This window comes from Corynebacterium sp. MSK008, from assembly GCF_030232585.1.
Lineage (GTDB): Bacteria > Actinomycetota > Actinomycetes > Mycobacteriales > Mycobacteriaceae > Corynebacterium.
This window is the reverse complement of record NZ_JASPJX010000001.1, coordinates 1-57,671: the sequence shown is the minus strand read 5'-3', so window position 1 is coordinate 57,671 and position 57,671 is coordinate 1. Positions and strand designations below refer to the sequence as shown.

The 57,671-nt window shown below is 57.3% G+C and carries 52 protein-coding genes and 2 tRNA genes; 15 read left to right on the top strand and 39 right to left on the bottom strand.

Annotation, left to right across the window (positions count from 1 at the left end):
* Positions 1-60 precede the first annotated feature (60 nt).
* Positions 61-513: a hypothetical protein gene (locus QP996_RS00270; RefSeq protein ID WP_284870618.1), complete on the top strand. Its 453-nt coding sequence runs from the start codon at positions 61-63 to the stop codon at positions 511-513.
* Here the strand turns inward: QP996_RS00270 and QP996_RS00265 are convergent.
* From QP996_RS00265 to QP996_RS00230, 8 genes are all read right to left on the bottom strand, one after another.
* Complete coding sequence (locus QP996_RS00265; protein ID WP_284870617.1) at positions 498-1,340, bottom strand: trimeric intracellular cation channel family protein; 843 nt, start codon at positions 1,338-1,340, stop codon at positions 498-500. The genes QP996_RS00270 and QP996_RS00265 overlap by 16 nt on opposite strands.
* 34 nt (positions 1,341-1,374) lie before the next feature.
* Positions 1,375-2,190 (bottom strand): trimeric intracellular cation channel family protein, encoded by an 816-nt coding sequence (locus QP996_RS00260; protein ID WP_284870616.1) that lies wholly within the window; start codon positions 2,188-2,190, stop codon positions 1,375-1,377.
* Positions 2,191-2,371: 181 nt separating this feature from the next.
* Positions 2,372-3,352, bottom strand: coding sequence for a uridine-preferring nucleoside hydrolase UriH (uriH, locus tag QP996_RS00255; protein ID WP_284870615.1), 981 nt, complete (start codon positions 3,350-3,352; stop codon positions 2,372-2,374).
* On the bottom strand, positions 3,345-4,787 hold the full coding sequence (gene uriT, locus QP996_RS00250) for a uridine transporter UriT (protein ID WP_284870614.1): 1,443 nt from the start codon (positions 4,785-4,787) through the stop codon (positions 3,345-3,347). Before uriT ends, uriH begins: the two co-directional genes overlap by 8 nt.
* A 366-nt stretch (positions 4,788-5,153) precedes the next feature.
* Entirely contained in the window at positions 5,154-6,017 is an 864-nt protein-coding gene (locus QP996_RS00245; protein WP_284870613.1) for a RelA/SpoT-related domain-containing protein, read from the bottom strand.
* On the bottom strand, positions 6,017-6,814 hold the full coding sequence (locus QP996_RS00240) for a serine hydrolase domain-containing protein (RefSeq protein WP_284870612.1): 798 nt from the start codon (positions 6,812-6,814) through the stop codon (positions 6,017-6,019). The genes QP996_RS00245 and QP996_RS00240 overlap by 1 nt, the downstream gene beginning before the upstream one ends.
* Before the next feature lie 129 nt (positions 6,815-6,943).
* Positions 6,944-7,588: a hypothetical protein gene (locus QP996_RS00235; protein ID WP_284870611.1), complete on the bottom strand. Its 645-nt coding sequence runs from the start codon at positions 7,586-7,588 to the stop codon at positions 6,944-6,946.
* A gap of 172 nt (positions 7,589-7,760) precedes the next feature.
* Positions 7,761-8,411 (bottom strand): DUF4230 domain-containing protein, encoded by a 651-nt coding sequence (locus tag QP996_RS00230; RefSeq protein ID WP_284870610.1) that lies wholly within the window; start codon positions 8,409-8,411, stop codon positions 7,761-7,763.
* Positions 8,412-8,483: 72 nt separating this feature from the next.
* Here QP996_RS00230 and QP996_RS00225 point away from each other — a divergent pair, with 72 nt between their 5' ends.
* A complete protein-coding gene (locus QP996_RS00225) occupies positions 8,484-10,124 on the top strand; it encodes an AbgT family transporter (RefSeq protein WP_502870080.1) in 1,641 nt (546 codons plus the stop codon).
* A 144-nt stretch (positions 10,125-10,268) separates the two neighbouring features.
* Positions 10,269-11,873: a DUF6119 family protein gene (locus QP996_RS00220; protein ID WP_284870609.1), complete on the top strand. Its 1,605-nt coding sequence runs from the start codon at positions 10,269-10,271 to the stop codon at positions 11,871-11,873.
* A 277-nt stretch (positions 11,874-12,150) separates the two neighbouring features.
* On the opposite strand, the gene QP996_RS00215 is transcribed toward QP996_RS00220, so the two are convergent.
* Positions 12,151-12,786: a hypothetical protein gene (locus QP996_RS00215; protein WP_284870608.1), complete on the bottom strand. Its 636-nt coding sequence runs from the start codon at positions 12,784-12,786 to the stop codon at positions 12,151-12,153.
* Positions 12,787-12,813: 27 nt separating this feature from the next.
* Positions 12,814-13,077 (bottom strand): hypothetical protein, encoded by a 264-nt coding sequence (locus QP996_RS00210; protein WP_284870607.1) that lies wholly within the window; start codon positions 13,075-13,077, stop codon positions 12,814-12,816.
* A gap of 133 nt (positions 13,078-13,210) precedes the next feature.
* On the opposite strand from QP996_RS00210, the gene QP996_RS00205 reads away from it, so the two are divergent.
* Positions 13,211-13,283 (top strand) — tRNA-Asn (locus QP996_RS00205).
* 59 nt (positions 13,284-13,342) lie between these two features.
* On the opposite strand, the gene QP996_RS00200 is transcribed toward QP996_RS00205, so the two are convergent.
* On the bottom strand, positions 13,343-13,873 hold the full coding sequence (locus QP996_RS00200) for a hypothetical protein (RefSeq protein ID WP_284870606.1): 531 nt from the start codon (positions 13,871-13,873) through the stop codon (positions 13,343-13,345).
* A 237-nt stretch (positions 13,874-14,110) separates the two neighbouring features.
* On the opposite strand from QP996_RS00200, the gene QP996_RS00195 reads away from it, so the two are divergent.
* Complete coding sequence (locus tag QP996_RS00195) at positions 14,111-16,339, top strand: AAA family ATPase (protein WP_284870605.1); 2,229 nt, start codon at positions 14,111-14,113, stop codon at positions 16,337-16,339.
* A gap of 197 nt (positions 16,340-16,536) precedes the next feature.
* Here the strand turns inward: QP996_RS00195 and QP996_RS00190 are convergent, their stop codons facing one another.
* From QP996_RS00190 to QP996_RS00180, 3 genes are all read right to left on the bottom strand, one after another.
* Positions 16,537-17,031 (bottom strand): hypothetical protein, encoded by a 495-nt coding sequence (locus tag QP996_RS00190; RefSeq protein WP_284870604.1) that lies wholly within the window; start codon positions 17,029-17,031, stop codon positions 16,537-16,539.
* A 145-nt stretch (positions 17,032-17,176) separates the two neighbouring features.
* Entirely contained in the window at positions 17,177-18,652 is a 1,476-nt protein-coding gene (locus QP996_RS00185; RefSeq protein WP_284870603.1) for a DUF8600 domain-containing protein, read from the bottom strand.
* Positions 18,653-18,715: 63 nt separating this feature from the next.
* Positions 18,716-19,267: a hypothetical protein gene (locus QP996_RS00180; protein ID WP_284870602.1), complete on the bottom strand. Its 552-nt coding sequence runs from the start codon at positions 19,265-19,267 to the stop codon at positions 18,716-18,718.
* A 195-nt stretch (positions 19,268-19,462) separates the two neighbouring features.
* Between QP996_RS00180 and QP996_RS00175 the strand changes: the two genes are divergently transcribed.
* The 3 genes from QP996_RS00175 to QP996_RS00165 are packed head-to-tail and all read left to right on the top strand — an operon-like array spanning position 19,463 to position 21,004.
* Positions 19,463-20,065 (top strand): hypothetical protein, encoded by a 603-nt coding sequence (locus QP996_RS00175; RefSeq protein ID WP_284870601.1) that lies wholly within the window; start codon positions 19,463-19,465, stop codon positions 20,063-20,065.
* A gap of 37 nt (positions 20,066-20,102) precedes the next feature.
* Positions 20,103-20,591 carry a helix-turn-helix domain-containing protein gene (locus QP996_RS00170; RefSeq protein ID WP_284870600.1) on the top strand — a complete coding sequence of 163 codons (489 nt, stop codon included), beginning with the start codon at positions 20,103-20,105 and terminating at the stop codon, positions 20,589-20,591.
* Complete coding sequence (locus QP996_RS00165) at positions 20,570-21,004, top strand: hypothetical protein (protein WP_284870599.1); 435 nt, start codon at positions 20,570-20,572, stop codon at positions 21,002-21,004. Before QP996_RS00170 ends, QP996_RS00165 begins: the two co-directional genes overlap by 22 nt.
* 85 nt (positions 21,005-21,089) lie before the next feature.
* On the opposite strand, the gene QP996_RS00160 is transcribed toward QP996_RS00165, so the two are convergent.
* From QP996_RS00160 to QP996_RS00130, 7 genes are all read right to left on the bottom strand, one after another.
* Positions 21,090-22,013, bottom strand: a complete 924-nt coding sequence (locus tag QP996_RS00160) for an ornithine cyclodeaminase family protein (protein ID WP_284870598.1) — start codon at positions 22,011-22,013, stop codon at positions 21,090-21,092.
* Between the two features lie 29 nt (positions 22,014-22,042).
* Entirely contained in the window at positions 22,043-22,990 is a 948-nt protein-coding gene (locus tag QP996_RS00155; RefSeq protein WP_284870597.1) for an NAD-dependent epimerase/dehydratase family protein, read from the bottom strand.
* Positions 22,991-23,032: 42 nt separating this feature from the next.
* Complete coding sequence (locus QP996_RS00150) at positions 23,033-23,962, bottom strand: UTP--glucose-1-phosphate uridylyltransferase (protein WP_284870596.1); 930 nt, start codon at positions 23,960-23,962, stop codon at positions 23,033-23,035.
* A gap of 258 nt (positions 23,963-24,220) precedes the next feature.
* Positions 24,221-26,389, bottom strand: coding sequence for a hypothetical protein (locus tag QP996_RS00145; protein ID WP_284870595.1), 2,169 nt, complete (start codon positions 26,387-26,389; stop codon positions 24,221-24,223).
* A gap of 122 nt (positions 26,390-26,511) precedes the next feature.
* Positions 26,512-27,576, bottom strand: coding sequence for a glycosyltransferase family 4 protein (locus tag QP996_RS00140; RefSeq protein ID WP_284870594.1), 1,065 nt, complete (start codon positions 27,574-27,576; stop codon positions 26,512-26,514).
* Positions 27,577-27,583: 7 nt separating this feature from the next.
* Complete coding sequence (locus QP996_RS00135) at positions 27,584-28,261, bottom strand: hypothetical protein (RefSeq protein ID WP_284870593.1); 678 nt, start codon at positions 28,259-28,261, stop codon at positions 27,584-27,586.
* Positions 28,262-28,263: 2 nt separating this feature from the next.
* Entirely contained in the window at positions 28,264-30,450 is a 2,187-nt protein-coding gene (locus QP996_RS00130; protein ID WP_284870592.1) for a glycosyltransferase family 2 protein, read from the bottom strand.
* A 583-nt stretch (positions 30,451-31,033) separates the two neighbouring features.
* Between QP996_RS00130 and QP996_RS00125 the strand changes: the two genes are divergently transcribed.
* Positions 31,034-32,383, top strand: coding sequence for a UDP-glucose dehydrogenase family protein (locus tag QP996_RS00125; RefSeq protein ID WP_284870591.1), 1,350 nt, complete (start codon positions 31,034-31,036; stop codon positions 32,381-32,383).
* Between the two features lie 93 nt (positions 32,384-32,476).
* Positions 32,477-33,388 carry a hypothetical protein gene (locus QP996_RS00120; RefSeq protein WP_284870590.1) on the top strand — a complete coding sequence of 304 codons (912 nt, stop codon included), beginning with the start codon at positions 32,477-32,479 and terminating at the stop codon, positions 33,386-33,388.
* A gap of 63 nt (positions 33,389-33,451) precedes the next feature.
* On the opposite strand, the gene QP996_RS00115 is transcribed toward QP996_RS00120, so the two are convergent.
* The 6 genes from QP996_RS00115 to QP996_RS00090 all read right to left on the bottom strand — a co-directional run bounded on the left by QP996_RS00115 (position 33,452) and on the right by QP996_RS00090 (position 42,025).
* On the bottom strand, positions 33,452-34,639 hold the full coding sequence (locus QP996_RS00115; protein WP_284870589.1) for a glycosyltransferase: 1,188 nt from the start codon (positions 34,637-34,639) through the stop codon (positions 33,452-33,454).
* 40 nt (positions 34,640-34,679) lie between these two features.
* Positions 34,680-36,644, bottom strand: coding sequence for a hypothetical protein (locus QP996_RS00110; protein WP_284870588.1), 1,965 nt, complete (start codon positions 36,642-36,644; stop codon positions 34,680-34,682).
* Entirely contained in the window at positions 36,641-39,316 is a 2,676-nt protein-coding gene (locus tag QP996_RS00105; RefSeq protein WP_284870587.1) for a glycosyltransferase family 2 protein, read from the bottom strand. The genes QP996_RS00110 and QP996_RS00105 overlap by 4 nt, the downstream gene beginning before the upstream one ends.
* Positions 39,313-39,660 carry a hypothetical protein gene (locus QP996_RS00100; protein WP_284870586.1) on the bottom strand — a complete coding sequence of 116 codons (348 nt, stop codon included), beginning with the start codon at positions 39,658-39,660 and terminating at the stop codon, positions 39,313-39,315. Before QP996_RS00100 ends, QP996_RS00105 begins: the two co-directional genes overlap by 4 nt.
* Positions 39,661-39,707: 47 nt before the next feature.
* Positions 39,708-41,066 carry a hypothetical protein gene (locus QP996_RS00095; protein ID WP_284870585.1) on the bottom strand — a complete coding sequence of 453 codons (1,359 nt, stop codon included), beginning with the start codon at positions 41,064-41,066 and terminating at the stop codon, positions 39,708-39,710.
* Between the two features lie 218 nt (positions 41,067-41,284).
* Positions 41,285-42,025: a DUF6270 domain-containing protein gene (locus tag QP996_RS00090; protein WP_284870584.1), complete on the bottom strand. Its 741-nt coding sequence runs from the start codon at positions 42,023-42,025 to the stop codon at positions 41,285-41,287.
* A 149-nt stretch (positions 42,026-42,174) separates the two neighbouring features.
* Between QP996_RS00090 and QP996_RS00085 the strand changes: the two genes are divergently transcribed.
* Both QP996_RS00085 and QP996_RS00080 read left to right on the top strand, forming a co-directional pair.
* A complete protein-coding gene (locus QP996_RS00085) occupies positions 42,175-43,038 on the top strand; it encodes an ABC transporter permease (RefSeq protein ID WP_284870583.1) in 864 nt (287 codons plus the stop codon).
* Entirely contained in the window at positions 43,028-43,843 is an 816-nt protein-coding gene (locus tag QP996_RS00080) for an ABC transporter ATP-binding protein (RefSeq protein ID WP_230471924.1), read from the top strand. Before QP996_RS00085 ends, QP996_RS00080 begins: the two co-directional genes overlap by 11 nt.
* On the opposite strand, the gene QP996_RS00075 is transcribed toward QP996_RS00080, so the two are convergent.
* From QP996_RS00075 to wecB, 6 genes are all read right to left on the bottom strand, one after another.
* Complete coding sequence (locus QP996_RS00075) at positions 43,840-45,765, bottom strand: glycosyltransferase family protein (protein WP_284870582.1); 1,926 nt, start codon at positions 45,763-45,765, stop codon at positions 43,840-43,842. The genes QP996_RS00080 and QP996_RS00075 overlap by 4 nt on opposite strands.
* Positions 45,766-45,783: 18 nt before the next feature.
* Positions 45,784-47,172, bottom strand: coding sequence for a glycosyltransferase family 4 protein (locus QP996_RS00070; RefSeq protein ID WP_284870581.1), 1,389 nt, complete (start codon positions 47,170-47,172; stop codon positions 45,784-45,786).
* A 25-nt stretch (positions 47,173-47,197) separates the two neighbouring features.
* The gene (locus QP996_RS00065; protein ID WP_284870580.1) at positions 47,198-48,496 is read right to left on the bottom strand and encodes a glycosyltransferase family 4 protein; all 1,299 of its coding nucleotides are present in this window, start codon (positions 48,494-48,496) and stop codon (positions 47,198-47,200) included.
* A 39-nt stretch (positions 48,497-48,535) separates the two neighbouring features.
* Positions 48,536-48,609: transfer RNA gene (locus QP996_RS00060), tRNA-Ile, on the bottom strand.
* Between the two features lie 62 nt (positions 48,610-48,671).
* Positions 48,672-49,955 (bottom strand): UDP-N-acetyl-D-mannosamine dehydrogenase, encoded by a 1,284-nt coding sequence (wecC, locus tag QP996_RS00055; protein ID WP_502870079.1) that lies wholly within the window; start codon positions 49,953-49,955, stop codon positions 48,672-48,674.
* An 89-nt stretch (positions 49,956-50,044) separates the two neighbouring features.
* Positions 50,045-51,208, bottom strand: coding sequence for a non-hydrolyzing UDP-N-acetylglucosamine 2-epimerase (wecB, locus tag QP996_RS00050; RefSeq protein WP_284870579.1), 1,164 nt, complete (start codon positions 51,206-51,208; stop codon positions 50,045-50,047).
* A 117-nt stretch (positions 51,209-51,325) separates the two neighbouring features.
* Between wecB and QP996_RS00045 the strand changes: the two genes are divergently transcribed.
* A complete protein-coding gene (locus tag QP996_RS00045) occupies positions 51,326-51,598 on the top strand; it encodes a hypothetical protein (protein ID WP_239356447.1) in 273 nt (90 codons plus the stop codon).
* 12 nt (positions 51,599-51,610) lie between these two features.
* Here QP996_RS00045 and QP996_RS00040 read toward each other — a convergent pair whose 3' ends face one another.
* From QP996_RS00040 to QP996_RS00020, 5 genes are all read right to left on the bottom strand, one after another.
* Entirely contained in the window at positions 51,611-52,534 is a 924-nt protein-coding gene (locus QP996_RS00040) for a Ppx/GppA phosphatase family protein (RefSeq protein WP_284870578.1), read from the bottom strand.
* Positions 52,531-53,094, bottom strand: a complete 564-nt coding sequence (locus QP996_RS00035; protein ID WP_284870577.1) for a DUF501 domain-containing protein — start codon at positions 53,092-53,094, stop codon at positions 52,531-52,533. Before QP996_RS00035 ends, QP996_RS00040 begins: the two co-directional genes overlap by 4 nt.
* Before the next feature lie 24 nt (positions 53,095-53,118).
* Positions 53,119-53,763: a septum formation initiator family protein gene (locus QP996_RS00030; protein ID WP_284870576.1), complete on the bottom strand. Its 645-nt coding sequence runs from the start codon at positions 53,761-53,763 to the stop codon at positions 53,119-53,121.
* Between the two features lie 110 nt (positions 53,764-53,873).
* A complete protein-coding gene (eno, locus tag QP996_RS00025; protein WP_284870575.1) occupies positions 53,874-55,148 on the bottom strand; it encodes a phosphopyruvate hydratase in 1,275 nt (424 codons plus the stop codon).
* A gap of 73 nt (positions 55,149-55,221) precedes the next feature.
* Positions 55,222-56,028 (bottom strand): lytic transglycosylase domain-containing protein, encoded by an 807-nt coding sequence (locus QP996_RS00020; protein WP_284870574.1) that lies wholly within the window; start codon positions 56,026-56,028, stop codon positions 55,222-55,224.
* Between the two features lie 136 nt (positions 56,029-56,164).
* Between QP996_RS00020 and QP996_RS00015 the strand changes: the two genes are divergently transcribed.
* Entirely contained in the window at positions 56,165-56,581 is a 417-nt protein-coding gene (locus QP996_RS00015) for a hypothetical protein (protein ID WP_284870573.1), read from the top strand.
* An 8-nt stretch (positions 56,582-56,589) separates the two neighbouring features.
* Here QP996_RS00015 and QP996_RS00010 read toward each other — a convergent pair whose 3' ends face one another.
* Positions 56,590-57,195 carry a MazG nucleotide pyrophosphohydrolase domain-containing protein gene (locus QP996_RS00010; protein ID WP_284870572.1) on the bottom strand — a complete coding sequence of 202 codons (606 nt, stop codon included), beginning with the start codon at positions 57,193-57,195 and terminating at the stop codon, positions 56,590-56,592.
* A gap of 34 nt (positions 57,196-57,229) precedes the next feature.
* Here QP996_RS00010 and QP996_RS00005 point away from each other — a divergent pair, with 34 nt between their 5' ends.
* Positions 57,230-57,565, top strand: coding sequence for an 8-oxoguanine DNA glycosylase OGG fold protein (locus QP996_RS00005; RefSeq protein WP_284870571.1), 336 nt, complete (start codon positions 57,230-57,232; stop codon positions 57,563-57,565).
* Positions 57,566-57,671 lie beyond the last annotated feature (106 nt).

Genomic DNA, 57,671 nt, shown 5'->3' with positions numbered 1-57,671 from the left:
CCGGGCGCGATCCGCCGCCCTGCGCTAGGCTCGCCACCAAATCCAAAACAAGGGGGGATTATGACTACTGCATTTCCGTTTGCTCCAACACCAGCACCAGCGCCAAAGCCTTCGCCTATCGACGCCTCCGGTGACAACCTCATCGGCATCATCGGCGTCGCCAGCGCAGGCCTCGGCACGCTGCTTTCTTTCTCCGCCACCACCGCCGCCTTCGGCGCGCCGCTGGTGCAGGCCGGGTTCATCCTCGGGGTGGTCGGACTGTTCCCGCAGGGCGCGAAGAAGGCGTGGCCGGCCGCGGCGTTGGTGACCGCGATCCTCGGCACCGCGCTAAGCATCGCGCTGGTGGAGCGGCACGTGGCCTCGCAGTTCGGCGAGTCCTCCGACTTCGCCGAACTCGAGCGGCAACTGGAGCAGCAGCTCGAGCAGACCATGGACCCGTACCGCACGGACCCGCTGCCCGGGGCGGGCGCGGCGAACGGTTGGCCCGCGCCGAACGGCTACTTCAACCCGTAGGCGCGGTACAGCGCGGCGATGAACTCCTCGTGGGTGATCTCGCCGTCGACGGCCGCGAGTTCGTCGCGCACGTCCTTGCGCGTCGGCGCGGAAATCAGCGTCGGGTTGGCGGTGCGCTGCCGGTACGCAACGGGCGGAAGCTTGCCGCCGACCCGGTGCTTCATCCGGGTGAAATAGTTATCCACCGGCGCGAGCGCCTCCACGCCCGGCACCGACCAGTCCAGCCAGTACGCGGCCACACCGAGCGCGATGCCGACCAGCGCGGAAACGGCCAGGCCCACCGACTGCCAGCCGAGGTCGTAGAAGAGCTGCACGCTTATCGACGCCACCATCGCCGGGACCACGTACAACTGGCGATCAATGAGAATGTTGGGAATCTGCCCAATCATCATCTCGCGGATGACCATCCCGCCGGTGGCGGTGAGCACACCCATGAGGATGCAGCCGAACCACGTGACGTCCTCACGCAACGCGGTGACGGTGCCGGTGACCGCCCACACGCCCACGATGACCATGTCGCCGTGGAAGCGGAACAACTCCCAAGCGCGGCCTTCGATGGACAGCGCGAACGCCACCAACGAGCCCACCAGCGCCGTGCCGATGTACCACGGGTTTTGCAGCGCACCCGCCGGGGTGGCACCAATCAGGGCGTCGCGGATCATGCCGCCGGCCATTCCGGAGATGATGGAGATGAGCATGAACCCGACGGCGTCGAAACGCATCCGCCTGGCCACAAGCCCGCCCATCAACGCGTTGAGGAACACGCCGATCAAATCCATCAGCGCAAACGAAAAACCCACAGGGGTGAGCACGTTGTCGAAGTACATACGCGCCATCGTAGGGGGCGAGCTCGGTCGTGGGTTAGGTCTTGGCCTCCGTGCGCTCCTGCACCTCGTTTTGCAGCATCACCCGCAGCGCCTGGATCAACTGCTCGTCCGAGGCGCTCTCCAACGCGTTGCGCACCTCTTCGCCGGACTCGACGGGGCGGCGCGAGTCGGTGTCCACGCCGAGCGCCTCGCCAATCTTCTCCTCCAGCGGCCGCTCGATGCGCTTGGTCTGAAACGCCGAGAACTTGTCTCCGCCGAAGTACACCGCAAACGCAAACAGCGGCGCGGCGATGGCGGCGGCCAGCATGCCTTCCCACACCAGGTCGAACTGGTTGAGCACCAGCATGATCACCGACGCGATAATCGCCGGGAACACCGTCATCTTCTGGCTGGTAAACAGCGACGGCACCTGCCGCAGCGCAATATCGCGCGCCAGGGTGCCGCCGGTTGCGGTGATCACGGCCAGCAGCACGCACGGCACCCAGCTCAGCTCGGCGTTCAGCGCCTTGATGGTGCCGCCGACCGCCCACACGCCGATGGTGACCACGTCCGCGTAGAACCGGAAGTTCTCCCAGAGCTTGCCGCGCAGGGGCGCGAAGTACGCGATCAGCCCGCCGATCGTGGCGGTGATCAGGTAGCCGGGGTTGGTCAGGGCGGCGGCGGGGCCGTCGTTAAGTATGGCGTCGCGCATGAGGCCGCCGCTCAGCGACGAAATCAACGCTACAAACGCGAACCCCACAATGTCGAAGTTCATCCGCTTGGCCACGGTCCCGCCGATCGTGGCCGCCAACAACACACCGGTGTACTCGAGGACAAAGTAAAGAGTGCCCACGTCATCAGAAAAGTCCATGGGCGCCAAGGCTAGCGGTCGAGTGGGGGCGGCGTCTGGACGGGCGGCGGTGGGAAACGTGAGGCCCCCTCATGACGGAAACCGGCTACCTAGAACCGGCTACCAGGCGATTTTTCGCAAGGTAGCCGGTTGCAGGTAGCCGGTTCTACGGGGGGATCGGCAAGTGCGGCGGGAAGCGCCCCTACCCCAGGCGCTCGACGGCGTCGACGACGAGGTCCCAGAACCGGTCCACGTCCAGGCGCGTCGCCACCGAGGTGGTGCAGTCGGCATCCGCGGCCGAGGCCTCCGGGGCAGCGCCCGAGGCCAGTGCCGCGCCGAACGCGCGCAGGTCCGCCACGGTGCGCCCGCGCGTCAAGGCACCCGCAAGCTCCACCGACACCGGCACGGACACGGTCTCGACCACGGTCGGGTCGATGACGTACGCCACCGCGCACGGGTCGTGGACCGGCGGGTTGTCAAAGCCCTGGGCGTCCTTGTAGTTGGCGCGGAAGGCGTCTACAAGCGCGGCCAGGAAGTCGCCGCTCGGCGTACCCAAAGCGGCGAAACGGGCCTGCACTGCGGGCGTCGCTAGGGCTTGGTGCGTCAGGTCCAGCCCGACCATGACCACGGGCCAGTCCTCGCCGAACACGATCGCGGCGGCTTCCGGGTCGACGGCGATGTTGAACTCCGCCGACGGCGAGAAGTTGCCGGCTCCGTACGCGCCGCCCATCAGCACGACCTCGCGCACTCGCGAGACAATGCGCGGCTCCAGGCGCGCCGCCAAGGCGATGTTGGTCAGCGGCCCGGTGGGCACCAGGGTCACGGTCCCCGGCTCTTCGCGCATCAGCGTATCGACGATCCACTGCACCGCCCCGATCTCCCCCACCGGAACAGTGGGTTCCGGCAGGTCGAAGCCGTGGATTTCCATGCCGGTGTCGCCGTGGATGTCTTCGGCGGTGACAACGTCGTTAAGCAAAGGGCGCGTCACCCCGCGGTAGACGGGAACATCGCGCAAACCGGCAACCGTAAGCACCTGCTGCGCGTTGCGCGTGACGTGGTCGATGGTGTGGTTGCCGCCGACGGTGGTCAAGCCCAGCAGCTCGATGTCCGGGTTGCCGGCTGCGAGCAGGATGGCGACGGCGTCGTCGTGGCCGGGGTCACAGTCCAGGATGATTTTACGCACGGGCAGCCAGGTCCTCCGCGGCGATCGTGTCCGGCACCGACGACGGCTTCGGGATGAGGAAGGACGCCGCGAACGCGCAGCCCAGCAGGATCGCGCCGGCGATCATGCCGGCGCGGTAGCTGCCGTCGGTGGCGGTGAACACGGCGAAGATGATGGTGAACGACAGGCCGGCGCCCAGGTTGAACGCGCCGCCGTTGAGCCCCGGCAGGTAGCCCTGGTTGTGCTTCGGCGCCAGCACGACGCCGAGCGAGCCGAGCATGATGTTGCCCATGCCGGCGTAGGTGATGCCAGCGAGCAGCGACATCGCCAGCAGCATGCCGTGGGTGGCGTTGCCCACGACGACCAGGCCGAACAGCACGGACAGCGCAGCCCCGGCGATGCCGATCTGCAGGATGATCTTGTACCCCACACGCCCGGCGAGCCAGCCGGAGATCGGGCCCATGGCCAGGCCGGCCAGGGCGTACGGGGTCAGCGTCCACCAAGATACGACGCCGGCGGACATGCCCGGGCCGGCCGCCGGGTCTTGCGCCAGGTTGGGCACCAGGCCGTTCATCACGGCGAACACGCCGGTCATGGTCAGGGTGGTGGTCAAAAGCAGCGCCCAGGTGCGGCGCTGGGAGAGCAGGTCGGTGGACATCAGCGGGTGCGGGCTGGACTTCTCGGTGCGCCAGAACCACACCAGCGACGCGCCGCCGATGACCAGCAGGAGAATCACCATGAACCAGTTCGCCGCGGCCAGCTCGCCGGCCATGTTCAGGGCGGTCAGCACCAGGCCGACGCCGACAACCAGTCCGATAACGCCCTTCCAGTCCATCGGCTGGAGCTGGTCGGACTTGGTTTCCGGCACGCCGTAGCGCACCGCGAACACGGCGATCAGGGCGGAGGCGCCGATGACCCAGAAGAGGGAGCGGAAACCGAAGGCGTCGGTAAGCCAGCCGCCCAAAATCGCGTCAATGCCGGCGATACCGCCATTGACCGAGGTGAGGATGCCCACCAGGAACGCGAACTGCTTCTCCTCGCGCACCGCCTGGCGCAGCATCACCGACGTCAGCGCCACGGTCGGGCCGGACACACCCTGGATCACGCGGCCGATGAACAGCATGGTCACGTTGGTGGCCAGTGCCGCGACAACCGAGCCGATGACCGTGACGATCATCATCCACACCAGCACCTTGCGGCGCCCAATCAGGTCACCCCAGCGCGGCATGAACAGCGCAAACACAGCCGCCGCGGTGAAGAACGCCGTCTGCGTCATGCCGATCTGCGCGGTGGTGGCGTTAAGCTCGATCTCCATCGTGTGCAGTGCCGGCGCGAGCATGGAGGCGTTGAGCTGGAACGCGAAAACGGCGACCAGCAGCGCCGTCATCAGGGGCACGACCTGGTTGGTCGGCAGCTTCTGCCCCGCTGCTGGTAGCGGGGTGTTCGTCGTAGTCATGCGTGCAGTTTAAAACACTGCGCGCCGCGCGCCTACACGAAAAAGGCGGCGGCTACACCCAAAATGCGGGGGCATTTTGCCTATCGACGCCCACCTGGCCGCCACACCCTACCCCCGGCGCGTTTGACCCCTCCGCCCGCAGAAGGGGCGGAGGGGTCGGATGAACCGAGTTTGAGTATTAAGCCATCACAGTGAAATAGCGAGAGTGAGTGTGCCGCAGGCTCTCTTCGTTCGCGCTCGCCACAGCGACAATTTCACGCTCGGGATCCTCGTTTCCGCGATCCAAACGTCTACGTTCACGAGTTGCCTCAACCAAAGAGGGGAACTCCTGACAATTCACATGACCAGTGCGTCGGTTGTAGTCAATCAGGAACGCGGGCATTGGGCACCAGCTCCTTTACTCGTTTTCCTCGCGCGAGCCTCAATCAATCGGGCCTCGGTATCGGAAAGTATGCCATATACCGTGTGCTTAAGTTCTCTGATATCTGCCGCAATTCCGCTTCGTGCTGGTGGCCGACCCCCGCTAAATGGACTAGTGAGAGCGTCTTCCGCTGTTTCCAACCTGGCGACCATTGCAGATAGCTGATGCAACTTCTCTACCTCATCCTGAGCCCTCGGATCGATTTCGGCGCCAAACTCTAGATACCGAATGTCGCGCCCATAAATGTCCGCCGCTACTTCATAGAGGTTTGCCCATTGCGCCTGGAGCGGCGTTCGGATTTGAAGCTCTGCTTTTCCTGCGCTGGAGAAAATATGCAGGTGAAACGCCCTATATCCTGAATGCGGGGTGTCTCTCAAATCGCTTTCGTTTACTTTGTCTACCCCAGCATGGAGGAGGTTCTTCTTAATTATCTCCGCGAGTTCGCTCTGTTCACGGAGGGTCATATCGCAATCAATTCGAGCTCCCGCAACGTCAAGAATGTTTTCGAGTGGGGTTTTCGGCATCCTTCTGAGCTTCTCGACAAGCGTGGTGGTTGTCTTCGGCCTCGCACTTAGGAAATAAGCCCCAGAGTTCGGTCGAACGGGCTCCTGCTGAGAGTTGTACGGTGCAATCAAACTATCCATCGCATCTTGCACTGTCCTAGAAACCTCATCGCACATTCGGGCCTGATGCTCCATGAATGCGTCGAAGACCTCTTCGTTAAACGGTTCACCCTCCCGCAGGTTGCGTCCTACTTTATGGACCGCAGATTTGCTAAAGCCGTCGGGTTTCGTGCCGAAGAATGTCATTACCCAAGCGCCTCCCACAGCGCCGTGTTGGTCTCCTGCCACAGCGGCTTGGCCCAGTCGCCGAACTCGCGGTCCGTGAGCACCACGCACGCCTGCCCGCCCGCGACCCACAGGTAGGTCCCCGCCATGCCGAAGTGGCCGACGGTGTCTTCGGGCATGCCGTCGCCGGTCCAGTGCGGGGATTTCTCCCCCTTGATCTCAAAGCCAAGGCCCCACTGGCACGGCTTCTGCATGCCGTACCCTGGCACAACGCCGCGCAGATCGCCGAACTGGTTGGAAAACGCCTCCTCCACAGTCTCCTTCGCCAGCAGCTTCGGGGCAAGGAGTTCTGCGGCGAAGGCTCGCAGATCGCCTATCGACGACCTCCCGCCATGCCCCGCCGACCCATAAATTTCCGTGTCCGTCATGCCCAGCGGCTCGAAGACCCCCTCGCGGGCGTAGTCCGCAAACGCGATGCCGGTGGTCTCCTCGAGGTGGTCGGCCAGGATCTCGTAGCCGGCCGAGGAATAGATGCGGCGCTCTCCCGGTTTCTTCTGCGGCTCGCGGGAGTCAAACCCCACCCCGGCGGCGTGCGCGAGGAGGTGGCGGATGGTGGCGCCGTCGGGCCCTGCGGCGTCGTCAAGCTCGAATGCCCCCTCCTCCGCCGCAAGGAACACCGCGTACGCGGAGAGCAACTTGGTCACGCTGGCGAGTTCGAAGACTTTGCCCTGGTCGCCGAACTCCGCCTCCCTGTCGCCGACGAGGGCCGCCGCGACGTTATCCACCGGCCAGTTGCTGAAAAACTTCTCGAGCTCCATGCCGCCCACCTTACGTGCGCCGCGCGGGGACCGGTGGCGTGCGCCCCCACCCGCAGACCCCGAGTAAGCGATCCCTATTAAGGCCCGTTTTCGGCCATACTCGGGAGGGCTTACTCGGGGTTTGTGTCTTTAGAACGGCAGCGCCGGGAGTGTTAGCCCCGGGATCAGGCCCGCCGAGGCCGCCAACGCCGCACCGACGCCGAGCACCGCCAGCACCGCGGCCACGATTCCGACGATGGCGCCCGGCGCGAGCTTCGAGCCCAAGCTCGATGGCTGCGTTGGCTCGGTGCGGTTAATGTCTTTGCCGCAGTCCTCGAAACGCTGCGCAGTGTAGGAGGCGGCGGACTTGATGTAGGCGACCTCGCCGGCGCTGAACGGAGTGTCGAAGGTGGACGGCGCACCGGTCTTAGAGCTGCCCAGGTCGTCGGCGATGACGGAGCTGGTGGTGTGCTCCTCGACGGGCCAAAGTTGCAGGTCATCGGTTTGCTTCACCGAGCCCCAACCGTTCTCGCCGAGCCCGGCGCGCAGCTCGTCCTGCTTCTTCGCCCACAACGCGAGCGCGTCGGCGCGGGATTCGGAGTGGTAAAGGATGTCGTCGGCGTTAAGGCCGGCGGCCAGGGCAGGTACCTGGTCCGCGTTGTATTCAACGACGCAGACGCGGGAAAAGCCCGAGTCGACGGGCGCGTCGGGCGCGTCGGCAGCTCCGGCGACGGGCGGAAGTACGGCGGCAACGGCGGCGCAGGCGACAACGCCGACAGTGAGGATCTTACGCATGCAGCAAGACTACCGCGCGCGGCGCTATCGCACCTGGATTCGCCGGTTCGGCCACAGACCCCTAGTAAGCGATCCCTATTAAGGCCCATTTTCGGCCATACTCGGGAGGGCTTACTAGGGGTTTGTGCGAATTGGCGCGCGGGGCCCGAAAAGCGCGCCCGGGAAGGCCCCCCTACCGCGTCACCCGCACCTCGTAGTCCTCCATGTCCGTCCCGGCCACCAGCGCCGCCACGTGCGCGCGCACGAGCTCCTCGGCGTGCTGCCCGGCGCGGTCCAACAGCCCGGACGCGATGGCCTTCTCCCGCGCGTCGGCTTCCCGGTCGGCGATGAAGCCGGTGACGTCCTCGACGCGGAGTTGGTTGATGGGGTTCATGGTTTGGTCGTAAACCTTGACGCTGTCGGCGTCGATGTGCGATTCGAGTACCTCCACCTCAGGCAGTTGCACGTTGACTTCCCCGTCGGCCAGGTGGACGTCGATAAGCGAGGCGTCCTTGATGCCGGCGGTGACGCGCCCGTCGTACGTGACCAGGAAATTCCGCCCGGTAAACGGCACGCGCACCCCGAGCACCTCGAGGCCCTCCTGGTCGAATTTGCCCACGTCGGAGAAGACATATTCCTCCACAGAAAGCTCAGCAATATCGCCTAACGACGCCCCAATGGTCGTCGACGTCACCTCCCCCTCCCGCCAACTGAGCAGCGCCGGGCGGGTCAGCGCCAGCACCAGCCCGACGATGGCCAGCACCGCAACGACCGAGGCGGCGGCGCCAGCGAACCCGAAGCCGCGACGGGCGGGCCGGGGAGAAATTTGGAATTCAGTAGACACATATTTCACCTTACGGGGTGACGAATATGTAATGTGGCTCTCACAATTTGCCGACAACCAGGAAGACCCACCATGACCGGATCAACCAGGACCGACAAGAAACCCGACCATAACCGGGACACGAAGCCTAAAGACCAGGCCCAAGACCAGGACGGCATGTCCGGCTTCCTGGGCTGGATCGAAAAAATCGGCAACAAGCTGCCGGACCCGTTCTGGCTGTTTGTGATCCTGGCCGGCGTGGTGGCGGTGTCGTCCTGGCTGGCCAGCAAGGCGGGCCTGTCCGCAATCGACCCGGCCTCCGGCGAAGAAATCCACGTCGAATCGCTGCTCACCGGTGAGAACATCTCGCGCATGGTCACCGACGCGGTGGAGAACTTCATCGCCTTCCCGCCACTGGGCGTGATCCTGGCGGTGATGCTGGGCGTGGCCGTGGCGGAGCAGACGGGTCTGCTCGCGGCGATGGTCCGCGCGATGGTGGACAAGGTCAGCCCGAAGATGCTCACGTTCATGGTCGCGCTGGCTGGCGTGACCGGTTCGGTGGCCTCGGACGCCATCTACGTGATCATCATCCCGCTGGGCGCGATGGCCTTCCACGCGGTGGGCCGCTCGCCGGTGGTGGGTGCGATGGTGGCGTTCGCGGCGTCGTCGGCAGGCTTTAACTCCTCGCTCATCCTCAACATCACCGACCTGCTGCTCGCCGGCATCTCCACCTCCGCTGCGCAGCTTGTAGACGACGCCTACGAAGTCTCCCCGCTCGCCAACATCTTCTTCGTCATCCCGTCCGCGGTGGTGCTGTCGCTGGTCATCACGGCGGTGACCGAGCTGTTCGTGGACAAGAAAGCCGAGAACCTTGTCGACCACGACCACATCGACGAGGACGAACTCCAACTCGACGAGTCCAACGAGCCCGACGACTCCCACCTCACCGACGATGACGACCTGTCGCTGACCCCACTCGAGCGCAAGGGCCTCGCCTGGGCCGGCATCACCCTCCTCATCGCCCTGGCCGCCTACTTCGCCCTGCTGTTCATCCCGGGCTCGCCGTTCGCGCGACCCGAGGAGGGCTTCATGGAGTCGCCGCTGATCCGCGCGATTGCCGTGCCGATCACCCTGATCTTCTTCGCCACCGGCCTGGTCTACGGCCTGGTCGTGGGCACGATCGACAACGCCGCAGACATCCCGAAGTTCATGGCCAAGGGCCTGGAGTCCCTCCTGCCGATCCTCGTGCTGTTCTTCGCCGTCTCCCAGTTCCTGGCGTGGTTCCAGTGGTCCAACCTCGGCCCCTGGACCGCCATCAAGGGTGCGGAGCTGCTGCAGTCCTGGGACCTGCCAAACGTGGTCCTCTTCGCCGCGTTCGTGCTGATGGTGACGCTGATCAACCTGTTCATCACCTCCGGCTCCGCGCAGTGGGCGCTGATGGCGCCGGTGGTGGTGCCGATGATGATGTACGTCGACGTCTCCCCCGAGGTCACCCAGATGCTCTACCGCATCGGCGACTCGCCGTCGAACATCATCACCCCGATGTCGCCCTACTTCGCGCTGGCGCTGACCTTCCTGCAGAAGTACTACAAGAAGGCCGGCGTGGGCACCCTGATGTCGCTGGCGCTGCCGTACGCGGTGAGCATGCTGGTGGGCTGGTTCATCTTCTTCATGATCTGGTACGCCCTGGGCATCCCCCTCGGCCCGGGCTCGCCGATGGGGTACCAGGTGTAGCTCGTTGTGGGCGAAGGCCCGGTTGCGTGTGCGCAGCCGGGCCTTTTGCTTATCGACGAGCACGTCTCCGCGATGGCAACGATCCTCCGTCTTTGAAAGCCAGTTCAACGAAAACAGCGACAACATCCGCATATAATCCAGTACATGATGCGGTTAACGGTGTACATGTTCCAGCCGGGAACAACCCTGGAAACAGCTATCGACTCGCAGAAAGTAGAGGAGAAGAACTTCAGGCAAATAGACAAAATTCGCTTGGAAAATTCCATCTGCTACATACAGTCACCAAAACAAAAGAAACCAAAATGGGTCGACTTCATCTCCTCTATCGCTGACGAAAATCTCCCCCCAATCTTGACCCGTTCCGCGTCGGCCGTTCTTGCAATCCAAGCTGCTGATCGGGTTTTTGCAATCCCGTTCGGATATGGACGCGGCATACTTAATCTCGACAAGATCGAGCCGAACTTCGGCTTGAAGGTTGCGCTCAACGCCGTCGACCCTACAAAACTCAGAAGTTTAGATAAGAAAAACTATGAGGACATGGTCATCTCCAGCACCATTAGCCTGAGCAGTCAATCCGATCTTTCCAACTTCAGCCTGGACACATACAGCGACATTCTGCGTCAAGCTACCGGCACTCCATTAGATACTGAATTTGCCAATCGAGTTACCGGAGCAGACTCACTAACTATCAATAAAGACATCGAGGCTCACGAGCTTCCCGATTTCTGCGCCACCCTCAAGAATCTATTCGATCGCGATAGCTATAAAGCGAGGTTTGGGTGGATTGACAATCTAAAAATCGTCAAAGACCATCAGCTCATCGAATCCCTCGACCAGATGCTTCTCGAAGATCTCAAGACCCAACAGGCCAGTAGGAGTCATTTGGCGTTGCCCGAAAACGTTGACTGGCAGGATATCGACTCATTTAGGATCCAAGGCACAAATTCTAAAGAATTCCCGGAGCTAGATTTAAACGATGCTCTCAGCGCAATGGCGAGTGACATCGATAACTTAACCATTAACAAGCTCAAACAAAGACGTGTAGGAGTTGTTTTTGCCCGCTCCCATGAAATCGACTACAGATGGTCTTTCTACCGATGTTTGGTCAGTGAGCAAGATCGGGATGACCATTTGTACGCGCTTATCGAAGGGTCCTGGTTTCAGATACACAAGTCGTTAGTAGAAGAGGTAAACGGTTTCATAGATTCCATGCCAAGATCCTCGGTTAAAATGCCGAAACACTCCGATGGTGAAACTGAACAGGAATACAACGCCAGGCTCGCCTCATCTTCCGCCGACCTTCTCCTTATGGACCGCAGTATAGCGTCGGTCCCAGGCGCATCAGGAACAGTAGAGCTTTGTGACGTGCTCTCTAAGAAGGGCGAACTAATACACGTCAAGAGAAAGAGTCATTCGTCCTCGCTTAGCCACCTTTTTGCCCAGGGGTTCGTTTCGATGTCAACGTTGTTTGGCGATAAAGGCTTTAGAAAGAATCTTCAAAACAAGATTAAAGTGGCGGTTGAGAACGGAGACCCCACCCCATGGTTGAATCTTATTGCCGAAGATGACGCTGCTTTGAGAGCGAATGCGTTCAAAGTGACATATGCAATTGTCCCGACAAATTCATTCCATGACAACCGCTGGCTACCTTTCTTTAGCAAACTGAACCTGATGAGCCAAGCCCGAACACTCCAAATTATGGGTGTTGATGTCGCCCTGAACCGCATACCATCCGAGCGTTACGATTGACAGACACTCCGAAAGATCGAATTTCATTTGACCCGAAATAGAAGGAGACCATCCTTTAGGTCAACGCCTGGTGCACTCGGGAAATCCCAAAACCGCCGTTCTTTAGGTATTTGTGCTGGTTTTAGTGCCAATGGCGAGCTTGGTTCAAACAGGCTGCGAAATGCAGCCCCCCCCCCTTCCCTAGCATGCATTTGCAAAGCGTACCTATCCGTAAGATAAGTTTGCTTTTTTGCAATGGCCAGTTGTGTGCGAAGGCGTACGACCCCCCCCCGAAAAACTACTTCCCAATCTCCGCCGGCGTGCAAATCGGCGCCTGGCGGATGAATTCCTCCGGCGCGCCCTGCTCGCGCAGCGTGATGCCGTTGTAGCACCCACGCTGCATCCCGGTCTGCTTCGTGCCAGCGGTCGGGATCACGGCCCACTTGCCGTTGGAGTTCTTGAAGTACAGAATCCAGTCCGTTTGGTTCGCACCCGCGATGGCCCACTTACCGTCGCAGAAGATCACGGACGTCCCGGTGAAGTGCGGCCACTCCGGCACCACCGCGTCAAACGCCTGCGGCGCGCAAGATCCACCAGCAGCCGCACCATTGTCCTTCTTCGTCAGCCCCGGGATCGCGAGCGCCGGCACCAGCGAGGAAAGTCCCGCGGCCGCCGCCGGGTCCAGCCCCTCGGGCAGCTCCAGCCAGCCCTGCTGCACCGCGAAGTACCCGCCGGCGCCCACTGCGGCCAGCACGCCGAGCGTGATGCCGATAATTGCGCCCGTGCTTAACGACGAACCTTCGGCCTCCCCCGAATCCGCAGAGGAACCCGTTTCGGTAGTGTTCGCGCCCTCTTCAGCGAAGGTGACAGGCGCAAGGACGGCAGAGGTGGTGACGGCGGCGGCGACGCCGAGTGCAAGCATCGGTTTCTTCATGCCCGCCACTTTATCGCGTTATACCCGTCACTTCGAGGGGAACAACGCAATTCCCCACACCCCGAGCGCGACAGCAGCGACAACCAAAACCCACCACAGCACCCCGCGCGGCCGCGAGAACCACTTGTCCGCAACCAGCCAAACGACGCTCGGAACGACCAGCGCCAGCCCCAAAAACGTCAGCGCCCGCCAATCGCCCAGACGGTTCGCCGACAACAGGCACACCACGCCAAAGCCCGCGAGCCCCCACGCGACGGCGTTTGCACGGAATCCACCTATCGGAATCAACATGCCCGAAACCCTACCCCAAAACCCGGCCACATAAGTACGGCCGAAAACACCACCCAACCTGCCGATTTGGGCAACACAACCAACCCGCGCTATTGTTACATCTCGTTGCACAGCGAGAGCAACGGCAACATATTCCTCCATAGCTCAGTTGGCAGAGCATTCGACTGTTAATCGAAGGGTCACTGGTTCGAGCCCAGTTGGAGGAGCAAAACGAAGGAGCCCGCAAGGGCTCCCTTTCGCATTTCCGCCTACACCCCCAAAAGCCTCACAGGCCGGAAGCGTGAAGATCCTTCGAACCACCAAGTAGGGAACCTCCCTCCAACGCCAGATACCCGTCTACCTGTTTCACCAGGCTCATCGGCGGCAACTCAAGGCCTAGGTCAATTCCCATTACTTCAGACAACCATTCGCTAACGGTGTAGAGGCTCCAGATCTTCTGCCGCGCTTGGCGACCCCCAACAAAATCTGTCTCCGCTGGGAAGCCCAAATCAGGGTGCGTGCCCCATTTGTTCACCGCCTGACGGTTCACACCCGTTAGTCTCGCTATATCGCTCGTATTCACCAAGTGGGGGACGACTTCCACAAACTCAAGTTCGTCGTAAGCTCCCAGTTGATGCATGAGATCGGTTGTCTCATGGAAGGCCTTCTCAGGATAGCATTCCAGGTGCAGTTCCGCGATCGTCCAACCATTTAGCCGGACGAAAGAAACCGCCGGGAAGGCGCTCTCGATCCGCTCGATGCGTTCTTCGTCGTCAAATTCAATCCCTGCCACTCGCAGGCTTAACGCAATAGCCATTCTCAACCCCTCCCAAACGCCCGCAGTAGTCAATTGACAACTAGTTAAAGCAACTTAGAAAAATCGCCGACACCGCAGCGTCGAATTAAACCGTCCTTGCCCATTGATACACCCGACCGCGGAACAGACTGGGATACCGAAAAGCCCACCGAAATCTCGAAACGTGATTGAACTTACTGGTTAAACTGATCTCACTCCCCGGCGATACGCCACTGAAAGATCTGAAAGAAAGATTTAATGCTCCAAGTTAAGTCAAATGCACCATTCAGGAACGTACACTCAGACGCTCTCAAGTCCATAGACCTCTTAAAACACTCAGTCTTCTTCGGCGTCAATGGTGCAGGAAAATCTACAGTTTGCGAAGTCTTGCAAGAACATACTGTGTACCAGAATCCAACTGGGATCCCGCCCGTAGTTTACGCATTTACCGAAAAATGGCGGGAAACAAACGTTGGAGATTTCGTAAAGGGGGGCTCAGCTCGAGAGGTTACGACCGTAAACCTAGCCGAGAACGCTGGCGCCATCGAAGACTCCATCCGCAGCAAAGAGCAGCTCCTCAAACAGACGCTTAAAGATGTCGAAGCTGAAGTTAAAAATGTAACGAACATCAAAAATGAATTATCGAAAATCAAGGATGCCGTATTCAACGGTGAACGAAAAACCTTGGAATCAAAATGTGACGAGTTGACAAGCAGAAGATTTAATCGAAGCAAAATAGAGAAAGCATTAGGCCGCGGGAACCTCACCCTCCTAAGCGACAAAGAACTCGAAGAATTTTTAACGATAGCTGCCGCCTCACCCCCAGAGATGCCACCGCTGCTGCCGCCTGAACCACGGCGTTGGTCTTATTCCGATGAAGTATGGAGCGAAGTAAAAAATGGTCTTCCAGCTTTAGAAAAGGCTGTAGAGACAATTACCGCCTGGGCTCGCAAAGGCCTTGAGCGCCACAAGGCAGGCGATAGCTGCGAGTTTTGTGCTGGTGAAGTTACCCAAGCGCGACTCGACGAGGTAAAGAATGCCATTGATTTTGCAGATCAGGGTATCTCCGAACAAACTTCGACTGCGTTAGCCGAATGCAGAGAGTGCCTAACCTCGCTAGAAGAATACAAGACTCTTATCTCGCACCTGTCTCTCTCTTCAGATACTTATGATAATGACCTGGCCAATAGAAAGACTCAGTTCCTATTAGCAATTGAGCAACTTCTTAAAAATTTGCGAACTGCTGAAACACAACTCGCCATGCGAATTGACGCACCGTGGGACGAATTCGACTTCAAGAAACCCAACACCAGTTTTTCTGATTTCGACAAAAAGTTGGAAGCACTTGAAACCGAGCTAGAACTATTACGCGGCAAGGTGAGCGACCATTCGGCAAACAAACATAACGCTATTACTAAATTGCAGGAGCATTGCTGCGCTAAGGATGGTGCTACCTGGGAAGCTACCAAGACAAGACTGTCCGCGGCCGAGAAATCGCTTGATTTAGAACGCTCGAAAGTCACCAAACTCGAGCGAGAATTGAACGAGCTCAAATCGTCCATTTCCACCACCGCTAGAACCGCAGAGTTCCTCGACAATAATCTGTCTCTAATTCTCGGAGACAGAGTATTGCGAGTTAAGCAAGGCAGCAATCCCGGGGAAGGTTACGTAATTACCCGTGATGGGGACCCCGCGACGGATATGTCGGAGGGCGAGAAGAAACTAGTTTCACTCCTGTATTTCTGCGCCGAGTTTGAGACCGAGGAACGTAAATCATCGATGAGAAACTCAATTATCCTTCTGGACGATCTCGGGTCGGAATTGGACGATACTCGACTTCTCGCGACCGACCGATTCGTATCGGATCATTTCTCCAAGCTAAATCCTGCGGCCTTGGTGTACTTCACGCACAGCCATTCCTACTTGAGAATTCTTCAAAATCGTTTGGCATCTAAGGCTACCAAGCGCACTGGCGCTACGGCTCAATTCTTCGAAGTTTACAAGCACAGTTATGACAACAACGATCGGACCACGCGCGTAAGGAAATGGGATTCGGAAGCTGTGAATCTTATAAACGATTACTGGCTTTCGTTTTACCTAGTGACTAAGGAATTCAGCGCTCTAATCGATGGAATTCCCCCGTCTCTTGCATCCGGCAACTACTGCAGGAAAACCCTCGAGGGCTTTACGGAGTTTAAGTCTCCCGTGGATTCAAAATTCGGCACCGCAATCAATAGTCTCCTAGCAAAGCACTCAGCCGAAGTTTCGCCTTCACTCTCAAAGGTTGTGAACGAACTTTCACACTCTGGCGTCGCCAGAACTGGAGGTGCCCTGAGCCGAAATGAGTTAGAACAAGCGGTAGTCCAGACTTTGAGTTTTATGAGGGCGATCGACTCCGATCACTTTACGCAGCTTCTACAGCGTGTTCGAGGGAAAGAAGCAGCTAAAGAGATCACACAATCGTTGGATCGGATCAATAGGATATAGCGTCACACTCCAGCTCGGAGCCCAGGGCGAATTGGCAGAGGCTCCAAGTTGCAGTTCCTCCCTCGTACGCCAGCTGAGTGTTTCCGGCGGGGGATATCACGCCCAATTTTGCCCCTCCGCCGACTCACCCTCGTGCCGAGGTAAAACGCTGCCCCATGGTTCGCCATTCCACCTCTAGGGGTAGGTGGACATGTCAGTTATAGGGGTCGGTGGCGAAGCCATACCCCCGCAACAACCCTCGCCACCGCCAGGTCCTCCCATGGCATCCCGACGGTCTTAAACACCACCCGCCGCGCCGGATCCAGCGCCACCTCCCCGCGCACAACCTCAGCCATCGTCGCCACATCCTCCCACGCAAGCGCCCCTTTCTCCACCGCGATCGCCACATCGCCGGCCTCCCGCCGCGCAGCCCCCACATCCTCCACAATCACCTGCGCGCCCCGCAGCACATCCTCATGCAACTCCCGCGTGTCCACGGTGTGCGCCCCCACGGCAAGCACGGTCACATCAGGTCGCAATTGCCTATCGACGACCACAGGTTCCCCCGCAGAAGTCGCCACCACAACCAACCCGGCACGCCCCAACACCTCATCGGCCGCAGCGCTCCCCGACTCCACCCACGGCCACGGCAAATCCGCCGGCTCGCTTCTCGACACAAACGTCACCGACACCTCCCGCACTCCCTCCAGCACGTCCACCACCGTGCGCGTCTCAGGTAACTGAGCTTGATAAGAGCCCCCAACGCCCAATGAACAAAACCGATCTGTAATTAGAAATGGAACCGCTAGGTGAGATGCGCAGGCGTGCTCATCTGAATCAGACTCCGGACTCACGCCTTCATCCGAGACCCCCGAAACGGATGCTGAACCACGAAAAGGGGAGTTTCACCCAATGCTGTTCAAGGCGTTTCGGAGTCCATGGAATCGCTGTCAAGACTTGTGGAATCACTGCTTCTAGATCCTTTTTGAATCGGTTACACGCATCAGGTTGCATGGGGGTCACGTCGCGAAAAACACCGATTCTCCGAGAAACGGGTTGCTCGAACTCATCTACCAAGCCATTCCCAAGCGGCCCATAACCCACGAGCATAATTTTTGCGTTCGGTAGACCGGAAGAATAGTCCTGCAGCGCCTCTAAATTTGAACGACGCTGTCCCCGTTTGTGCTGTTTACACTCGATTGCAGCGATCGTTGTGTTGGGGTGGCTTACTGGGTCCCGAGTGATCGAAAAGTCCGGTTGAATCGCTCTCTTTCTGCTTTTGCCGATAGGTGCCGGGTGAGGGCTTCGTAGCTCTGCCCAAATGTCGATGTCCCCCTCCACCGACTTGTACGTCGCGAGTTGGGCTCCGGAGAAGTTGAATGAAAGCTGGCCATCTACAACCCAAAAGCGGAGGTTTTCGAATCCGACCGCGTCGACTATCAGCGTAAACACCCAAGCGGCATAAACGTCATGCCGCTGCCCCCACAGAGGAAGCGACAAAAGCTTTCTCAGCGACTCAAAAATTGATGTCTCCACTTGAACTGTGACGCAGTCAAGTAGGTTGGCTTTAATCTTAGGGATCGCGTTTCTCAGACGTTCTGTGGCCTCTTCATCTCCCGACTTCACAGCTTCTGAAGCAGCTTTTATTACCCGCCCGATTGCTTCGTCCCAGCGGTCGCTTGCCAGCATCCGCTGGTAGTCATCGCCCACCTGCCTTTCGGCTAACTTAAACTCCGAACGCGATTTCGAGACAACTTGGGCGTGTTTGAGAAAATTTTCCCTCAACCTCCATACCTCAGCTAACACATGGTCGATTTCGATATCACCCGATTCAGGAAAAAGTTCGTTCGTTGCCGGCCACGAATCACTTCGAGACTCAGGTCTTGGAAACTCGTTTGTCGGATTGATTAGCTCAATAAGATGCCAAGGTGCACTGCTATTGCGGAAGCGCCACCCGCTCGTAACGGCTGTATAAGTTCGCTCCCATTCTTCGAAGGCTTCAGTATCGAACTCAAAACCGTCTAAATCTGAATCTAAGGCGATTTCAAACTTGAGATTCCCCTTATCCGCGTATTGCGCATCGATTTTCTCATACAGGCTGTATAACTGATTGAGCATCCGCGCGAATGGTTCAATCGAGTTCAACATCGCCGATGCCAACTTCTGCGCAGAAAAACTATTTTCCTGCAAGTACTTGTCGAAAGAAACTCCAGCTGGCACCCCGAAGTAGACGCAAAGCTGCTCCAACAGTTCCACGTCATAGTCAGTTGTGCGGATAATCTTCTCTGACTTGAGTAACTCCCATAGCTCCAGTGCGGTATCTACTCTCGGCATACGCCTAACTTATAGCCTGGTAGGAACTAGCGCTTGGTTAAGTAAACAACTCGACGATTCGTTTCATATCGCGTCAGAAACCGAAATACGCCCCTCTCGGCCAGCTATCACCTCTTGAGAGGACGCTCCAGCAGTAGCTATCCCCCCCTCCACAACCACCCTCGCCACCGCCAGGTCCTCCCACGGCATCCCGACGGTCTTAAACACCACCCGCCGCGCCGGATCCAGCGCAACCTCCCCGCGCACAACCTCAGCCATCGTCACCACGTCATCCCACGCAAGCGCCCCCTTCTCCACCGCGATCGCCACATCGCCAGCCTCCTGCCGCGCAGTCTCAACATCCTCCACAATCACCTGCGCGCCCCGCAGCACATCCTCATGCAACTCCCGCGTGTCCACAGTGTGCGCCCCCACAGCCAGCACCGTCGCATCAGCTCGCAATTGCCTATCGACGACCACCGGTTCCCCCGCACTCGTCGCCACCACAACCAACCCGGCACGCCCCAACACCTCATCGGCCTCGACACTCCCCGACTCCACCCACGGGTACGGCAAATCCGCCGGCTCGCTCCGCGAGGTAAACGTCACCGACACCTCCCGCGTCCCTGCAAGCACGTCCACCACCGTGCGCGCATGCGCCCGCCCGCACCATAACTCAATAGCGACCGTTAGAAAATGAACATTCGAGGCCCCTCTAATATAGAGATAACACCTACCCCGCCTCGGCAGGTTGTTACGATCTCAAGTCTCCAGCTATCCACTGCTCTACAGAGAGCGCAACCTATTGCCTCGACAACTCTCGGAGTGATCATGAAACCCACCCACCCCGACGACTATTCATGTCGCTTCAATCTTCCTGGAGCCAAAATGAAGCAAACCCCACTTTACGAACAGGGATTCGATCGCTTCTCGAACGAAGATGCTGAAGCCGCCGAACACTTCTTGGCACTACTTCTAAAAGCTTTCAGAAACGGAATTCCTTTTAAAGCGAATGCCCAAAAATTTCAGGTAGGAAGCAGGGCTTTAACGTATAAATCCCCGGTGGGAAAGCAAGCGCTTACACGCCTCGGTAGAGCCTATAGCCCCACCCCCTGGTGCGGCGAACTGAGGGTGGATGGGAGCGAAACAAAGAAAGGGAAGCAAACCTTTTGGCGCATATACTTTTCCGACCTCCGCGAGCTGAACTCACCGAACCGAGAAATAGATGAAGTATTGTTGAGCTCTATTGGCAAGAAGACAACCACCAGCAAGGCTGGGTCGAAACGTGGATCACTACGTGCGGCCGCAAAAAAGATACGCGACTCGCAGGATCGCGACATTGATAAGGCTATCAGCGCTGGTATTAATTGGTGTAAGAAGTCGAAAGTCTGGCAACCTCGTGAACTAGGTAGAGTTGTCGATCGAAGCACGTAGATATTGGCATCTCGGAAACCTGCTAAAGGAGGTTGAAATGAAGAATTTCTTGAAGCACCTACTCAGACGAAAAGCCTTCGAGCCTGCAGAAACCAATCGAATAACTGAACTGGGTATCCGCAATGCAGAAGCTCAGTTAGAGCTTGTAACTCAGTTAATTCGAGTTCGTCTGCTCCGTGGCCTTTCACTGCAGGAAGTCGCCGGATCAATGTCCGTTGATCTCGACGAATTGGCCCACTTTGAAAAAGGCGGCGCCAATTTCACGATGTCCACTGTAAGAAAGTATGCCAAAGCAGTGGACGCTGAATTACTACTATCAGCGAGCCCTGCCGGGGGAGCACACTGGGCGTTTTATCGACCCCCTCAGCACTTCAGCGGGTCCCACCCTACAGCGTCGTTCGTAATCCAAGAGAAACTCGACCACTTCGACAGCTTGATGTCTGGTGACACTGCGGCTTGGATGCCAAAATCCATAAAGACTTCAGAGACGAGGCGTAACTACGAATGGCACTCAATGGCAAACTAAGCTCAGTAGAAACTGTTTCATACCGTTTTGGCCGGTGTCTAGCTGAACGCAAAGACATTGAAAATGCGATAGATCCGGACCAACTTCCGAATGGCGAGGGAAATTTCTCCGTAAAGGTCGACATCGAAACAAGCGAAGACTCTGTGCGGGTTCAGATCGATCTCGAAGCAGACTCCATTTTCTCAAATGTGAAGGTTTTGACCGCCGCAACCTGGACGTTGGATGAGACCTTTCCTGACGATGAAGAGACTAGGGCTCAGTTTGCCCAGCTCCATGGCATACCGCGTTGTTTAGCAGTTACCGAGGCAAAGATGGCTTCGCTGTGCAGAGAAATTGACGTTCCCGTTCCGGTATTTCCGTTTGAATTGGACATCGCACTAATGACAAACGACCTACGGTCCAGCGAACGGTAAATAGCTCAGATTCCAAGGGTTGCCGGCTCAGGTCAACGCCCCCCTCAACCCTTTCGCTGGTTTAATCAAGTGACCTCAATCCCGATCACACCCCCGCAACCCCCTCTCCCGCAACCACCGTCGCCACCGCCAGGTCCTCCCACGGCATCCCGACGGTCTTGAACACCACCCGCCGCGCCGAATCCAGCGCCACCTCCCCGCGCACAACCTCAGCCATCGTCGCCACATCCTCCCACGCAAGCGCCCCCTTCTCCACCGCGATCGCCACATCGCCGGCCTCCCGCCGCGCAGCCTCCACATCCTCCACAATCACCTGCGCGCCCCGCAGCACATCCTCATGCAACTCCCGCGTGTCCACGGTGTGCGCCCCCACGGCAAGCACGGTCGCATCAGGTCGCAATTGCCTATCGACGACCACCGGTTCCCCCGCACTCGTCGCCACCACAACTAACCCGGCACGCCCCAACACCTCATCAGCCTGGGCACTCCCCGACTCCGTCCACGGGTAGACCAGATCCGCCGGCTCGCTCCGCGAGATAAACGTCACCGACACCTCCCGCATCCCCTCAAGCACGTCCTCAACCGTGCGCGCATGCGCCCGCCCCTGCACACCCGCACCGACGATGACGCACTCCAGCGGCTCGCTCGACGCCCGCAGCCGGTCCAACACCCCCGCCACAGCCACCGCCGGCGTCCGCACCTCCGTCAACGCCGCAGCATCCATCACGACCTCCGGCGTGAGCGTCTCCCCGCCCATAAGCAGATAGGAACCCTGCACCAACGGCACATCAACGTCCGAGCCGGCAGGCTGAATTCCCAATACCTTCACCCCGACCGCACCATCAAGCGCCGACGGCAGCAGGTGCATCTCCCCGTGTGGCAGCGCCACCTTCTGGCGGTGCGGGTCGGTGGCGGGGTCGAATCCGCCCGCCAGTACCTTCCGTAGCGCATCGACGGCATCGCGTGGCGTGACCGCGGACAGAACCTCTTTAGAAGTGAGATAACGCATGGCGCCAGTTTAGGCTGGCGCAAGCAGACCTATTTGCGACCCGGCTCGTTGCGGAAGTAATCCACGGTGCGGGCCACACCCTCATCCAGGGACACCAGCGGCGTCCACCCCAGCACACGCTCTGCTTTCTCGTAGCTCAGCGAAGAACGAGCGACATCGCCCAGACGAGCGGGCTCATCCCTCGGCTCATCCGGCGCGCCGACAGCCTTCGCTACCGCGGTGTGGAGCGCCCGGTCAGTTGTCTCCACACCCGTGCCGATGTTGAAGCGTTCACCGTCACCTGCCTCCGCGGAAGCGAGGTAAAAGGCGCGCGCCACATCCCCTACGTACACGTAGTCGCGGGTATTTGTGCCACCACCGAACACACAGGTTGGGTTACCGTCCAACAGGTTTCGAGAGAAGATCGCCACCACACCAGCCTCCCCGAACGGGTTCTGGCGCGGACCGTAGACGTTCGCGGGGGCGATGAAGCTCGTCTCTAGCCCGTAGAGCTGGCGGTACACATTCAGGTACAGCTCGCCGGCGACCTTCGACGCCGCATACGGCGACTTCGGGTCAACGTGCAACTGCTCCGTAGCCGGCAGCTGCTCCGGCTCACCGTAAATCGAACCACCAGAAGACGTGTGCACCACTCGACGCACCCCGGTACGCCGGGCAGCCTCCGCAAGCCGAATAGTCGCGGTGATATTCATCTCTGCATCAAGAAGCGGGTCCTCAACTGAGCGTCGCACATCAATCTGTGCAGCCAGGTGGAAAACCACCTCAGGTTCGACGCGACGGAAGATCGCTTCGAAATCTGCGTCGCGAATGTCTTGCTCGAGCAGTTCGACTTCACCGGATAAGAGGTGATCGGCAATGTTCTCGGTGCGCCCCGAGCTCAGATTGTCGATCACTGTGACTTGGTGCCCGTCTCCCACCAGCAGGTCCACAAGATGAGAACCGATGAACCCGGCACCGCCGGTGACAACCGCCCGCATTGAAAATCCTCCTGAGCTTTATTCGTCTGGTTGTTGCCGAGTTTAGTCCCGTGCCTTTGCGGCAACCTCGGGGTGTTCTGCCTCGAAGTCTGCGATGATCTTCTTCACCGCGGTATACAACGCCGGACCATACTTCTCATCCCGCAGACCGAAATCCACATTCGCCGGGATGTAGCCACCAGGGTTACCCAGATCGTGGCGCTTGCCCTCATGCACCACCACATGCACCGGATGACCCTCAGAGATCATCAACTCAATCGCATCAGTCAGCTGCAACTCCCCGCCCTTACCGGGCTCAATACGCCGCAGCGCATCAAAAATCCCGCGATCCAGCAGATACCTACCGGTAGCCACCAGCGTCGAGGGCGCATCCTCAACAGCAGGCTTTTCCACCATGCCGCGCACCTTGAGCACCTCAACGCCGTCGATCTCAGCCTGGGCATCCTCGACGTCAAACACGCCGTAGTTGAACACCTCCTCGCGCGAGACGTTAAACGCGCACAACACCGAACCACCCAACGCATTGCGCACAGCGACCATCTTGTCCATCACACCCGCCGGCAACACAAGATCATCCGGCAGCATCACAGCAACCGCGTCCTCGTCGTCGTCCAACGCCTCTTCCGCGCAACCGACAGCGTGGCCAAGCCCCAGCGGCTCGTCCTGGGTGACCGCCACAGCCGCAATCAAACCGTTGGCGCGCGCGACCTTGTCCGCCTGGGTCTGTTTGCCGCGGGCAACCATCAGCTCCTGCAAGTCCGAAAACTCGCCGAAGTGGCGCATGATCTCTTCCTTGTTCGGCGCGACCACCACAGCCAGGCGCTGCGCACCGCAAGCAGCAGCCTCCTCAGCAATCAGCTCAATGCCCGGGGTATCCACCACCGGCAGAAGCTCCTTCGGCACCGTCTTCGTCGCCGGCAAAAAACGAGTCCCCATACCCGCCGCCGGTACCACAACAGTTCTTAACGTCATTCTAAAGCTCGTCCATCTATCACTTAGAGACAACGCAACACCATCCGCTTTGAATCGAAGAGCGTCGTACTCAATGATTTCTTTTCGATCAGGTTAGCCTAGACACTATCGTGCTCTCTCAATTGATAAAGATGCATTCCTTACATCTTGCGTTTAGACAAAGTGCATCGCCATCAATCTTCCGAACGCAATCCGGTGTTCATTCGCGAAAGTGACGTTTATTGCCGTACCTTTTCAGCCCTTTCGCTTTAGCTATGATCAATCCACCATTTGATTTTTAAGATTTTTCTTACCTAGCAGGCGGAGCTTCGACAATTCCGCTCTGCGTTCATTCCAATCATCGGTTTCAATCAACACGCCGAGCATTGACTGGATCGAATCACCACTTAGAGGCACATGCCCATTGGCATAAAACGGGGTCATGAAGAAGAACTTATTCGCTTCATGGAGGGTCTCCACGAATGGCCAGAAGTAGTTTCTCACGAAGTTTTGGTCAAACGAATTCTGCACGTAATACACCTCTCCGCTGTGCACGCGGCTATAGACGTCGCGCAAATCGAGAATTAGCGAAGCAGGCAACTCCGATGGATCCTCTACATTCCACATCTTCTCGTGGTAAGACCTAAAGATTGGACGACCCGTTAGTCGGGTTGAAGGGTTAAAGACCAGGGACGTAGCATTTGAGAGCTTCGAGTGCTGAACAAGCGCTGCATAGCCACCTCCAGATCCACCAAGAAGGATCACTCGATTGCCATGGGCAAAATGCTGAATCAATTCGGCCAGATCATCTTGGAGTTTCGGTTGGAAACGGCTGCCGGCGTACCAGGCAACAGTCGTATCCCGGTCCAGCATCATGGTTGGATCCGATATCATCAGCACATTACAGTCGAGGCTCTTTGTAACCCCGGCGCCACTAAAGACAGGAACTCGCTCAGCAGCTCTGGTCGTCGCGGCGGAAAACGTCACTAACAGCGTGTTCGCTCCCGAATTTCGCCAGTCGACGAAAATCGGCAACCCATGCTCAATTCTGTATACGCCCGAGTCTAAGGTAGATGGATCAGTCTCTGAAAGTTCCGACAATGACACAAATGTGCTATTAACTCGCGAAGTGTCGATCCTTCTACGCTCAAGTTCAAGCCCCCCGCCGACTGCCACCTGCGTGTTTTCGATAGACGCATTGTCGCCGCCTTCGGATTGCTGACGCGAAAGTTCTGTTTCGCATTTCTTAGCCTCAGCCGGCGTCGAGTTTGCGCCCTTAGTCAAACCCTCTTCCTGCAATCGGTCGATCAAAAGCTTCCATTCTCCCGCTATACCGTCCATCGAGCTGGTGAGCGTGTTTTCGATCTCCACTTGAACCCTGCCGTCTAGGGTTGAGTTTCGCCGTGTTTCAAAACGGCCAGTCCGCCACGTTTTGGACACTCCTACAAAGTTCCCGCAAATCAGCTCACTACTATCGATCTTCTCAAACTGCGTGTTTCTAATGAGATGCACATTGAGCTGAGCAGAATCGTCCATTTCCTGGGTTTTGACCGCGTATTTCCCGTGCAGTTTCGACCGCTCATTTCTCACGTAGCCGTAGACGTTATGTGCTCGGATGTCTTCTTCACCGTACCCTGGCCGCAGCACGTTTAGAACATTAACCCTGGGAACCCCGATAGCTGGCTTTGGAGAATTCAAGAGGCGCTTAATTACACTGTCGCCTTTGCCGCTACCAATAATCTCATCGATGTCATTGACCAGAATGGAACGCGATTCACGAAGAGCAAAACGGCGGGCGTGCTCATAGTGCACCAATTGTCCATAATTCGAATCCCAAATCCCGTCTGGCCCCCCGGTAGGCCCAAATGGGCAGTTGGACGAGCAAACCATTACTCGATCAATGCCCGGAACCTGCTCTAGAGTTACCTGCAGGTCCTCGACACTGTATGACGCGCTCCCGTTGTCATACAGCAGGATTGCGTTGACCCCAGACACTAACGAGTGGTGAAGGGCCCAATAAGCAATCCACTCCAGGTCATTGTCTTTTTGCAGGGCTAACAGTACATCTTTGCCGGCAAAAAATGAAGATTGGTTTCCCGCAACGCGAGTAACCAATTGCCCGCCCAGCCCTTCAATCTCAAGTACTGATCCTTCATTGGCTTGTTCATGGAACGAATACGCCGCGCAGAGAGATCGCTGCTCGACGATTGGCGGTGCAATTTTCCTTCCATCCAGCCTGTAGCTTGCTTCAAGAATCTCTTTTTCAAGGTTAAGTGGTGGAGCACCTACTGCAACGAGCTCCCCCCGGTCGACAAATACGTCCGCGAAGACCATGTCGTAATCGAAGAGTTCGTCATAGTTGTCCTGCCGACTAGCTTTTGGCCGAGGGGGCTCCCTTCGCAGTTCGGAACCTTCAGGCAAATTCACCGGGGTTAATTCGTAACTCATGGAATTCATATTTAAGAAACCTCCTCGTAAACGGAGACCAGTCGGCCTTAGACTTGAAAAATGAATCTGCTTAACAGCTAGAAATCAATCAGAGACTCTTAGCCGCAACTTCCATCCGTGGCTTAACCACACTGCAGTATCGCTCGCATTTGATCATCCACAGCTGATTGGGAATTTCCTTTGCCAACGACCATTCTGGCAGTTTCTACAGCTTCGTCATAAGCTTCCGGATTCGCCAGTTCTTCCAAGCTTCTTTGTATCGGTTTTGGCGAGAATCGAAAGATTCCATGATCGCCGAAGTTGCTCCAAATTCCCGCGCGCAAATTGTTCCCAGTTTGAATGCCAACCGAGGCACGGGCACCAGTCCCGAGCAGAAGCGAACCAGATGCGAGCGCCCGCATGCCGGCCATGCCGGCAGCCACGGTTAAGTAGGCGCGATTCATCATCAGCGGAATTTCTGCGGGCTCAACCCAACCATGCATGGTGTGAGAAACGTTAGGGACAGACATCTCCAGCAAGTTATAGCGCTGGTCGAAGTAGTCCCGTAGCGGCCCATCACCGCACACGTTAATTTCCCATTGCACGTCAGGGTACAACGCAGCTAGAGAACGCACTGCCTCTTCCACCGAATCAATCTGCACAACTTTGTCCTTGGACAAGCGCGAAGCCGTGACGATGTGCCCCACGCCCCCCTCAAGTTTTTCATCGTGACTCAATATGGGCAGATCAAACACTTCGTCAGGCGCAGCATTAGGCAAGTTGGTCACTTTCCACGGAGCCACACGACCGAATTGCTGAACGAAATGCACTAGGGAAGGGCTCGCTGCTACAAACGCGTCTACCTGGTCCGACCACTCGTACATATAGTCGTGGTAGGCACCGTGCACCATCACAACATGTTCTTTCTTCGCTTGCTCATTCGCCAGCAAGCCGAACTGCCTGCCTGCTGGTGCATGCGAGAAAATGAGATCGAAATTAGCTTCCTCCCCTACCGATCGCGCAACAGGTTCCCAACCCTTGCGCCAGTTCACAACACGGAAAGAGGCACCTGTAGCCTCAGCTCTCTCTTTAAAGACCACGCCACTGCCGACAAACGTGACTTCGTGCCCCGCTTGAATGAGCGCCGACGCCGCATCCACGGTCCATTCGTGCACGCCTCCCCATTCGGCAACGGTGCGAACGGGCATGAGAATCCTACGCTTGGCCATCTTGTAACATCCCTTCCATCTCGTGCCCGTCAACGAATAGAAGACGCACACCGATCGCAGCGCACAGCTCCTGCATCATGGCGGTAGAGAACAGGCCTTCCTCATCGCCAGATTCCTCGACGATTAAGGTCGAAGATTTCCAATCGCCTGCCAGCAAAAGACCAAGCGCAACCCTAAACGCGGTCGGGCTCAGCCTCGTCTCGTCGAACGCCGAGACGTTCGCCGCGACGACAACCCTATCTACGGAAAAGAGCTTTCCAGTCCAGCGTGCGCTGTCTAGGTACTGCACAAGAACATTGCGTCCTTTGCCATCTGGCTGAACTGCCACCTTGCCTTCTCGGTATTCCCCTACCAGCAGCTGCGTGTGGCTTTCCGGCGTCACCGATAACAAGGGGTCCACAGTGAGTTGAGGTGAATGCTCCCCCAGAACACGCCGTAGCGTGCGATCAAGTTGCGTAGTCGCAGGAGGCACAGTCAGCACGCCACTCTCCTCGGAAATTTGAAACAGAATCATCGCGGCCAAGAGAGCATTCGACGGTTGTGCATCGAGAAGCGTGACGTCCGCTAGAAATTCACGAGGGAAGCTAACAATGTCGCCTGCAGTCTCAGCCTCCTGGCGAAGGGAAAATTTTCCGTTCAGTTCGTTCTCAAAAACAATGCGCATATCTACTCCCCGGCCAAACCGGAATCGTCTTCCGAATCAACCACTGCAGCGTGGAATTGCTCCAGTCGCAGTGCTGGAACGAATTCGTGTGGATCTTCGTCCATCAATAGCACGTCGGCACTATCGCAACGTTCAGTCAACGTATCCATAGCCTGGATGGCAAGGGGCAGTGAAGAGTACCCGAGAAGATACGCGGTCGTGTTGACACCGAATTGACCTGTGCAGATGACCCTTCGGACGACCTGTGGGTTCCCCTCGACCAAATCGTCCTCAGACCCCTTCAAACCGTCTTCAAAGAAGACCAGTACAAAATGCAGCTTCGATTCTTCAGCGATTTGGATCCTCGTAACCGTCGCATCAATACGGTTCATCACCATATCCCGTACGCGCGAGCGAATCGCACCCTCATCGGTGATGGCATTGTCATCACCCTCGGGAGCTTTCCCTTCCTCGTCATTCCGAAGATGCGATTTCACCGTGAAATCCGCCACGCCGAGCTGGCGGAACGCGACGAAGTCCTCAAACTTCACATCTTCAATCGAACCTTCTTCCACAACGGCCTTCCCGGTGAGAAGGTCCCGCTCAGTCAGGATCGTTGAAACTCGATGCGGCGTGTCAGCCACCCGTGACTTGGTAACCGTATTGCCGCTGAAGACGATGTCACGCTTTACCAAGTGGTCCGGTAGGTACCCCGCAAAAAGCGGGCTAAGGGGCTTCGACCCCGGCGTTTTGGGGTATGGAAGACCGCGCCCAAGCTCCGCCATAGCTTCAAACCCTCGGGATGATGTCAGGAACCTATTGGCGAGCTTCGAAAGGGTATGCCCAGCCTTCTGGTTATCTGTATCCTGCGCCGTGATCTGGAGGTCATGCACCCTGCGGAGATACATGAATTTCTCCACGTGCTGCCAGCGGACGCCAGCGTTCATCAGGCGCGAAGCCAGTTCGTGGTCGACCGACGAAGTCAGACGCTCGTCGTACTTAAACTTTTGGACCAGTCGAGTGGGCACGGTCCAAGTGCTATGTCCGGGGCCCGCGCCATTGAAGGCAATCATGTTTTCACTAAAGCCAGTCTTGGTAAGAAAGCCCCGCATCTCACCTGTCTCATGGTCAAAGTTGATCCAGCTACCATAAGTAGCGTCAACTTCGCTGCTCAACGGCCGAAGGCCGTCGAGCAGACGGTCCGGAAGCATAATGTCGTCATCGTCGTGCACTGCGGTGTATAGACAACGCGAGTACTTTGCAGCAGTGTTTCTCGCTGCGGCAACCCCACGGCTCTCTGTGTGCTCGTAAAACTTGATTCTCGGATCGTCCAAATCTTCAACGGACCGCTTCACTGTTGCTTGATCCGCCGACCCATCGTCTACGACGATGATTTCAAACTCCTGAAAGCTTTGATAGCGAACCGAGTTAATGCTCTCGATCAGCATCGGTCCTCGGTCCTTCGTCGCGATGGCGACCGTGATCAACGGCTTTCGTTGTTCAGCCGGAACCGACCAAGACTCTAAGTTCCTGAAGATGGTCAGATCTTGAAGGACCGCGCGTTTAATTTCCGCTTCATTGTTGAGCTTTTCCGGTGCTTCGCAGCTCACGGCAACTGGCCCATCGTCGAGCGATGACGCTTCAACCATTAAGCCACAGCGACGTTGCCTCAACAGGAAGTCAAACCCCAGCGCACCACTGACCTCGTCACGTTCGTCGTAGCCACGCATTTCCAGGAAATGATCTCTCCCGATGATGAACGCTGACCCTAAAGCATCGTCAGCAATAGGCAGTGTGTTTGAGAGTGCAACAGACTGGCCTGCGTGAGTCGAATGCGAGACGCGTCTTGCTACAGAGCGGACGGTTCTCGGCGTTCGTAGTTCGTGCCAGTCATCACCGTACTCCCCGGTGATCCAATACGGCGCCTCCAGCAGCAGAAGTGACTCTCCAGAAGCCGTGGCAGCAGTTTGGTTCAGTCTCTGCGCATCATTAAGCGGCTCCGCGAGGTACTCGAACCTAAAAAATTCGTCTGCGAAAGAGAATATTAGCGATGGGTCCAAATCAGACGCTTCGGTTAAGGTGAGGCGACACTCGGAAACTCCCGGGATCTGACGGAAGTGGTCGATATAGGAACTCCACGTGTCGCTATCGCTAGGAAGCGAATGCAGAATTACCGAGACACTCATTTGCTGCCAATCCTCCTTGTCCACACTCTGTCATTGTCGGAAGATTTAACGCACACATAAACACGCCTTTGCATGTCTCTCGCTGCATCAGCACTCTTGTTCTTCCAAGGGCGAATCTCCACTCGCGCGCTCGCCGCCGGAAGCCGCAAGTGAATTGGCTTAACCGCATCGCTACCAAGCTGGCCTAAGCTCGGCTTCAGGTATCGGAAGTAGCCACCAAGGCCGTCAGAATAGGCCGCATCGATCGCGGAGCTAGGTAGCTCACAACCCTTATCGTCAAAAAAGCTGAAAGCGACCGCGAATTCGCGATCTCCAAAAGATAACTCCTCATCGAGGATAAGTGTCATCTCGTCGAACTGACTCAGAAAAGCCAGGTTTGGTTTTGCGCCTAGCATCTTTGAATAACTTTCTGTTATCGCAACGTCGGCTACGACCTAATTCGCAGCCAGGTTTCATTGAAAAGGTAGTCTATTAGCAGTTCTTTTGCTGCACTACCCTCCCCCATTCAACGCCCGCTGCACTGAAGCCGACGCTGACAATGGCCAAAGACCGCACTGTTTTCGCACAAGTGATTCCTGATGTCACCCTAGTTGTAGACTTGATTGCTATGCGGATGACTGTGATTGGCACTGGTTACCTCGGGGCGACGCACGCGGCGTGCATGGCTGAACTAGGCCACGAGGTGCTGGGCGTAGACGTTGACGAAACCAAGATCGAGGCACTGAAGAACTCCAAAGTGCCGTTCTACGAGCCGGGCCTGCCCGAGGTGCTCGAGCGCAACATCGAGGCAGGGCGCCTTAGCTTTACGACGAGCTACGCCGAAGCCGCCGCCTTCGCCAACGTGCACTTCATCGGGGTCGGCACCCCGCAGCAGCGCGGCTCCTACGCTGCCGATACCCGATACGTCGAGGCCGTCATCGACGACCTGGTGCCCCAGCTCGAGGGCGAGCACCTGATCCTGGGTAAGTCCACTGTCCCGGTCGGCACCGCCGCCGCGCTGCAGGAGCGCGCCGACACACTCGCCGCCGAGCACGGAAACAAAGCCAGCGTCGAGATCGCGTGGAACCCGGAGTTCCTCCGCGAAGGCTACGCGGTCAAAGACACCATCGAGCCGGACCGCATCGTGCTCGGCCACCGCGCCGAGAACTCCCGAGCCGAGGAGATCGCCCGCGAGGTCTACGCCACCCCGCTGGAAAACGACACCCCGTTCATCGTGACGGATTTGCAGACTGCGGAGCTGGTGAAAGTCTCCGCAAACGCGTTTTTGGCCACAAAGATCTCGTTTATCAACGCCGTGTCCGAGGTCTGCGAGAACGTCGGCGCGGACGTGACCCAGCTTGCGGACGCCATCGGCTACGACGACCGCATCGGCCGCAAGTTCCTCGGCGCAGGTCTCGGCTTCGGCGGTGGGTGCCTGCCCAAGGACATCCGTGCGTTCATGGCGCGCGCCGGCGAAGTCGGCGCCGACCAGGCGCTGACCTTCCTCCGCGAGGTCGACGCGATTAACATGCGTCGCCGCCAGCGCGTGATCGACCTGGCGCGCGAGGAGCTCGGCAGCGTTATCGGCCGCAACATCACCGTGCTCGGTGCCGCGTTCAAGCCGAACTCGGACGACGTGCGCGACTCGCCCGCGCTCGCCGTGGCCGGCCAGCTCAACCTTGCCGGCGCATCCGTGCGCGTCTACGACCCGCAGGGCATGGACAACGCCCGTAAGGTGTTTCCCACCCTCGACTACGCCGTCAGCCTCGAAGACGCCCTGCGCGGCGCGGAGCTGGTCATCCTCGCCACCGAATGGCAGGAGTTCAAGGAGATGGATCCGGTGTGGGCGGCGGAGCTCGTCGACAAGCAATTGCTTATCGACGGCCGCAACGTCCTCGGCATCAATCCCTGGCGCAATGCCGGGTGGAGAATCCACGCTTTGGGGCGGATGGCCGCTCCAGCATCCCGGAACTCCTAGTACAGACCTCGACATGGGCTTGGTTAGTATTGAGCACAAATCACCCCTCGATCTTTAGGTAGCTCAAGGCTGGCCACACTGAGAGAGCATTTAATGAGCGCATACCCACGTAACGCGAAACGCTACAAGGCAAACGTGTTTCAGCACGAAGGCATCACCGATTTCGGATCCAAAGCAGTCCGTAACGGGATCCACCAGATTGCTTACGGCAATGGCCTCCTAGAAATCTTCATTGAAGATCATTTTGCGGATACCACAATCGTGTTCTTTCACGGTTCTATCCCTGCGAAAAAGATCACGCTTCCTGTGTTCACCGGCATCAATGTGGGGCGCACAACTGGAGCAAACATAGTTCTTGTGTCGGACTCAACTCTCGAAACCGGCGCAAACCTTGCTTGGTACGCCGGTGACAGGAACCGTGCCCTACAAAAAGACCTACCGCTTGTGTTGGATGCCGTTTTTCGTTCAATGGCAAGCCACAGGCACGCAATCTTCTATGGAGGCTCCGGAGGCGGATTCGCTGCGCTCTTCTACGCCAGCTGTTTTGATGGGGCACTGCCGATTGCAGCCAATCCCCAGACATCGATAGCTAAGTATCTCGAGCCCGCTGTTCTGAACTTCACACGGCGCGCTTGGAAGTCCGATGCTCTCGAAGGGCTTCCAATCACCTGGAATCTGTGCGACTACTACTCGAACGTTTCACCCCGTCCCATTCTGTACTTGCAGGCAATGGGCGACTCTCATGTTGAGCTGCACCTTTCTCCTTTCCTTGAAAAGATTCCGGAAAGAGAGCAGATTCATGTTCTGAAGCTCTTTAATGGCAAAGGACACAACCCACCCTCTCGGGATCTCGTGGAGGAGTTGCTATTTAAGGCAGTCCGCGTGAGTGGGCAGTGGGACATGCTGTGGCCATCGTTGCAAACGGACAACGCAAGCACTGGTCCCGAACTTGTATATCAGCACGATGAATATCTGGGAAGCTTACGCACGGAGGAAGACCAATAGACTTACCCGGAGCCACGCAAAGTTTGTTTTTCGCTGGCTCCGGGAATCCTGGGTTGGTTCGATTTAGCGCACGGTGAGTTTAAACTCCCACTTTTTCAACACCTTTTCAGTGCCCCTATCGACCACTTCCAGCCGCAGGTTCCACACCGCTGAGTTGAAGGCACAGAGGAAATCAAATTCTCCGGTGCGGTCGTCTACCTCCACCGTCTTAAATAGCTTGTAATTTAGGCTGCTGCCCGCTACCGACAGATTTAACCGAGTACCGGGGGTGGCCACTCCCCTGAAACGCACTTTACCCTTCTTGACAGATGCCGGGGGAACTGCCGGATCCAGCAAGTAGAGGAACGGGGTCTTCGGATCGAAAATGGCGCTGTTGGTCTTAACGATTTCGCGTTTCAGCTTATCGATCTCAGAGAACAGCTCCCGCATTCGAGTGGTTTCGGGCATGGACCTACGCCACGTCAATCCCAACGTAGGCTTCGCTGTACGCTGGTACTCCTGCCATTCGTTCAACCCTGCGATATCCAGTGCAAACTCGTCTGCAAGCTGGTCTCCTACAGCGGACCAGTCCTGAATTCTCTGCTGGCGTTCCTCGTAGGATCCGTCAGCTTGGCGGTGAACCGTATAAAGGAAGTGCCTTCCCTTTCCAAGGACCGACTTTGACTGGTAACCGAAACGTTTTGCGTTGAAGAGTGCCTTCGTGTGGTTGTGCCAGATAACCCGGCGGACTTCAGCGAGGGTTCCGTAATAGTAGGTGTTGCTGGTCTGATTCGGAGACGTCCAATCACCGTACGCGGCGCCGGGCGCATCAAAAATGTATCCATCAGCCAGAGAAATCACTGCAGGATGTTCGTGATCTTCAATTGAGTTTAAGGCGGCAGTGAACGCATCGCGCGACACTGCGTCATCATCATCGATTCGAATGACGAGGGCCCGTTGATCATCACCTACAACCGACCGAACGGCATTCAAGCCGGCACGGTTCGCTTCAATCGAAGTCCTAACGAACTGCAAATGAATCTTTTCTTTGCCACCAGCTTCGTCAATTGAAGCTCGCAAAATTTCAAGCGCTTCAGTGGGCATGTCTTCATCAAGCAGCATGAACCAGTGAAACTCATATTCTTTAGCTGCCTGGAGCACGCTCGGCAGGGTTACTGACTTGAATAGACCAAGTCGAGGCACCCACCAGTCAAGATCGAAGATTCCAATTCCACACTTAGTAAGCGCGATTACAGGAACAGACTTATTCAACTTGGAACCTTTCTCTAAACAGACTGCAATTTGACGATTATCACGGTTGGTTTTGTGTGTTAGGCCAATCCGACCTGAGTTCCGGACTGGCGTCTCCTGTATCGTGGGGATATAGCTTACAGTCCTCGATCCGAAGTCGAGTTGCCCTCGACCAGGATTCCGCCCCCTTGACATTTTTCAGGAAGTTCAGCTCTACAATCACCTCATCTTCTGGCGAAATATTGTGGATCGAAAAGCTAACCGGAACACCTTTTTCCGCTCCATCAATGGTGAAACGCTGTTCCCCATTGATCTTGACGCCCCAGTTGAAATAGCCCTTCCCAGAAGCGCTGGCATAGGGCACCAAAACCCGGAAGAGTAGCGTCCCTGGCTCGGTTACTGGCGCAAACTTAATCTGCATCCCCGCACCGGAACCTACCTGGGACTGCGACAGCCTGGATTCACCCAGGGGCTGGAGTTCCTGCTGATTACCCCTGCCGTCGAATGTGGTAATTTTGCCGAGCATCCGGGATGCCGGAAAGCGCAAATCGCGCCAATCTCGGTAGAGCGTCTGCGATGAATTAACCGGGGGCCAATTAAGCTCGGGCGCATTCCTGTCGATCAGATCGCGGATAACGACCCCCTCGGTGAGCTCCTCTTCAGCAAACGAGCTCATCAAATCAAGGATCCGTCGATTAGAGGCAGGAATCCACGTATCGAACGCGGCATCGAGCTCGTTGTTGATCTCTCCGAGCCACTTGCCGTGTCTCAGCTCCCAGTAAATCATGAGCTGCTTGCCGTAACCATGAAGATTAGAGCTATACCCCAGGACTTTCATTCGTTTTTCAACATCATCCGGAAACTCACTCTGAGCGTTGGAAAGCCGCCGGTCAAACCCTGTACCGAGATGAACAATACGCGCAAGCTCGATGCCGTTTCCCCTAATGTTCAGCCAGCTTCCATTCGAAAACTTTTCGCGGTAGGAAGCAACCAAGTGCTGCCCATGCTCACCGTAGGTGTTTTTTTGGAGCAGTCCAGCTAATTCACTGCTGACCTCTGCCCGTTTCGCTACATCGAAAAAGGTGTGTTCCTTGAATCGCACCGATTCAAGGATGCTCCGGACAATGCGATCGTCCGCAAGCATTGTGCGCCGGTAAAAGGTACCTCCAGTGCGGCTATTTCCACGCGATGGCAGCCCGTAGGTATAACCATTAATCTTGTGCCAATATGGCTTTGCCATGGCGAGGACTAGTCGGCTATCTATTCCACCGCTGATCGAAAACGCAATGTTTGGGAATGCCTTGAAGTAGGTCTCTTGAGAGCTCCGCCAGATGCGTTCAATCTCGCGGTACTTTTCTTCTCTATCAACGCCCCAGAATCTGTTCTCTTCTCGCGGATAGAACCGAGAAATTTTGAATTCTGGCATTTCAAGGAAGAAATTAGGGAGGAGGTTGAAAACCCCTTTTAGGGGCGTGAAATCCGCAGCCCACTGTACTTCGCGAATGTCCCCACTAAATTCGTATTTTTCATACGCACCAACTTCCTCTATGAGATGCAGGTGCGAAGCCACTAATCGATCTTTCTCGCAGTAGAAGACCGTGCGCGCTCCGAGGGTGTCGTTATACACGTATGTATGCCCTGCAAGACACAGGATAATGACGTATCTGCCACTGAGGTATTCCAACTGCTCATGAAACTCATCTATGGAGGACTGCGCCGATTCAAGAAGGCACCGGGCAGCAGGGCCATCCTCGCATCCGGGTGAGGTCAGAGCCCAGTGCCCCCGAATCAAAAGGAAACTTTGGTCAAGACCTTCCACAAGCTCTTCTGCGACGATATTGTCGCTCCACCAATAGAGCCCGTTCGGAAGCTTTTGTTTAGTGAATTTTGCAACCGTTCCCAGGTCATTTTCTGACAGGAGGAATCCGCCGACATACGGATCGTGACGTCGCGAGATCGAACGTGGCTGCTCCTTTGTGGCCAAGGAAGCTATTTGAACGTTCAGATCATCATTCTCACTGCTCACTGGAAAGCTTCCCCTTCTGCTTCAGCCATCAAGCTTTGGAACTGCGGGTTCTCCGTAACACGCGGGCCGTACATTGAAGCAATCTCATAAATACGTGAAATACTCTCTGCGCGGTCCTCGCCAACAACATCTTTCAGCTTCACCAAGTACCACTTTTCCAGGAACGACATAAAGCGTGTGTCGGAGTAGTGGTCGATGAGCCCGATCTCCTTCAACCAGGATGATCGAGACTTCTCCAGTGGCAAGTATTTTCTATAGAACTTCGCCGAAATTGAGTTCACCGTCGAGTTGGCAACCTCCGCATAGTAGACGTGAACCGGAGTCGGTACGACTGCGATGTTTTCGGCGTAATACAGCATCTGCTGGAAAAAGTATGAGTCTTGCCCGACAGCGCCCTCCGGCTGCTCAATACCAGTGCTGCGGAGCCAGGCCGTATCAGCGATGAGAGCTTGAATACTCATCGGCTGATACTGGGCTGTTGCCAGTAAGTCGCGGTTGTTGCCGCCGAGGTGGTAAATCCCTTCTCCAGTTCGTTTGATTCCAGCTGATTTAAGAGACTTCTTGAGGTGCCAAGAATTGTTGATGACGCTACGAGTTCCCTTGAACTTCACCATGTTTCCAAGTGCGAACGAGAGTGGCTCAGAGCGCATTAACTCAAGAAGCTGGATGTAAGCATCTTCCACTTGTTCGTTGTCCGGATCTAAGTAAGTAACGAACTTTGTGCGCGCGAGCTCAAGGCCCTTATTTCGAGGGCGAGAAGCGCTACCCGATCCCCCCGGTGGGAACCGGAAAACTGAGACATTCTCGTAAACCTGCTCAAGCACAGCTAATGCATGAAGCGTTTCCTTGTCCGTCGACCCGTCATCGATCAGAAGAATTTCCGCCGTTGAGAATACCGAGCTCCTCCGCAGTGATTGGAAGCACTTGTGAATCAGGAATCGGCCGTTGTTGTAGACCGGCACAATTACTGTCAGATCCTTTGCCTCCGGCGAAGAAACTACTGTATTTGCAACCGCAGCGGTCCTCACTAAAATCGCCCGCTCAATGGGGGTGGTGTTAAAGGTCTCCCCCGGCTCCAGCCAAACAACCTGCAGGGCCGATCTCGGCCCCGGCACGACGAATTCATAGCAAGTCCGCGGGTCATCTACTGAGCAAAGCTCTACTGCGCTGGCGTCGCTGTAGCGGAAAGCGGCAACTGCGTCCGCAACCAAAAAAGGAGAATTGAGAGATAGGTTGTCAGCGAAGACGACGACATCGCCGCCTTCGCTGCCTTGTGTTTTTGCAAGCTCATCTCGTCTGACCCATTCGAAGTCGAAGTCTCCGTCCTGAGAAGCCACGAAGTCTGCGAAGTTTTCCTCATCATCAGCGACCACGAGAATGCGATGCTCAGTTTTGGTGTGCGACACCCCAACCACATCGAGGATTTGATCGACTCGTTCAAAGGCAGTGTCATTGAGGAATACGTCTCGGATTCCGCTTGCTCGCCCGTAGTGGAAATACGCCGTGCTCAAGTTATCAACGAACTGCTGAGCGTCTATCTCAGAATCGACGATTGCAACATACGGGTAAAGAGAATTCACTCCGTTGCTGTAGTTAGATAAAACGGTCGTACCGGTCGCCAGCAGCTCTACAACGCGATTGGCGAACATGGTTGAGCTAGCCGTAACTGAATTCAGGTTTACCCCAAAGGGGAGAAGCCGTTGAATGCGATGAACGTCTTCGTGCGAGATCGGTCTCCGCAGATGCGGAAGAAAGTCATCTGGGTAGTTATAGCGGGATAGATCGCTCTTGAAATCGCTCTGTTCCAAATCCGCATTGCGGTCGAAGATCGACAGGTCGAGGTGGGAATCCTGGACCCCCTTAAAGATTTTCTTTGCCGCTTGTGCACGAGATTTATATTTGTGCGCAAGCCACGATCCCGCAAAAACTACATCGTTACCGTCAAATCGCTCACTCCCAACGGGATTGGTTCGCTCGAAGTTGACCGCGAAGCGCAAGGCCTCGACCGGTGTTCCATCGCCCACCGCTTCCTGGTACTTGGGCACCATTTCTTCGGCGGACGTGAAGATGAAGTCCGCTTCCTTCGCAAGACCAAGGAACTTCGCAAAGTTTGGCGGGTCTTCCTTCGAATAAAAAACGATCGGGATGTCAAGCGACCGAGCAAGCGGAGCGGCCTTTTCGGAGAAAAGCCGACGCCCTTCAGAGTTCGCCCCACCGAACCCATGCCATTCGTCCTCCAGCCCTCTCCAAGCGGAAACCACAAGCAGGAGGTCCAACGTCGGAATCTCTTCGTCCAAGTTCTCTGGGGTCAGAGGCACGAAATCGGCCGCAACTCGAAGCGATTCGTAAAGAAATCTATCGGCGATGATGCCAATTCGAACGTTCCTACGCTTGTCCCAGCGCTGGTGGCTTATTGATGGCAGGGAATCAGCCTCAGCCAACATCTCGTCCAGTCGTTGCGAAAACTCGCTGTCATAAAAGTTCACGCGCTGTTCATAAGCGTCGCGAGAATTAGTGGGTTCAAAAAAAGCGTGCTTGCCCGACAGAGCATCGCGGTATGCCAGTGTGCGAGTGTACGAACGAAGGTCCCGGGACGCCGACTTGGTTGCTTCGGCTTTAGCTTCCAGCTCAGCCAGGCGATCTAACTGCTTTTGTACAGCCGCGTCCTTCACTTCTTTGCCTTCCTAAAAGTGCTTCTCATTGCCCAATACTTTTTCTTAATCTGCAAAACCCCCCGCGGTACGTCTTTGCCACGCAAAGAATCCGGTAGGAATGGCAAGCCAGCGCGCTCTTCATCGGGGACGCCGAGCTTCTTTTCTAGGACGCGGACTCGCTGTTTTAGTTCCGCAATCTTGCGATCTCGCTTTTGAATTCCGGCAAGGAGTTTTCTATCCCGATCAATCTCATAGAGCAGAGCGTCGCAGGTCTCCTCTAGTTCGACGGTCAATCGCCGAACTTGATCAGCTACGTCTTCAGATGATTCGAAATCATCGACCGGTCGTACTTGTTCTGCCACGCCGCTAATACTTCCTCTTTAACAGTCGGGGTTGGACACACTCAACGTTATTGCTGGTCAATTTTATCCAAAATGATCTTATAGACACGCTTACTCAGACGCTCCTCAAACGATTGCTCCAGCATCGGCACGAGAATCCTCCTCGTATTAAAAGGCAATATTACATCGGACGCCATTTCATACTCCGCGTAACCTCCGGCAGCCCACGAGCTCAACCGGCTCTCCCAATAGAAGAGATCAAATGGGTGGAAAGTCGCGCGCTCACTCATCTCAAGCTGAGTGAAATTAATGTATGAGTCCAGATAGCGAACCAATTCGGTGTTCTCTGCAAAGGACGACTGCGTGAACTTCGCAGCGAGGCCGCGTGCAGTCAGAAGCGACGGATCCCTCTCACGATAGAAAACCGTGCCTACCTCTGGCCCTAGCAAAATCGCCACCTGGCCGTCATGGTCAAGTTCGTTATAGAAGTTCTCCGCCAATGCGGGGAAGCGTGCCCACCCTGTAAACGTTTTTGCATAAGCTTTTCTGAAGCGACTGGATTTATCGGACGGTTTCAAATCCATTACCAAAAACCGCAAGTCAGAATCCACGGCTAGGCGGCTAGCCGCTATCAGGTCATTTCTGGAGTGGGATGGGTTCTTATCGAAGGAGTGGTAGGTGAATGCAATTGCATTCAATGCATGCAGTCGATCGAGGGTCGCTTTGAGAAACACTCGCGAGTCCCAGCCCGCGGTTAACCCGAAATAGAAAGGCTTTCTGCTATCTAATCCGAGCTCGAGTTGGCGGTTAAGCTCTTCCTCCACCTGACGTGCTGTTTCGAACGCGTCACGTCTCTTTGGTGAGTAGCCCTCCGAAGGAAAGAACCGGGAATGCTTCGCCTCGTTCTTATTCACCGTCAAGACACAGTTGGCTGTGATCATTGAGACCGCATCGTGCGGTGCCATTGCTCCGGGCAGCCACTTTCCAGCGGGGCTCTTGTAATCAGGGTGATTTAGAAACGAACGCGACCTGTCTGTAGCCACCACATCGATAGCGCGGGCGGTCAGGGTCGAATGTGACGATGCGACAAAACCACGCTCCGTTACGCCCCAGAAACATGACCGACTTGCGGTCGCATCTCCGTAGATTCTCATGGTCTCCCCGTTGACCATGAGAATTACAAACCTGCCTCCGAGCCACGTGACATACTCGTCCAATGCCCGAAATCCCGAGCCGCTGCTCGCCGCTTCTATGAGCCTGCGACAAATTTCGGAATGGTTACTCGAATGCAAATCTGAATCAATCGCTGTGCCGATGAGGATCGCAGACCACTCGAAATCGTCTGGTGCACAGATTTCTACGGGCAACCGCTCGTCATGCCAGAGATCGAGGTCACGGATGGAAAGATGTGCCCACCCGCTAGGCACAAAATGCGGCTCCTCACCTCTAGAAATGAGGTATCCCCTACCAAACGGTGTTACCTCATCATCGATTCTGCGAAATCGTGGAACCAAGGCAGCTCCTCGAGACGATCTACCACGTTGCCGGTACGCCGAAACCTTCGTTTTCACAGGTCTCACACGTCGGTATAACGACTCAAAAGGCCACCAAGTGGCGACGCACTTCAGAATGCTGCGAATGGGCATTATGCCAATTTCCCCATTATGGTTTCCCGGAAAACGTCATATACGCCTTCAGTGTAGTGAAACGGCGCAGGCCCCCACTTGTGATTGGAATCAGCGACTGTATCTTGCATCCGCAGAACCTCAAATCCGTTTGCCTCCGCAAAGTCCCAGTACCGCCGGTAGATCGCGTTATACGCACCAGCCTTGACTGCCTCAAACAATCCAACAGTCTCACCAGTTTCATCAACCAAAGCCCAGTCAGGAGCTAACAGTAGCGTCTTTTCAACTAGCCCGTTCCTTTGGAGCACGTCCTTGAACTGGAAGAATCGCTCCTTCCAGATTCGGAAGTGATCCTCTTCGCCGAAGTCGATATGGGGAACACCAGTGGTGATGCTGCTGTAGTTCTCCATCCGCCTGAACTCACCACTGTCTGTAACAAACGTGTCCACATCGAATTGCCAAGCGCCGAGCCGTTCAACATTCAAATCCCACAGCACCAAGTCGACTTCCGAATTTTCTTCGACATCACGAAATAGCGAGCCTGCAAGATCAGCTTCGAGCATTCGACGCTGAAATTGACTGCGCAGGTCAACTTTGGGAACCAGTTTCGTTGCATCAGTGCCGGCAGAGATGAAGGATTGACGTGCTACGTACCGCTTGAGCTCAAGGGACTTTCCTAGAAGAGGGTCGACCGTGTCGCGACTAACGCAGCCGCCAACAATGAGCAGACTGTATTTCGGTGATGTCACTTCTGTCCTCACGCACTAGAGCAAACTGGTTGAAATCGAAAAAGTTTGAATAATCCTACTAGCCCCCAACTCATTTCCCTCTTTTGGGACGATCGGCGAAAGAAGTCTAGATTATGGTCGTGAATTACAAGACCAACGCGAATTGTTAGCTGAGGAAAAACGTGAGTACGGTGCAACAAAATGTCATCGAGGTCGATGACACCTATTTGAGGAGACTTAGCGCCAGGCCAGGCCTAGGCAGATATCTCGCACAACTTTGGCAACGCCGCCATTTTATTTGGGCTGAGGCTAGGAACAAGGCTTTTTCACGAGGTAGAGACATGTACCTCGGGCGGGCGTGGATTGTGCTTCAACCGATTCTTGATTCCGCCGTTTACATCCTTGTCTTTGGTGTTGTCCTCAACATCTCAAAGAATATTGACCATTTCATTGGGTACTTGGTTATCGGTGTTATTTTCTTCAACTTCATCACTAGAGGTCTGAATTCTGGTGCTGGATTGATTCAAAGCTCGAAAGGAATGATCTCGTCATTCTCATTCCCGAAGGCGGCGCTCCCCATCTCACTGACTGTCAAGCAGCTGCTCGACAACGTCGCGCCAGCGATCGTCGGTCTTCTCATTGCGTTTTTGTACCACGGGCTGACGCCTAGCCCTGCGGTCCTTACGGTGCCCGTCTTTTTCCTTATGATCCACTTGTTCTCTCTAGGAGCAATGTTGATCGTCGCAAGAATTACGGCATTCATTCCCGATTTGAAAGCTCTGGTGTCTACTTTTACTCGCGGTTTGTTCTTCGTATCAGGCGTGTTCTTCGACATCCACCGATTCGATTCGAATGAGACCATTCAGTCCATCATGCTCGCAAATCCCGCCTACCAGTTCTTAACAGCGGTACGCGAGGCAACCATTTATCAAACCGTTCCTCCCCTCGGCCGGTGGCTCTATCTCGCTGCTTGGACATTTGGTCTACTCATTATCGGTTTGATCTTCTTCTGGGAAGCTGAAGAAAGGTATGCCCGTGTCCGGTAAACCAACCGTTGTTGTACGAGATTTGTCTAAAACCTACCGCCTGACGTCTTCGGGCTCGATCCGTGGACTCGGAAGGAAGACCACTTCTGTCGACGCCTTGAAGTCCGTTTCGTTCGTCTCCTACCGTGGCGAATCCGTCGGCATTTTAGGCAAGAACGGCTCAGGCAAATCTACCCTGCTTCGGATCATCGCCGGAAACGAGTCTCCTACGTCTGGACTCGTACGAGTATCTGCTGAGCCACGGCTCCTGGGCGTGTCAGCCGCCCTTCAAGGCGCTTTGACTGGAAGGGAAAACGTAAGACTCGGCTTGCTTGCCATGGGACTGCATCCTGACGAAGTTGCGCAACTAGAAGACTCCGTAATCGAATGGGCCGACTTAACGGATTCAATCGATCGGCCACTGCGTACTTATTCCTCAGGTATGTCTGCCCGTCTGAAGTTCTCCATCGCGACATCAGTGCGTGCCGAAATCTTGCTCGTGGATGAAGCTCTGTCCACAGGAGATTCAACCTTCACCTCAAAAGCTAAGAAACGAATGGATTCATTCCTCGAGGAATCTGGCACTGTTTTCCTTGTATCGCACGGAGCAAAGACGATTCAGGACAATTGTTCACGTGCGCTGTGGCTTCACGAAGGCGAAATCATCGCAGACGGCCCCGCCGAGTCGCTTACGAAGCGGTACAGAGTGTGGAGTAACCGAGCAGCCACCGGAAAGGACGACGAGGCTGAGAAAATCATTCGCGAAACAGCGGCTTCCTATACCCCTCCCACTATCCGTCTTTCCAGCGAAACTGCCTCCCGCTAACACTCGACGTTGAGTATGCCCGATCCGATCGCAATTACCCGGGCATTCGCAAAGATGACTTCGTCGTCGACTTCCCAAGTGTGCGCTACTGAAGGCGATCGCATCTGGACGAAGTTAAAGCGGTCCGCGGAATAGATGGTGTATCCGTTCTTGACCGCACCGTTGAGAAAACCCGTGTCTTCGCCCTTGGTGCGATCCGGAAACGCCAACCCTTCAGTTACCTGGCGGCGCCAGACTAGTGTCGGACCTGCCACAAAATCCGTGAAACACATTTCGTGGTCTGGATTCCTGAGTAAGAAACTGTCCGACTGCCCATGGTGCAAATACGATGCCCGCTTACCTACGATGTCGGCACCAGAGTACTCAAGTGCGTTGATCTGATCCCGCAGGTAGTTTTCAAAATAGAGGTCGTCGTCATCAAACTTGGCCATGAAGTCGCCTGTTGCCTCGGCCGCCAAGTGGTTCATACATTTACCGAGGGACCAAGACTTTGGCGCCTGAAAGACCTGTCCTGACACCCCCTCAGGAAACTGCGCTCTGACGGCGTCCGGTTGTTCGTCGATTCCATGAAGCATCATCATGAGCTCAACTTCGACATTACGTTGCCGCGCAACCTGTGAGAAGAGATGGCTCAACTGTTGCGGGCGGTTTGTCGAAGCCAGAATCGACACTTTCGGTCGAACATCGCTTTGCTCTTCAACTAATCCAATCGAATTAAGAAGAGTGAAGGCGCGATCGGTATAGGTGTGGTTCTCCCAAATCTTCCGTTGTGCCCTGTGGCTGATTCGATCCCTAACTTCTGGGGAATTGACGATGCGTCGAAGCAAATAGCTGCCTCCCTCCACATCGCGGATGATTGGGACCTCATCTTCGCTGAACATTTCATGTAAAGCGACACTGTCAGTTGAAACGACCACCGCACCGGACGCACCCGCTTCAAAAATACGACGGCTGCACATCGTAGGGCTTTGTGTGATCGTGTTGACGTTTAGAACAACCTTAAACCTCTTGAAGGCCGACAACATCTTGTTGTACGGCAACGCACCTTCTACATAGCGCTCGTATTCTGAGGGAAACTGGTATTTATCTTCTTTCCCTGCAAAGCGGGAAAAGACTACTAAACCGTCCTTAAGGCTTCGAGATGCTCGCACCGCAGCGTCTAAAACAAGTGCGATCTGTTGTTGGCGTGATTCAAATTTATGCGCAAAATACGTGCCGGCGAATGCGATGTCGCCCCGGCGTTCCTCCCCTGCTTTCAAAATCGGGTTATGAAGAACTGGCTGAGCAGCGAACGGTAGGACGCCGACTTTTACACTTGGCAAAGCGGCCTCATACTGCGGGACCAAGTTTGCGTCTGTCGTGAACACGAAATCGAAGAGTTCCGCCGTTTTGATGAAGTCGTCGAAGTGAGCCGGATCTTCCTTATTCCAGAAAACCGTCGGAATACCGCTAGCTTTGCAACAATCCACCAATTCCTTCAGAGCTGGAGACGGCGCGTTTTCTCCAGTCAGCTGATACCGCCACTTGCCTCCATTGCCATTCCACGCGGATTCGACGAAAAGTAGCTCGAATGGTCGCTCGCCGCTTTGTGCATTGAGTACAAAGGACTCGCCAGGATTCACTGGGCGCAGGTCAAACTCGTACCCCCACGCTCGTTCGGAAAACTCATCCAAAATCGATCCAACCGTTATTTTCTTAAAAGGTTTTCTCGGGTTGATCGCAGGAGTGATCTCTTCAACGTCAGACCACTCACCAAAAGACTTCGGGGCAATGCGTCGCGACAGAGCGAAGGCAGCCTTTTCTGCTGCTTTCCGCGCACCCTGCCTTCGCATGACATTCACGAAGCGCGACATGTCGTCGCCCACCGAACGCGCTTGTTCTCGAAAATTGACCATCGCGGTTACTCCTTTACGTTTTGGCATCTATCGTCTCATTCTGAACTACGCGTCAGGCGAGAGTGTCTCCTCGTAAGCTTGGATCAGTCGTTCAGCACTGGACTGCCATGTCCGCATATCCAAGAAGGCCTCCAGCCGATGACCATAAAAGTGGTCTGGGTCCACAAGTGCCTTCCGGATCGCTTCGCTCAATGCTTTAGGATCATCGGGTGGAACATACAAAGCCAACTCACCAGTAGCTTCTCTAACCGCGGGAAGATCGGAGGCAACCACTGGGATCTTCATTCCCATCGCAAGCATCGGTTTAAGCGGGGTGACTGCCCTGCAAACTTCATAGTCTCTTCGTGGCAACACAAACACGTCTAATGCAGCACACCACACAGGAATAGCTTTGGGGTCTTGCTTGCCTGCAAAAACAACTCGATCTGTTAACCCCCTCTTCTCCGCTAAGAGTTTCAGGGCAGGAAGTTCAGAGCCGCTACCGACTATCAATGCTTTGGTGTCTTCATCAAGGAATTCCAACGCTAAGACAAGCGAATCGAGCCCCTCATAGTCAACGACCGAGGTGATTGTCCCAATCAGCTTTGTGCTCGACGGGATCCCGATATTTTTCCTTGCGAAGTCCTTGCTAGGGACTTCTATGGCCTCATCGCGATCGAATCCATTCGGAACAACGTAAATGTTGTCCTTCGGAACTCCGCGTTCTTCAACGCGACGCCGTGACACGTCGCTGAGCACAAGGACTGTAGAAGCCGATTGCATAGCTAGGGTTTCGCGTCGCCTGAACTCCGCGAGAAAATCCCTACTTCTTTGTCCCGAGTTTTCTAACTCCAATGTTTTGTCGCGCTCCCCGCGCACTTCGTAAACCCATGGGATCCCAAGGATCCGAGCGACCTCGCTGATCAAGCTTGCATTCCTGAAGTCTGTTGTCGTGTGCAACAGGGTGATATCGAGCTGCCGTGCTATCTCTGCAAGCAAATTAATGGCCTTACGCCGATTCTTGCCTCTTCGCAAAGACATCCGGCTGGGTAGCAACAAGAAGTAATCGATGCCGTCAACCGAAACGGATTTCTGTGTGGGAACTACGCCAATTGTCGCCGGATATCCCATTCTTGTAGCTGGGTAGACAGCTAGATCTTGCCGCCTAAGTTCGTGGAGAAGTTTTTGAGTACGCACCGTGTATCCACTAACTGTGTACGGCTGCGCACTATTGACAAAATACAGGACTCGAGCTTCGCCACTAGGCTGCCGAATATTTGATGGAAAAATTGGATCGTAAAAGTCTTTCCAGGAGGTAGTGTCCGGAACTCCCGCACGAGAAATGCTCTCCAAGGGAACAGGCAACCTGAAACCACAATCCTGGAGTTTTCGGCCAATTTTTACGAAGACTTTCCGCAGAAACGGCTTAGGCCCCGACAAGAAGTCCGTCGCCATCGCAGATAGAAAAAGCTGGCAGTATCTAGCTGGACGCATTACCATCCGATGCTTCGATCTGCTGCAGTATCTGCAGCAATCGCACAGGTGTCTTTTCTTCACGCTCCCGAATCACCCAATCACGGCCAGTGGTTCCGACACTGAGACGCTGTGGGTTATTTCCGAGCGACACCCATAGATTTGCGAGCGCCGATGGATCCTGCGGTGGGACAACGTCTCCGCCGCCCAGGCTTGAGATAAGATCAGCGGCCTCCCCCTCCACAACCCCCGAAATATGAATCCGGTTAAAAAGTAACTCATACGTCTTGGACGGCACTGTGCGTCGCAGCGGTTCCCATTCGGCCAAATGCACCAGCGCTGTGTCAGCCCAGTCGTAATACGCGTTCAAGAGTTCTGCTGGTTTCAGACGAATAAAACGCGCGTCGACACCAAACTCCTGAGCCTTCTCCTGAAGCAACTCACGGGCTGCACCTGCGCCCACAAAAATCATATGAACTTGGAGCCCCCGTTGTTTAGCCAGCTTGGCAGCTTCCAAGGCATTCTGCAGGTTTTGCGCGCGGCCTATTGTCCCTGCATACAGTACGTTTAAGTGGCCACTCTTGCGGTGACTCCCTCTATCTTCCGTCGGCTGACTAGCTACTGGAAAGACATTTCGAATTACTACCACTTCGGGGCTATTTCCTCGCGTAGACAATTCACGGCGAGACTCCAAAGAGGCCTTCAAGGTGCTCGAGGTGACTAAAATCGCCCTTGCTCCCCGCAGGAGAGAATTCAGTACCTTCGTGGACACTCGAGTGACGAGCTGAAGAGGTCCGTTCTTTGCCAGCTTCTCTCGGATCGACGGGTCCCCGACTTCAGCATTCCAGGACGAAGCTTGCCCCATGAGGTCTGGCCACGCATCTCGGAGGTCGATAACGTAGGGGCGATCGAAAATTTTCGCGGCCACCCACGTAACCCCCGCGGTTGGCAAAGCGGGAACCGTCCCTATAACAAGATCCGGCTCAATTTGCTTCCTGTTCCTAATGAGCGTGCGAACTTGCGAAAGAGCAATCAGGAGCTGGCTAGCAGCCTTCGACGTAATCGAATCGCCTACCCGGTACGCGGAACTACGGAAGATAGTCTCGCCTTCTGTCCCTTTATAAGGCATCTTCCGCGTCTGTGTACTGTCACCCGTGGTGTCGACAGAATGACTGTTCCGCGGTGGCGGTGCAACCACGCAAACTTCATGCCCGGCATCGATGAGCATCTTTGCAAGCCAAGACCAACGTCGTTGCGGTACTCCATTTTCTGGGTACCAATACTGGGTGACGAGAAGAATACGCACGTCCTCGCCACCTCCGTTTGACTATAGGCTGAATGATTGTGGGGCCAGCGGGGCTCGAACCCGCGACCAGCGGATTATGAGTCCGCGGCTCTAACCGACTGAGCTATAGCCCCTAGTGCGGCTCCAGAACTCTTGTTCCTAGAGCTGCAGTGCTTAGGCGCAAAGCACGCGTGCGTTAGCGCCAAATGCCTCTAGTATCAATCACAGTCTTCCCGTTGAGCAAATTCTGGTCGACGCCAACGAACTCCCGGTGGTCAACGAGGAGGACTACAACGTCTGCGCTTTCGACGGCCGTGGTGAAATCGGCCAATTCGATGTTCTTGTGCGCGACGAGACGGTCGGGCAGGGAATCTACGTTCGGTTCCACAACAGAAACCGTGATTTCGGGATTTCGTTCAGCCAACTTCTCAACGATACCCAGCGCCGGCGACTCTCGGAGATCGTCAATGTCCGCCTTGAAGGCGATACCGAGCGCTGCAACCCTCTTATTGTCAGACTTGCTGAGCGCCTCTTCTACCTTGTCCAGAACGAACGACGGCTTACCATCGTTGATCTCTCGTGCCTGGCGAACAATCTTGGCTTCCTCCGGAACGGCGGAAACGATGAACCATGGATCGACAGCAATGCAGTGTCCGCCGACGCCCGGACCCGGCTTGAGGATGTTGACACGTGGGTGGTGGTTGGCGAGCTCAATCAGCTCCCAGACATCGATTCCAAGACGGTCGCTAATGAGAGAAAGCTCGTTCGCGAAAGCGATATTCACGTCTCGGAAGGAGTTCTCGGTGAGCTTCGCCATCTCTGCGGTCGTCGCATCCGTCGTAAGCAATTCAGCGGTGCAGAACGTCGCGTACAAATCACGAGCAAGCTCCGTGCCCTTTGGAGTCAGACCACCGATGACGCGGTCATTGTTCTCCATCTCCTCCATAATCTGTCCCGGCAGGACGCGCTCAGGACAGTGAGCGATAAAGATCGCATTCTCGTCTTCTTCATTCAGCGAGAGGTCGGGCCGCTTCTCAATGATGTACTCCGCCATGTTGCGAGTCGTTCCCGGAGGAGAGGTGGACTCCAACACCACGAGGGCACCCGGACGCAGGTGCGGAGCCATCGCATCTACCGCTGAGTTGATGTATTTGGTATCTACCTCGTGATTGTCGCCCTTGAACGGTGTTGGCACGCAAACGATGTAGGCGTCCGCCTCGACCTGATCGAAGCGTGCGGTAAGTAGACCGCGTTCCACGACGTCTTTGAGCAGCTCGTCAAATCCCGGTTCTACGAACGGAACTTCGCCTTTGTTGATGGACTCAACAAAGGTGGGGTTCACATCAACACCAGTTACCTTGACGCCCTTGGACGCGATAAACGCGGCGGTCGGAAGCCCGATGTACCCAAGGCCAACGACGCAGACATCTTTAAACGTATTTTGCACCGCGGTGTTTGCCACTTTCATTTCCTTTCGCATGGGGTCCTCTTCGAACCCGCTATCTCTGCGGCTCGGATCGTTCCATTAGAGCGTACCCTTGCCGACCTATCCCTTGTATCTAGCCTCGGCTAGTTGCCATCGATTTCTGGTTCAAATTCACCAATGCGCTCGCCGACGCCCACCAACTCGGCAATCGCGGCAACAGCTCGCTCGGCGGCTTTGCCATCACCATATGGGTTGACTGCATTTGCCATCGCTTCATAGGCCGCATCTTGGTCGAGAAGGTTCCTCGCCTCCGCGACAATTCGATCCCGGTCAGTGCCGACGAGCTTCACCGTTCCAGCCACAACGGCCTCGGGACGCTCGGTGTTCTCGCGCATCACAAGCACCGGCTTTCCAAGCGACGGCGCTTCTTCTTGGACGCCGCCCGAATCTGTGAGAACGAGGTAAGCGCGGCTCATCAAAGCCGTGAACTGGTCATACGGCAGTGGATCCGTAATTATGACGTTCGGGAGATCCTCTACCTCTGGAAGAACTGCATCGCGCACCTTCGGGTTGAGGTGCAGCGGCAACGCGAAGATGTGGTCCGGATAAGACTTTGCAAGGTCCTGGACGGCCCCGCCAATCTCTTTCATCGCGTCGAGGTTCTCACGGCGGTGGGTGGTAACCAGCACAAGCTTCTCGTCAGAGTTCCGAAGCTCCTCTAGCCGCGAATCCTCAAACTCGACGTCCCACTCCGACGCAGCGAGCAGCGCATCAATGACGGTATTACCCGTCACAACAATGTCCTTCGAACGGAAGTTCTCTCGGCGAAGATTTTCTCGTGATTCGTTGGTCGGAGCTAAGTGAAGCGACGTGATCTGCCCGATGATCTTACGGTTCGCCTCCTCGGGGAACGGGGAGAAGATGTTACCGGTGCGCAGGCCAGCCTCGAGGTGAACAACCTTCACACCCTTGTGAAAACCAGCAAGTGCCGCGACCATTGCCGTCGAGGTGTCACCCTGGGAGATGATCACGTCAGGCTTTTCTTCCTCGATAATCGGATCCAGCCCTTGAATCGCACGCGCCACCAATTCGTTGAGAGTCTGACCCGGCTTCATCAGCGCCATGTCGTGGTCCGGAGTGATACCGAAGCGCTTGTTCACCTGCTCCAACATCTCGCGGTGCTGGCCGGTAGAGACCACTACGGAATCGAAACGGTCATCGTCCTGGAGCGCGCTCACGACCGGTGCGACCTTGATCGCCTCCGGACGTGTGCCGTAGACAGTCATAATCTTGGGCTTGTCCGACATAGATTCCTTAGGGGTTGTTCGTCACAGGGATACTCACTACAACTTAATACAGCACCGTTAGTCAGGTGGGCCAAGGGCGACAAACCCAACCCGCTTCCCCGCTGTACTCTAGCCACCATGTACCAATACGTTGTCGGGGCCGCCGCCGGGTATGTGCTCGGCACGAAAGCCGGCCGGAAGCGCTACCACCAGATCGTCAACGCCGCGCAGGCTGTCGCTAACTCGCCGGTGACCAAGCAGGTCACGGCCTCTGCTCGCCGAGCGATCGCGAACAAGATTGATCCGGAGCCGCGCATGCGCGAGGTGAAAGACCTGCGCAAAGGCAAGAAACTGCGCGGCAAGTCCGACAAGCAGATCGAGGACACGATCTACGAGCCGGACCAGGACTAGAGGCGTCAGCTTCTAGTCCTGAGACAGTGCGGCGACGATGCCGTCGAGGATGTCCTTTTCACTGATGATGAAGCTGGTGGCGCCAGCTTCGCTCTCGAAGGCATCCATGAGCTGCTCCACCACCGTCGAGCCGGAGCCGATCACGTCGGCACGGCCGGGGTGAACCACCGGGTTCTCACGACGTTGCGCTGCGGTCGTGCCGCGCAGGTCCGCGGTCACTTTGCGCAGCCGGTCGAAGGGGATCTCCGACATGTGGATGCGCTCGGGTTCGTAGGATTCCAGCCCCTGCGCTAGCGCGGAGAGCGTCGTAAAGGTGCCGGCACAGCCGACGAACGTTCGCGCCTTAGCGAAAGGCACGGTGGCGGAGGCGGTGGTGACGTTGGCGTCGATGAATGCACGCGCCTCTGCGGTCTCCTCTGCTGTGGGCGGGTCGGTGTGCATGATGCGCTCGGTGATGCGCACACACCCCATTTGGGTGGAGATGGCGTGGCCCTCCATGACGAACTCTGTGGAGCCGCCGCCGAGGTCGATCACGCAGAACGGTCCGCGAGACGGGTCGATGTCCGCGGTGGCGCCGGCGAACGAGAGCGCCGCCTCCTCCTCGCCGGAGATCACTTCGGCGACCGCACCGGGCTGGATCTGGCCGAGCAGCTCGCGGGTCATGGCGAAGAAATCCTCGCGGTTGGCGGCGTCGCGGGTGGCGGAGGTGGCCACCATGCGCACGCGGGTGACGTGCTCGCGCTGCATCTCCTCGGCGTAGTCCGCAAGCGCCGCGCGGGTGCGCTCAATCGCTTTGGGGGCGAATTGGCCCGTCTCGTCGACGCCCTGGCCGAGGCGGACGATGGTGTTGCGGCGGGAAACCTCGCCGCTATCCGTGTCGTGGATGAGCAGGCGGATGGAGTTTGTGCCGCAGTCCACGGCAGCCACGCGCGTCATGCCAGCCCCTCCCCTGCTTCGGCGAGGGTGATGCCGAGATCGTCGAGGGTGGGCCAGTCGGCGGGGATGGCGGTGCCACGGAGGTCACCATGCTCGGCGGCCAGGGCTACGGCTTCAGTGCCGAAGCGGACGCGCTCCGGGCCTTCCGCAAGCGCGTAGGCGATGAGCACGTGGAGGCACTTCACGCGCTCGGGCATGCCGCCGCCGGAGAAGTCGGTGCCCAGGTCCTCGATGGCGTTGCGCTCGGCGAGGAAATGCTCGTGGGCTGCCAAGTAGTTCGCACGCAGGTCTTCGCCTTCGTCGCTGTCGGCGTTGAGGCGGTTTTCCATCCACTTCATCACCTGCGCGACCTCGAGGCGGGAGGCCTCGGCGGTCAGGCGCGGGTCGGTGAGGTAGTAGAGGGTGGGGAACGGGGTGCCGTCGTCAAGTTTGGGCGCGGTTTTCACCACAGCCGGCTGGTTGTCCGGGGTGGTGTACGCAATGGCAAGCACGCCGCGCGGGGTGCGGCCGAGCTGCTCGGCAACGATGGCGAGTTGTTCGTCAGTGGGAGGAGTGTGCATACGGGTTATTGTCCCACACGCCGACTACTGCGCTGGCGCGGGAGCTTCTGGTGCCGGGGCCTCAAGTACTGCTGGCGCTTCGGGCGCGCCCGGCTCCGGGGCCGGAACTTCTGGCGCTGGCGCTTCCGGCGCTGGCGCTTCCGGCGCTGGGGCGGGCGGAACGTCGTCGATAGGCGGAAGCTCCTCGGTTGGGACCTCGCGCAGGGAATCCCACATCACCTGCGGCCAGGTGCGGGTGTCGGGGATGTCGTCCTTGCCGGTGGTGATTGCTTCGTGGGCGGTCATGCGGGGGTCGATGATGCGCCAGGCTGTCTCGCCTTCTTCCATGACGCCGAGGCGGCGGCGGGCTTCCTGTTTGAGGAAGGCGTCGTCGTCGTACATAGCGATGTCGTCCTCCAGGGCCTTCTTCTGGGCTTCCAGGCGGGCGATGGATTCGTTGGCGCGGGCGATCTCGGCGCGGCCTTCGTAGAAGTTGCGAAGCGGCGCGGCGATGGCAAGCAGCACGAGGATCAGCACGGCGATGAGGATGACCACGCTGGCCATGTCCTGCTTCGGAAACGCGATGGCCCTGCCGCGCTGCTTGCGGCGCGCGGCGCGCTCGGCGTTTTCCCGGTCGCGGCTGGCAACGGGGACCGTGCTGGGGCGGCGGGTGCGGGAGCGCTTCGTCATAATCAGCAGATGATACGCCAGAGGTGAGATCCGCTCGAGGATCTCACCGACACGACGGCGGCCCCGCGCCGAAAACGGGCGGGGCCGAAGGTGCGTCGATAGGCAGGTGCTTACTTGAAGCGCGGGAACGCGGAGCGGCCCGCGTACTCGGCGGCCGGGCCGAGCTCCTCCTCGATGCGCAGGAGGCGGTTGTACTTGGCCACGCGCTCGGAGCGGGCCGGCGCACCGGTCTTGATCTGGCCGCAGGACAGCGCCACGGCCAGATCCGCGATGGTGGTGTCCTCGGTCTCGCCGGAGCGGTGCGACATCATGGTGCGGTAGCCGTTTCGGTGGGCCAGCTCCACGGCGTCGAAGGTCTCGGTCAGGGTGCCAATCTGGTTGACCTTGACCAGCAGCGCGTTCGCGGCGTTTTTCTCGATGCCCTCGGCCAGGCGCTTCGGGTTGGTGACGAAGAAGTCGTCGCCGACGATCTGCACCTTGTCGCCCAGCTGCTCGGTGAGTGTCACGTAGCCGTCCCAGTCGTTTTCATCCAGCGGATCCTCGATGGAGACGATCGGGTACTGCTCCACCAGGTCGGCGTAGACCTTGATCATCTCCTCGGCGGAGTGCTTGCCGCCCTCGAAGTTGTAGGCGCCGTCCTCGAAGAACTCGGAGGAGGCGACGTCCAGGGCGAGCGCGACATCGTCGCCAAGCTTGTAGCCGGCCTTCTCGATCGCCTCGACGATGAGGTCCAGGGCTTCCTTGGTGGAGCCGACGGACGGGGCGAAGCCGCCCTCGTCGCCAAGACCGGTGGACAGGTCCTTGGACTTCAGCACGCTCTTGAGCGCGTGGTAGACCTCAGTGCCCATGCGCAGCGCCTCGGTGAAGGTCTCCGCGCCGACCGGGGCGATCATGAACTCCTGGACGTCCACACCCGAATCCGCGTGCGCGCCGCCGTTGAGGATGTTCATCATCGGCACGGGAAGCAGGTGCGCGTTCGGGCCGCCGATGTAGCGGTACAGCGGCAGCGCAGCCGAATCCGCCGCGGCCTTCGCCACAGCCATGGACACGCCCAGAAGGGCGTTCGCGCCCAGCTTCTTCTTGTTGTCGGTGCCGTCGAGCTCGAGCATAAGCGTATCGACGATCCGCTGGTCGTCCGCCTCAATCCCCGCCAACTCGTCCGCAATGGTCTCGTTGACGTTCTCGACAGCCTTCAGCACACCCTTGCCGGCGTAGCGCTCGTCGCCGTCGCGAAGCTCGTGCGCCTCGTGCTCGCCCGTGGACGCGCCGGACGGCACGCCAGCGCGGCCGTGGGAGCCGTCCGCGAGCAGCGCCTCCACCTCCACAGTCGGGTTGCCGCGGGAATCCAGGATCTCGCGGGCGAAGATGTGCATGATGTCGGCCATGGTGACTCCTTGCATGGGTCGAGTGCTGTCTTACCGCGTACTAGTTTAGCCTGGGGCTTGCTATCGGAGCTTGCTATCGGTGCGCTGGTTGGTTCATGGCGTAGTTCGCCGCGGCGTCGCGGACTTTGGCCACGTAGTCGTTGGACTGGTTGTAGGCAAAAATGGCCTGGCGCCAGCCCTCCTCCGTAGCCAAGTCGCGCGTGGCGCCGCCGGAGTTGCACAAAAGATTCGCGGCGCCGAGGGCGGCGTCGTCGATCTGCTGCGGGTCCGGGTGGCCGTCGCCGTTGGCGTCGCGCCCGTAGCGCGCCCACGACTCGGGGATGAACTGCATCGGGCCGACGGCGCGGTCGAACTCGGTGTCGCCGTCGATCGCGCCCTGGTCGGTGTCGGTGACGTGGGCGAAGCCGTCGCCGTCGAGCTTCGGGCCAATGATCGGCGGCTCCGGGTAGCCGTCCTGGTTTAACTGGGAGTTGTCGAAGCGGCCCGTGTAGGTGCCGTGGCGCGTTTCCACCCAGCCGATGCCGGCGAGCGTGTTCCACTGCAGGTTGCAGGCCGGCCAGGACTCTTTGGCGATCAGCGCGGCGTTGGCGTAGGCGCGGATCGCCTGGCCGGAGACGTTGGTGGCGTTGCCGATATCCTGCGACCAGTCAAAGAGTAGGTCGGAGGTGCGGCCGGGGCCGTGGACGTCGATAGGCGGGGGCGCCTTGGCGTCCGGCGGCGGCATCGTGGTGGGCACCGGCTGCAGCGGCTCGCGGCGCTCTGGGGTGGAAAACGCGGCGATGAGCCACGCCACCAGCGCGACCACCATCACCACCGCGGCGGCCGCGACGAGGACACCCGCGCAGCCGCACCCGCGCGCTACTCGCCTGGCTGCCGACATGACCGGAGAGTGTACCGCGCGGGGGCTTGCGAATGGTGAACGCGCCGGTGATGGAGCACATCTGTCACACCTGTCACTTGTTTAACATGTATGATTCTTCGCGACCTAGTTTCTTCCCCGAAAGGACCCCTTCACAATGCGCCGTATCGCAACCCTCGCCGCCGCTGGCCTGATGGCCGCGGCCGCCATCGCCTCCCCCGCCACCGCCCAGGCTCAGACGCAGTCGCTCGAGCTGCTCAAGCTGCTTAACGGCAACATCGCCACCGCCAACTGCGACGCCCTGCGCGTCGGCCTGACCTCCACCAACATGGTCGGCCCGGACACCACCCGCTCCCAGCTGGTCGCCAACGTGAACAACGTCGTGGGCACAGACGCCACGCTGCGCCTCGTGTCCGCATCCACGGTCGGCGCGCTTGCGGACCGCGCTTTGGAGTGCGGCATCGTCAAACCCGACCCGGTCACCCCGATGGACAAGTTCTTCGAGATGAGCTCCCAGATGTCCTCCCAGGCCAACCTGCCGGAGATCCGCAACTACATCGGCGCGCTGCGCTAGCTCCGCGGCTAGCGCTTCTCGACGGCCTTGCCTTCCTCCCACAACCGGTCCTGGGTGGCTTTGTCCACGGGGCCGGTTGAACCGTCGAAAAGATAGGGCGCGCGGCGGCACATCTTCTGCACAAACGCGTCAGCCACGTCGCCGAAATCGAACGCGCCGGACTCCGAAGCGATCTCGGCGTGGAACAGGATTTGGAGCAGCAGGTCGGACAGTTCGGACTTTAGATCGTCGATAGGCAATTTTTGCTCGATTGCCTGCGCGACCTCCTCAGCCTCCTCCCGCAGAAACGGCAGGAGGCTTTCGTGCGTCATCGCCTGCTCCCATTCGCCGCGGCGGCGCGCGGCGTGCATCGTGCGGGTGGCCTCGAAGACAGGGTCGTCGAGACTAGCGACGCGTTCCGTTTCCGCGCCCTCCCCCTGCCAGCGCAGGACCTCCGGGTCGTGCGGGTCGGTGGAAATCAACCACTTCTCCGGGCCGCCTTCGACGTTGAGGGCCCAGCGGACGTCGACAGGCACCTCAGGCGTGAAGGCGACATCGCCCCTGATGTGGCCGGCGAGGTTCAGGGGGATGAGGGAGGGCCAGCGGGGGTCGAGAAGCAGGACGGTTGCGGTCATGGTGGGCAAGTCTAAGGGCTCTAAGATGGAGCGCATGACTCAGATTGCTGAAGCCCTCGAGACCGTCAAGCCCACCGCGCAGGACGTGCTGGGCGACTCCGTGACCTTCTCCCCCATCCGCTGGAAAACCGGGTGGCCGCACCACCTGCGCCGCGTGCCGCCGTTTCGCGACGACGCCACCGCGTCCATCACCCGCTCCGAAGTGTTCGCCTTCGGCTCCGACGTTGTCGAGTCCGGTTTTGCGCGCGAGCAGATCATCGACTTTTTGGGCGCCTGCTTCGCGTACGTTGCCGGGCAGTCCAACCAGGTGATGCAGATGCAGGCGTTCCTGCGCAACAAGGGGAAGGTTGCGTCCCTTAGTGTGGTGTAACGCTTGCTGATGGTGGGCCCTGGGAAATACAGGGGCGGCCACCGCCAGTAACCTTTCGACTCAACTACCACATCTCACCGAAAGGCACATGACGATGACCGCTGCA

Coding starts and splice junctions, on each gene's coding strand:
- QP996_RS00270 (WP_284870618.1), top strand. CDS start 61: ATGACTACTGCATTTCCGTTTGCTCCAACACCAGCACCAGCGCCAAAG.
- QP996_RS00265 (WP_284870617.1), bottom strand. CDS start 1,340: ATGTACTTCGACAACGTGCTCACCCCTGTGGGTTTTTCGTTTGCGCTG.
- QP996_RS00260 (WP_284870616.1), bottom strand. CDS start 2,190: ATGGACTTTTCTGATGACGTGGGCACTCTTTACTTTGTCCTCGAGTAC.
- uriT (WP_284870614.1), bottom strand. CDS start 4,787: ATGACTACGACGAACACCCCGCTACCAGCAGCGGGGCAGAAGCTGCCG.
- QP996_RS00245 (WP_284870613.1), bottom strand. CDS start 6,017: ATGACATTCTTCGGCACGAAACCCGACGGCTTTAGCAAATCTGCGGTC.
- QP996_RS00240 (WP_284870612.1), bottom strand. CDS start 6,814: ATGGAGCTCGAGAAGTTTTTCAGCAACTGGCCGGTGGATAACGTCGCG.
- QP996_RS00235 (WP_284870611.1), bottom strand. CDS start 7,588: ATGCGTAAGATCCTCACTGTCGGCGTTGTCGCCTGCGCCGCCGTTGCC.
- QP996_RS00225 (WP_502870080.1), top strand. CDS start 8,484: ATGACCGGATCAACCAGGACCGACAAGAAACCCGACCATAACCGGGAC.
- QP996_RS00220 (WP_284870609.1), top strand. CDS start 10,269: ATGATGCGGTTAACGGTGTACATGTTCCAGCCGGGAACAACCCTGGAA.
- QP996_RS00215 (WP_284870608.1), bottom strand. CDS start 12,786: ATGAAGAAACCGATGCTTGCACTCGGCGTCGCCGCCGCCGTCACCACC.
- QP996_RS00210 (WP_284870607.1), bottom strand. CDS start 13,077: ATGTTGATTCCGATAGGTGGATTCCGTGCAAACGCCGTCGCGTGGGGG.
- QP996_RS00200 (WP_284870606.1), bottom strand. CDS start 13,873: ATGGCTATTGCGTTAAGCCTGCGAGTGGCAGGGATTGAATTTGACGAC.
- QP996_RS00195 (WP_284870605.1), top strand. CDS start 14,111: ATGCTCCAAGTTAAGTCAAATGCACCATTCAGGAACGTACACTCAGAC.
- QP996_RS00185 (WP_284870603.1), bottom strand. CDS start 18,652: ATGCCGAGAGTAGATACCGCACTGGAGCTATGGGAGTTACTCAAGTCA.
- QP996_RS00175 (WP_284870601.1), top strand. CDS start 19,463: ATGAAACCCACCCACCCCGACGACTATTCATGTCGCTTCAATCTTCCT.
- QP996_RS00170 (WP_284870600.1), top strand. CDS start 20,103: ATGAAGAATTTCTTGAAGCACCTACTCAGACGAAAAGCCTTCGAGCCT.
- QP996_RS00165 (WP_284870599.1), top strand. CDS start 20,570: ATGGCACTCAATGGCAAACTAAGCTCAGTAGAAACTGTTTCATACCGT.
- QP996_RS00160 (WP_284870598.1), bottom strand. CDS start 22,013: ATGCGTTATCTCACTTCTAAAGAGGTTCTGTCCGCGGTCACGCCACGC.
- QP996_RS00155 (WP_284870597.1), bottom strand. CDS start 22,990: ATGCGGGCGGTTGTCACCGGCGGTGCCGGGTTCATCGGTTCTCATCTT.
- QP996_RS00150 (WP_284870596.1), bottom strand. CDS start 23,962: ATGACGTTAAGAACTGTTGTGGTACCGGCGGCGGGTATGGGGACTCGT.
- QP996_RS00145 (WP_284870595.1), bottom strand. CDS start 26,389: ATGAGTTACGAATTAACCCCGGTGAATTTGCCTGAAGGTTCCGAACTG.
- QP996_RS00140 (WP_284870594.1), bottom strand. CDS start 27,576: ATGCCCGTTCGCACCGTTGCCGAATGGGGAGGCGTGCACGAATGGACC.
- QP996_RS00135 (WP_284870593.1), bottom strand. CDS start 28,261: ATGCGCATTGTTTTTGAGAACGAACTGAACGGAAAATTTTCCCTTCGC.
- QP996_RS00125 (WP_284870591.1), top strand. CDS start 31,034: ATGCGGATGACTGTGATTGGCACTGGTTACCTCGGGGCGACGCACGCG.
- QP996_RS00120 (WP_284870590.1), top strand. CDS start 32,477: ATGAGCGCATACCCACGTAACGCGAAACGCTACAAGGCAAACGTGTTT.
- QP996_RS00075 (WP_284870582.1), bottom strand. CDS start 45,765: ATGCCAAAACGTAAAGGAGTAACCGCGATGGTCAATTTTCGAGAACAA.
- QP996_RS00070 (WP_284870581.1), bottom strand. CDS start 47,172: ATGGCGACGGACTTCTTGTCGGGGCCTAAGCCGTTTCTGCGGAAAGTC.
- wecC (WP_502870079.1), bottom strand. CDS start 49,955: ATGCGAAAGGAAATGAAAGTGGCAAACACCGCGGTGCAAAATACGTTT.
- wecB (WP_284870579.1), bottom strand. CDS start 51,208: ATGTCGGACAAGCCCAAGATTATGACTGTCTACGGCACACGTCCGGAG.
- QP996_RS00045 (WP_239356447.1), top strand. CDS start 51,326: ATGTACCAATACGTTGTCGGGGCCGCCGCCGGGTATGTGCTCGGCACG.
- QP996_RS00040 (WP_284870578.1), bottom strand. CDS start 52,534: ATGACGCGCGTGGCTGCCGTGGACTGCGGCACAAACTCCATCCGCCTG.
- QP996_RS00035 (WP_284870577.1), bottom strand. CDS start 53,094: ATGCACACTCCTCCCACTGACGAACAACTCGCCATCGTTGCCGAGCAG.
- QP996_RS00030 (WP_284870576.1), bottom strand. CDS start 53,763: ATGACGAAGCGCTCCCGCACCCGCCGCCCCAGCACGGTCCCCGTTGCC.
- eno (WP_284870575.1), bottom strand. CDS start 55,148: ATGGCCGACATCATGCACATCTTCGCCCGCGAGATCCTGGATTCCCGC.
- QP996_RS00020 (WP_284870574.1), bottom strand. CDS start 56,028: ATGTCGGCAGCCAGGCGAGTAGCGCGCGGGTGCGGCTGCGCGGGTGTC.
- QP996_RS00015 (WP_284870573.1), top strand. CDS start 56,165: ATGCGCCGTATCGCAACCCTCGCCGCCGCTGGCCTGATGGCCGCGGCC.
- QP996_RS00010 (WP_284870572.1), bottom strand. CDS start 57,195: ATGACCGCAACCGTCCTGCTTCTCGACCCCCGCTGGCCCTCCCTCATC.
- QP996_RS00005 (WP_284870571.1), top strand. CDS start 57,230: ATGACTCAGATTGCTGAAGCCCTCGAGACCGTCAAGCCCACCGCGCAG.